The sequence below is a fragment of the Caballeronia sp. LZ024 genome (genome assembly GCF_031451455.1).
Taxonomy (GTDB): domain Bacteria; phylum Pseudomonadota; class Gammaproteobacteria; order Burkholderiales; family Burkholderiaceae; genus Caballeronia; species Caballeronia telluris.
Map to the genome: position 1 here is coordinate 1,310,546 of NZ_JARUXL010000001.1, position 56,597 is coordinate 1,367,142.

Genomic DNA, 56,597 nt, shown 5'->3' on the forward strand with positions numbered 1-56,597 from the left:
ATTCGCCATTCGAGGTTTTCGCTGCGACACTTGCCTCAGCGGGACAACCTCAAAACGCTAAACATTAACCCCCTCGTTGCACTTCGGTTTGAAACCGCCCCTTCTTAGACAGGAAATGGAAATGAAGCTCGTACTGCACCGCACCGTGAAGTCCGCTCGTTCCACGGAAGGCTTTCTCGAAGTCGATGGCCGGTTCCAGTCCTACACGCTTGAGCCGACGTACCGGGAGAAGCCTGGCATTCCCGTCAGCGTTTGGAAAGTCATGGGCAAGACGGCCATTCCCGTTGGCACGTATTCCGTTGATGTCACCTTCTTCAACAAGCCAAAGTACTATTCGCCCGTCCTCATTGATGTACCAGGCTTCGCCGGAATCCGAATCCACATTGGCAACTTTCCGAAGGACACGGATGGTTGCATCCTCGTTGGCACCAAGCTTGGCACCGACAAGGTGGTCAATAGCAAAATCGCCTTCGATGCGCTGATGCAGCATTTCGACGCAGCGCGTGGGAATAATGAGGGCGTGCAAATCACCGTGATGGACGATTGGGGTGCAGCACCAAACCTCGCGGCAGCGGCTCCTCAGCAGTTGGTCGCTGCGGCTGCCGCTAATAGCAAGGCAAGTCGAACCGCGACTGTCACCTGAAACACGGCGAGGAAATCAAACCGTCACGGCTCGGTGCCCTCGGTGAAAAGCTGGAGCAGCCAAGACCGTGGACCACAACGGTTCGACTTCACCTCTTCGAAAGGCGCCGACCAATTGGTCCGCATTTTTGTCTCTTTTGAATTCCGAGTGGGTGGTCTAGCGAGTCAAGGGCGGGCGTGAGCCCGGCGCAGCGCACCCTTGAGGCGCCTTGAATCGATAAGCTGGGGCATGGCTGGTTGCGGCAGAATGCTGCAACCAGCCATGCGGGACGAAGCGATGACGAATCAACTCTTTGAAGCAGCCTTGGGAATCAAGGCCCCGTGGTATGTGCAAGGTGTCGACTTTGATACTGCCAAACGGCAGCTCACGATTGCCGTGGACTTTGTTGCCGGCAGCCGATTCGCCTACCCCGGGCTCGCCGGCGAGCACCCTGCGCATGACACGCAAATCAAGCGGCTGCGCCACCTTATTTTTTCCAACACGAGTGCCATCTGAAAGTGCGGGTGCCGCGAGTGCGCTTGCCGGACGGCTCGGTACGGCTCGCGCAGCCGGATTGGGTCGGCCAACTCGACGGCTTCACGTTGCTGTTCGAAGCCCTGGTACTGATGCTGGCGCAGCAGATGCCGTTTGCCGCTGTGGCGCGCATCGTCAACCTGTCGTGGCATCGAGTGCATGCCATCTGTTCGCGCTACGTGGAACTCGCGCTCGCATCGGCGAATTTGTCGGACGTGAGCACGGTAGCCATTGACGAGACCTCGTACCGACGCGGCCACGAGTATCTGACGCTGGTCGCCGATATGCAGGCGCGGCGCGTCGTGTTCGTCACGCCCGGCCGTGACGCGCAGACAATCGAGAGCTTTGCGGCGTACCTTAGCCAGCACCACGGCACGTCCGAGCAAGTCACCTCCGTGAGCATCGACATGTCGCCCGCGTTCATCAAGGGCGTGGGCGAACATCTGCCCAATGCGCGAGTGACGTTCGACAAGTTTCACGTCGTCGCCCACGCATCCAGGGCGCTTGATATGGTACGCCGCCAACAACAGAAAGCCGACCCAGAACTCAAAGGGATGCGCTGGACGCTGCTCAAGGACGCCAACAAACTGAATCTTGCGCAATTGACCGACCTCGAGGCGCTTCTCAGGCAGTACGCCAGCAAGCGCACCGCCCGCGCATGGCTGTATCGCGAGCAGCTGCGGGAGATTCTCGAACGCAAGCAAATCCATGTCGTCTCAGGGATGTTGCGGCAGTGGTGCACCAACGTCATGCGCTCAAAGGTCGAACCGATGAAGGAAGTCGCGCACCTGATTCGTCGGCACTTCGAGGGCATCGTCGCCTGGACTCAAACCCGCCAGACCAACGGCTTCATCGAAGCCATCAACGGCTTGTTTCAAGCTGCCAAGCGAAAGGCCCGCGGATACACGCGCTTCACGACGATGCGCACGGTCCTCTTTCTCGTTGCTGGCAAGCTCGACTTGTCCGCCTTCAACCCCCATGCCTCATGAGCCCGTTACCCACTGCATTTTAAAAGAGCCTTAAAGTGCTGGGCCGGATTGTGAGCGGGCAGGCTAAATCGGGCTACGGACAAAACGCGATACGGCCTTGCACGAGCGATTCCTGGCGGCTAACATCACCGTCACGGCTTCCCTGGCAATCAAACCTTCGACGAAAAGCCTCTAGGTGGTGGGTGCTGAGGGGAACAGGCGTGCTTGAGGAGTCGCTCGCTGACCGACTGGACACGCCCGACACGTGATGGTGCACTGTCGACGCTAACGTAGACTCACTGTTTGTTGGCCTGACCGCTCTTCTCTTTTTTAACCAGCTTGCCCAGCTCGTCTGCTCGTTGCTTGCTGGCGAGTTTTGCTGTGACTCCCTTGCTTGCTGGCGCGTGCCGACCGTTTGAGCTTGTGCCACCTGCCCGTATCCGGTCTGTAGTCTTCGCGGTGTCCTGCGAGGGGTGGTAGTTGCTTCCCTTCGACCCTGGAGTCGTCGACTCAAACTCAACCTTGGGGTTCGATTCGCTCGAACAGTTTTTCTTCTGAGTGTCAGTGTCGTAGGTGCAGCTAGGCTCCGGCTCGACCGCAACAGCCGTCGAACTGAGAACTGCCAACGTGAACACGGCTGTTGCTGTTTTCATGAACACTCCACAAAAAATCTATGGGATTGCTCGGCTGCAGATTTTTCCCTTAGGGGTTTTCTCTGTTGTTATGTCCGGGTGTAGGAGGCGTTGTTCTGTCTAACGACTGAGCCAGCGTGTAGGTCGCTTGTGCGGCCGCCGGCTGGTGCGGGGGGCGAGCCTTGTCTTCTGCCAAGTCGCCATTGATGTTTGCGCTCGAAGTTACGACAAGAACTACCGTGAAAAGCAATGCGGATTTCATTCCAGGCTCCCATAGCGTTTGCGAAATTTGCTCATAAAGCACCCAACTAGCTCCTCCGGCAGCGGGAATTTTTGACAAGCCTTGTACTCTTCAACCAAGACCCGGTCCTTGCCTGAGTCTGCGATGGCACCCCCAGATGCAGTTGAAGCAGCAGAAGCAGCTGGAGCCGCAGGGGTATCCCGTCTAATGACGCCAGATGGTTGAATATACCCAGGAGAGCCGACCGTTTGATATTCGTTTGGAATCAGCGCGCCAGCCGCTGCCATTGCAGCGCCGATGATAAACGTCACTAGCCCAGTGGAGCCCGTTTTGAGGTCTATGGTGTACCCCGAGCCCCCCCCTGTCAGGTTCGCTCCACCATCGTTGATGCCGAGGATGATGAACATCAACCCAACACTGACGACGGCGAATCCCACCTGAATAATAACGACCTTCAGCATTTGCTTATTTACGATGGCTCGGCTGTTTGCTTGCTCCGCGTATATCATCGAGAAAAGTGCGTAGTCGTTTGCTACATTGATTTCGGTCGTAAGTTTCTTTTTGAATTCGCCGAATGTCTCCACGGCGTCCGTCGGCTTTCCCGGTATGAGTTGCGGCAGTGTGTCGAGCGTTCGGTATGCTTGGACAAGCAAAATCACCGGCAAAACAATACCAAAAACAATGATGCTCGCGAGCCGGACAGCCGCGTAGATGCGACCATGCGTGAATCTGCTTTCGTTCTTATCTGAGGAGGGGACCGGTGCTTCGGCCTGGTTCTCTGGCTTCACCGAATCAGCGGGCAATTGCAACGTTGTCATCAATCACTCTCCTCCGAGCCGAAAGCTCTAGATGCCGCGCCATTTTTTCGAAAGCAAATTTACTGGCGCTGTGAATAGATTAGTAAAAAAATGACCAAAATTCTTGTGACCTATCGCTCTTTCATAGGCTCTTAAATCAAAGCAAGACCTCCTACGAACGACGCACGCAACATAGCCTCGAATAGACTAATTGCCTTGGGTGGAATGTGAGGCTCTGCCCCTATATCAATGCGGCAAACTTTGACTTGCCTACTGCATTCTTTGTACTCCACCTCGAGCCGATAGTTTGTTGAAGTGCGTTGCTGTCCGCGTCACCGTGCTACCGTCGATTTTTGGCGTCGTAGGCTGGGCCGACTAGCGGCTGGCAGATTTCGCAGCCATTCTTGATTATTCTTCTAGCGAAACCCGTACTACTTCCTTCAGTCATCGCATTGAGTGTCAGAGCGCTCGCACAGAGTTTCGAGTCGTCGAGGTGCAGGTTTCTTGTGATAAGCGGCGCTTTTTACTCAGTTCATACGCGAGGAGGAGGATTCCGTTCAATAGTCAGAGGCACGGCTCTGCGCTGCCAAGTTAAGTCGATTTTGTAGAGGGTTGCTTCTCTGGGATTTTGAAACCAAGGTAGAGCCCGCCGCTGATGCCCATCAAAGTTAGGAGCGTTTCTGGAAAGGTCGGCGCCTGAAGGTCCCGGTACGCCGTCTGAATATAGACGAGCGCGAGACCGATTGTCCAAGCGAACGCCTGGAACCGCGCGATGGTGGGCCCACTAGCGTCCGTAATGACATCGGAGAAGAAACCCTTTGTTCGCAAATCGTCAGTTGCATCCTTATACTTGTGCCAGAGTTCTGCGTAAGTTGCTGCGGTAGCATCCGGAAAGATGCTTTTATCAAGCCGGTCCTCTTTCTTAGCCCCATCTGTCTTCAAGATTTTGGCGAGTGCCATGCCGTCGAGCGCGGGTTGAAGTGAGACTGCCGGCGCGGTAAGCCTCGTTGGGGTCTCCACCGTGGCCGCCTGACCCTTCGTGGCATTGCCGACCCCGCCGTCTGCTCCGCGCGCGGAGTCTTTAGCGCCATCGTCATCGTCGTCTCCGTGCGCCGAGTCATTGCCGCCACCCTTTTTGCCTGGTCCATCCGACTGGTCCAGTGCGTGCAGCGGGTCTTCCTTTTTGTCTGGTCCGCCCAACGGATTTCCCTGCTGTGGCGGAGATGGTTGTTCTATTTGCTTTGCATCAGCGCCTGCTCCACTGGCTATCTTCGTGGTCTGGTCTCCCACTGGCGCGTCCGCCTGTCTGTCTTTCGTGGCGTCAACACGGGCAAACTTCGTTCTCGCGGCCGTTATGACATTGCGCAAGCACAGGGTGAAAGCTAGACGGACGCTTTTCAATCTTCGAGGCTTGCCAGTTACGACTTTGCAGAGCGCTTCGACTTGCGCTCGACTCGTAAGGCCCATATCGTCGACTTTTTTGGTGATTGCGTCGACATCGTTGCCCTTAGTTGCGTCAATCGCAATCGCGCCGAACCCGGTCGTGGCTGAAATTCCAATGAGAATGTAGGTCTGTTTGCTGATATCCCAGTCTCCTGTGATTACCCAAACGAGCGTTATGGCGGCTGAGGTTACAAACACCCAAAGCGCCATCTGGCATCTGCCAAGACTGTACGTTCGTTCAAACCATAGCATCTGCGGAATGCCTGCGTCGCGGCATGCGGGAGTTCTAACGGCAATGAAGAGTAAGCCAATCATGAAAAGCGCTAGCACGCCTGCTGCAACCCTCACAGCGCCCTTGGAGTACCGAGTGAGCGTCATTTTCACCCCGGCCTCACCTCCCGGGAATGTCGTATCGTTGACTGTGACGACAACGTTGTACTTTTGTTCGTAGTCGCCATCGAAAGGGCTTCCGAGAAGTGAGCGCCACCCCGCTAAGTTCGCCTCAGTACGCTTGAGCGTAAATCGATAAATCCCATCGTGCAGCGATACGCAATCGGTGGCCAAGCCGGCTTGGTCCTCAATGTAAATGGCGAGGTCCTTGCACGTTTTAGGTAGGCCTGTCTTGCCTAAGAACGTCAAGTAAAAAGTGCTTCCAAGCGCGCCCGCGACTGCGGGTTTCGGGAAGGTAATCGTGTACCTCGCGTCTTTGTTGGTTTCCTTACTTGCGGCAGGGCTAGAGTCCGTGGGTTGGTTTGGAAGTTTCGCCGTGTCGGAATTAGACGCGGTCTGAAGACCTGACGCAACGGCGTCGCTGGCGGCCGGCGAGCCGGGGGCCTGAGCACTGGCGAACTCTACGCGGAGACACATAAGCAGCACTACATTTAAGAAGAGCGCTCTCATGGCCTTACCCCCTCTTTTCGAAGTCTCTGTGATACCCAATTAAATCTAGACAAAACGTTTGCATTTTGAAAGGATAAATTGGTGTGAAAGCGCATTCGGTGTTTGCTGAATTGCACCTTTTTACCGGCGCGATTGGAGAACACCATCCGGAATGCCAACCATCCCAGATTTCTGCTAACGCGGGTCACGCAGGCCAACGGTACTGTCGAGCGGGAGGCAGCCGCAGAGATGCTTGCGGACGCCGCGCGATTTGCTGGTACGTCCATTACGGTAGGTGCAGATAGAATTACGACACGGCCGGCTTCGTGGCGACGTGCCGCGCGAACAATGTGACGCCCCATGTGGCGCAAAACGATGGACGCGCGGGCGGCTCCGCGACTGACGCTCGAACGACGCGATGGTCCGGCTACGCTATCAGTCAGCGCAAACTCAAATGCATTGAGCACGTGTTTGGCTGGGGCAGGACCGTCGGCAGGATTCGGCAGGCGATGTATCGTGGCCCGAAGCGAGTCGACCAACTCTCTCTTCTGACACAGGCAGCCTACAACTTGACGCGCATACGAACGCTTGCCGCTCGGGCAGCATGCAAGCGTAGTCACTAAGACGGAATACTCGTCGGGCACGCGCGGAAGAAACCAACGCAAGTTGGCCCGCCAGTCGCGCCAAGAGGTAGCCACTGTCCCTCCAAACGCCACGGCGACCGCCGAATTGTCGTCCTTCTTCCAGACTTCCAGCCGAAGATGGACACCTTTGAACGCCGCATCGAGGTCGTTGTTTACGAACCGGTCGCAGTTCAACCATCCGCCTGTTGCCAGTTCCACCTCTGGATTGAACTGTCGCATCGCGTAGTCAGGAGAAGATTCGCTTGGGAAGTTGGGACTCGACGCGGGCATCTTTTTCAGCGCATTCTTGATGGATACGGCCTTCGCGTACGCGACCAGGTTGAGGAGCGCAAACTCCCAGTGTTTCTTTGCTTCTTCTGCGGCCACTTCCGGCTCGCCGAAAGTGTGCGCTCCCGGAACTCTAACAAGAACTTTCTGCGGCTTCTGTTGCAGGTTTCTCCAGTAGCGACGACAGTCGGCAATGAAAGAATTCTCTTTCGATGGTGTCGTTACGCTCATGAAGAACTCCCCAAAACAAGACGTTGCCTTCAAGACGAAATTCTGGGACGAGTTTTCAAGAAGGCTAGAGACGCCGTCTCACAAACCCAGGTTCCTCGCGGGAATCAACGGTCCACCTATGCATCGACCGTGTTATCGGAGATGGGAAGCCCGATAAACTTCAGCAACTTCCCCATCGTGATAAGACCGTCACCAACCATTGGCTTCCAGTCGTTCGCGTACCAAAAGGAGGACGAGTCTGATTGCAGCAGTCCGTAAAAGACTTCGCCGACAATCCGTCCGCCCACCGGACCAAGTTGAGTGCCTGCGCGCGGCCCTGGTTCATCTCGGCCGGACACACCGAGGAGGTCGTCTTCTGTCAAAGTCGGCGATTGGGAAATCTTCTTCTCAGCAAAACCGACGAGAGGAGACTGTGCTTCGGCAAGGACATAGAACCAGAGCGGTGTTCTGCTCACTAACGCCTCGTCTATGCTTGAGATTGGAACGAAAGAGAACGTCGTCTCGCTTATGCTGTTTCGAACCGAAAGGTGAGACGCGGGAAGGGTGGGGCACTTTAGCGCAACCGCGATGTCTTGTCCGGAAGGCAGCTCGTAAGCATTTCCCCTCAGAAGATTTAGCAACGCTAGCGAAGGACGGCCATTTCGAATCGAGGAAGGAACGTCGTCCGCGTCTGCTATCTTGGGCGGGAGGCGAACCAAAGGGTCAACCAAGGTCGTATCGATTTTGTATGCATATTGAAGCCGAACCTTTCCTTCACCGCCCTCCGCTTTTGTCTTTTTCTCTCCAGTGTTACGCGGCAACCGGTCTCCGGGTAAGGGCGCAGCTAAAGGAAAGAATCGAGCCCAGTCGTCGACGACGCGCGAGGGTGGAAGAGGTCGAAGCCAACGAGGCTCACATCTGGGTTGTCCGCATCCTCTTCGACGAAAATTGGGAGCGCAGTGCCGCTATTTTTCCCAGGGTTTCCATTTAAACGATAGCCCGTTCGCACGCCGGAGTGACCGTACCGATACGCCGCACCGACGAATTCTCGGGGAGATTCGTGCGTTTTGCTATAGTGTACGGAAGAAAGCCATCGTCGAGCTCGCTTTTATTTCCCGCGACGTCGGTGCGAAGTTTAGCTGAAATCTCCTTGTTGATAATGCAAGGCAAGAAGTCGTCAAGCAACAATCGTTGATAGGTCTAACGCACCTCTCGTTGCGCCATCTCCAAGAGCATTTCTTTCTTCGTGCTGGCGGACAAGTTGGTTACAACGAGGTTATGGAAGCGAATGAAGGCACGTTGAATCTGAGTTACGATTGAATTCTCGTCGTTGCGCTTGTCGCCGATAATTGCCCGCCCGTCGCACGACCGGCCGAGGTCGTAGCGCGGGTCGAGGGTTGATGGGGGGGCAGAGGCTTCTTGTTGAGCAACAGCGTGGCCCCATCGCTCGCGTACATATATGGCTGGTCAAGAGGTCCGTTTCCCGTATAAGCAATCGAGGTCGAAGCGAGGCGACCGCAGATTTGTCGGTGTTCTATTCTCTTCGGCACTGGTGTCTTCCGGATTGAGCGATGAAGTCACATCCAGCGTTAAATCATGGTCGATGAATTGACCGAGATACGTGTAGCCAGCAGGGACAAAAAGGTTCTCCTCAGCATCTGGTCCATCGTCGGCGGTGCCGTTCGAGCCTAATGCCATCTGGTCAGCCAGGGCGGCCAATTTTTTGATATCGAACTTTTGCCCTGGCGGCAGCAATCGCGTGAACGTCGCCTGGACTCAGAGCCGCGAGTCCGACGGCTTCATCGAAGCCATCAACGGCTTGTTTCAGGCCGCCAAACGCAAAGCACGGGGGTACGCTCGCTTCGAAACCATGCGCACTGTCCTGTTTCTCATCGCCGGAAAACTCGACTTCTCGCGCTTTAATGAGCATGCCCGATGAGCCCCGTTACCCACTCCGTTTTCAAAAGAGCCGAAAGATGTTTCTATAACGTTGCACTTTGGCTCTGCGTCTTTCGCGCGGACGAAACGGTAGATACTGTTTTCTTCGAGTTAAAGGAATTTCATATCCCCGCCCCACACTAAAGCCGCCACAAAAATAGGCCTTCCGCTTTCCAAAAACGCCGCGCTCGGCCAAGCAAAAAAAATAAGAAGTCTGCACAGTCATCGAAATCGAGCATCGATAAGCCGACAGACCCAACGGTCTCGGAGGCGACTGGGAACGTCGAAGAAATCAGCCTCGACCATGACCTAGGCGACGATGACCGTGGCACGGGGTACGATGTCATCTTGTGGATTGAAGAAGCCGTCGCTCTTCGGGGCTTCCGGCCACCGAAAATGTCGGTGCACTCAGCAAATTCATCAGCGCGAGAAAAGATGGAGGCAGGCGTGCTCGCAATCGAACGGCTTGTCGCAAAGCAGAGTGGCGGCAGGCCCTGACCAGTAGCCAGAACGTCCATTAGCCCGACGTCGTCGAGTTGGCCGAATTCACCGGTCGTTAAGCTATGAGTGCACAGACCACGCGGAAGTCAACACTTGAGCAGAGAGTCTTGCGGACAATAGACGCGCAGGAAGGGGTGGTCATCCTCCGAAGGGACTTCGCTGGACTGGGAAGCGCCGCGCAACTGAGCCGTACTCTCGCTAAACTTGTAGAGTCGAAAGCGTTGGTCAGAGTGGGCCACGGAATCTACGCGAAAACACGAAAGAATCGGTTCACAGGGGAGTTGACGCCAGCCGCGCCATTCGAAACTATCGCTGCACAGGCTTTTAGGAGGCTCGGAATCGACATCGGCCATGGAAGGCTGGCTCGTGAGTACAACGAGGGCAAGTCGACGCAAGTTCCGGTGCAGCCGATTGTAAGCACCGGCGAACGGCGTATAAGCCGCATAATCCGGGTTGGCAGCAAGATGGTGCTTTACGAGCGGACGACCGAGCGGCGCCGAAAGAAGGGCCAGCCATGAGGGTGGCTTAGGGTTCGGAGGAAGTTTCGCGGGCGATGTCGAAGAAGACATTCGCATGAACACGCAAACACATCAGATGGGACATTTCGACAGAACGGCCGACGAAGCCGCGGCTATCGCGCGGGTCGCCGATGCAGCGCGAGAAGTACAGTCGGCATCCAAGGCACTCGAAGAGCGCTATAAGGTGTCGACCGACGACACGCCAGCAACCTTGCCGTTGGCGCGCCTGACGGCTGCAATCAACGAGCTTCAGTCCGCGCAAGATGCACTTGATGCTTTGCTCTTCAGAAAGTCGCTTCATTAGCACCGACGCTCACTTGTGACTCCTTACGTAGTGGCTATGGGCGTCACGTTCCTTTGTCGCGCGAGAGCGTACGAGCGCGTTCTTTGTGAGTAGCCGCAATTTGCGCTCGAGTGACTCCTGACCGAATCACACGACGGGTTTCGTCGCCGAACGCGCCCGTACCGAGAGCGGATTGCTGTCGCGAGAAAGAGGCAGCCGCTCCGACGGAGTGGCTGAAATCAGTCTTTCTATGCTTCTTGGGAAGCTTCGGTTGATGCAGACCGTGTCGCCAGCTTCGCAATCTTCGCCGCCTCGAACGCGATAACCAACAGCGTCCCCGTTGGCTTCCCCTCGCGTGACAGGTAAAAGTCTGCCTTGAGCTTGCCCGTTACTTTGAGGAAGTCGCCTTTTCCAACTCCTGGGTCGGCATCTTTCATCACACGCACGGTATACCATGTCGGGTCGTTATCCGTTCCGCGCTGGCTTTCGCACATGCGAAACTCGTAGTAGCCCTTTCCCGATGACTTCGTTTCCTTGCGCACAGGTGCGGTCGCGACGTTTCCAAATGCTTGCATAGCTATGTCCTCAATCGATTGATGATGGATGTCCCATCGCTTCGTATAGAGAGAGCTACGAAGTTGCCTCGGTAACGACTGACAGCAACGGCGAAGCCGGGCGCGGCCACGTCCCGAGAGCCTCTGGGCGCCGATATGGCAGGTAGTTTTCGAAGAGCCATCCGGTCAAGGGATGCTTGTTTTTGGAATCAAGTCGGACCTTCGGCAGCCACGTGGGCAGAAGTTGGATGATGACGTGGCCAACGCAGCGGTTCTCAATTCCAATGCGACCGTCGGAACGACGCTGTTCAATCTCGGTCCAAACCTCAAAGTTACCCTCGTCGATTTCGCGGAACGTGCGGTCGGTCAGTGCGTGCGGTCTCTCCGACGCCTTCTCCTGCGCACGGAGGATGGCCACGGCCCGCTTGAGGATGCGCTCATTTTTTGTATGCACGACCACGCGGCGCAGTACCTCGCCAGTCGCGATTTTGCTTCCAATGCGTTGAGTCAAAGCGGCGAGTGATGCCTCGCGGTCTGCGCCACGTTTGCTGCGGTCAATCTCATACCACGTGACACCGTCGGGCTCGTAGGATAAAACATCGGGTCGGAGGATGCGTTTCCGATTGCGAGCAACGACTGTTATGAACCCCTGTTTTACCGAGGCGCCTGGCTCACGGTCGCAATTCAAGTCCTGGAGCGCTTCGAATTCCGTGTGCGCAGCCAAGCCTCGCACCTCGCATGCGAGAGTGATGAAATGCGTCCACAAGCTGTGCTCTGGGTTCGACATGTCAGCGACACGCCGTACTGACGCAGCAGCGTCGACGCCATGGTCGTCGAGCCACCGAGCACCCGGCTCGGTGAGGCCGTAGACGTGTTGAAAGCGGTCGGTCCGATAACGGAGGAGGAGTTTGGCTTTGGTCATCGACCGCATCGCACGCTGTGCGGCCGTCAAGGCCGCCTTATAGGGTCGCTCGGGGAAGCACGCGATGGCGACATCAATCGTCCGAATTACCCGAAATCTGTTCGCCAGCGACAGAGCGCGCAGGCGAATTGTGTGTCGAAGTACATTTGGCGGGACGACCGCAACGAGGCCGCGGTCGATTATCCGCTTCGCTCGTTTATCGGCGATGTGAGGCGTTGATACCTCTTCGGGTGCCTCGGTGTCGCAGAGATATGCGGAGATAGATGTGGAAGCCGGTGTCCCGGCGTTGTCGGGTTGTGTCGTGCGCGATACCGTCGTCGGTACCGCGGTGCGGCCGGCGACCGTATCCGTGGTTGCCGTTGGCAATGCTGCGGAGATGTCGACGTCGGTATCGTCGGGCGGAATGTTCGGTGTCACGATGGATTGACGCATTTGATGTTGCTCCGGGAGATAGCGTATTCAAGGTCACCGGCCCATCGCTCGTTTTCTTCGCGCACATGGGGGCGGTCCTTCCTATAGCGATGCTTCGCTAACCGCCTTCAATAAGCTGCCCACCATGTGCGCCGCCAATCGTTGGTGGCGTCAAGGATTCGTCGCCCGGCCGGGCGAGGGCAGGGGGCAGCTGTTCTTTCCCCTCGTCCAGCCTCGCGCGCTAGGGCGCGCGGCACCGATGTGTTCGTCGCGACGTCCGTCAAAGAGACTGTTCTACCAGCCCGGCTGCGCCGGTGCGAAACCCCGCCGCCGCCCAAAACCGGTTTTTCAATGACCGATGTTCTTCGATGGCCGGCGACACCAACTGTCCTCCTGCATGCCGTTCCTTCCCGGCTGCCCCGTGCTGCGTAATCAACTGTCTCTTCGACGCAGCGTGGGGACCCCGCGCCGATGCCGAGCCGCGCGCTGTCGCGCTTGCACGTTTTCCGAGGGCGCATGCGCTGGGACGGCGGCGGGGTTTCGCCCCGCCTTGCCGGTCCCGGTCGCGCGCAACTGTCTTCCCTTAGCCGTATTCGCAATGCCGCTATGACCCGCATACGCGGCATCGCTGCTCATCAATGTCCGCGGCTGCACGCCGCGCCGTCCGTCCGCTCGTCATTCGACGTGCGCATGTCCGGTGCCGTCAGGCCGGGCGTGTTTGCAGTGACGCGCTGACCGATGATGAGGGTGCTCCCGTTTTGTCTCCCGGTGACACACGTTCTCGAATGAACCGGTGCCCACGCGACCACTACTGCCGTGCTGCAAGATGCGCTACCGGTGCACTCCGAGTTGTCAACCGCTTTGTCCCGCGTCTCTACACCGTGCATCCCTTACTCTTCTGGAGACAAAAAAATGCACGCAGAGAAACGCAACAACCGAGTCATGCTGTACCGGTCGAGCTACGTCCGCAAAGGCGAAAACGGTAACTCGCACGGCTATGCCGTGCAGGAGTTCGTTGGTAGCTTGGCGACCGATACGCACGAGGTGCCCGCGGAGCTGGCGGCGAAGTTGTCGCCGGAGGAGCGTGAATATGTCGAAAGCAAGGTTATGCTGCCGGCACGGCGAGCCGCGGAGCAGGTGCGTCGAATGGCGGAGGAGGAGCGCCGCGCACTTGAAGTCCGCGAACGTGACCCTCGGTGGCGCCTCGATGAGGCGCTGCGACTGCTCGGGGACGCAGGCAGGCTGGTGTCGGACGGCAGCTTTCGTATCGACGCAGGAAGGATTACGGCCTTGCGCAAGGTGCTCGACGTATTGGCGACCGCGGCAAGGCTGCAGACGGACCCGCTCGACGCGGTTCTTGCCGCAGTTGTTTCAGCGACCGCCATGGTGAAAGCTGGTCATTACGGCACCGGGCCTGCCGGCAACGTTCGTGACACAGCTGTTTACAAGCGCTGGCGGAACATTGGCGAAGCAGTCGATTCTGGGAAAGACAGCCTTCTGAAGGCCCTCCAGGCGAAAGGCTGGGCGCGAGTGAGAGGATAATCTGCCACCTGCCGTGAACCGCCACTCCGTTAGGTTATTACCAGCGCTATCATCGCAATCTGTTGAAAGGCCAAAGTCCGCGCCCGAGCGCCGGACAATCATAATCAGAAACGGGGGCTGAATGAGTGCAGTGAGATTTGCGCCATGGGTTGGCTCGCAGTACGCAACCGGCGGGTTTCGTGGACTGCGGGTTCTACTGGTCGCAGAATCCCATTACGGAGGCAAACATGCGGAGCGCCCGACGGTCACACCAGAGATTGTCAATGCGCTCGCACTGGGACGCAAGCATCCGCGTGCGACCAAAAAGCTGAAGCGGCATTCGCACTTCGCCAAAATCATGACGGCGACAAACAATCGCCTCTCAGCGGCCGGATTTCGCGGCATACATCGCGTCGACTTCTGGGAGCGAGTTGCGTACTTCAACTTCTTGCAGGAGTTCATGCGCGACAAGCGGGTTGAACCGCCGGCAGAGGCGTGGCTGCGCGGCGCGAAAGCGTTCGCCGAAGTGCTCCAGGTACTTGAGCCCGAACTCGTCGTTTGCTTTAGTTCGCGCATGGGCAGCCGGGTGAAGACGGTAGCGGGAAATCTACCGGTAGCGGTTGTGAACCACCCGTCGTCGCACTTCGCGTACGGGGAAGCTAACCCAGTCATCCAGGCACAATTCGAGAGAGCCGTGAAGCTGAAGGCCGAGAGAACTGGAACCGCCTTCGCAGAAAAACCGGTTTTCCGAAAGTGGCTCAATGCGACGCAAGGCGCGCTACCCGCGCACGGCCCGCACCTTTCCACCAAAGAGCTGATTGCGTCTCGGGCCGAGTGGTCGACGCTGATGGCCGCGCTCGATGCGCAAGCGCAACTCGGACTGGCTGTCGACGGCGTCGCAGCCTGATTGTTGTTAGCGGCGGCCCATACAGATGGGTTTCATCCGCTCATTCAGAGGGATTCGGACCTTGGAACGGTCGGGGACCAGCCCGCTCCGATTTCGCCAACCAATGCGGCAGTGCCCCATACACTCATTTCCGCAGCTGTCAGAGCTTGTGGTCCGGCGATGACAGTCGACACGCCGGTCGAGTCTTCAACTGCCCGCGTTTTGAAGCAATGCTTTGGCATCAGAGCTGATAAGGCTGCGAGCGAAGCGCTCACACGCCGATGCAGGTTGCACGCCACTGCCGGGACGTCGGGGGTACGCATTTTAGGCGCCGCTGAGCGCGCCGGATTTCGCCCGATATAAATCTGCCGCCCTACACGCTTCCGTTACGTCGCCTCGCGGCACGTAATGGCACGTGTCGGCATCGAACGCCCCTTGCGTGTCCCGAAAAACCGTTTCTTTGGGACCAAAATGAAACTGCTTGACCCTTACGAACTCGCTGCGCTGCTTGGGCGCAGTCCTGAGACTATCAAAAAAGACATGCGACGCAATCCGATGGCGGTACCGCCGCGGTTGCATATACCGGGCACGCGGCTGCTGCGCTGGCGTGAATGCGATGTTGAGGCGTGGCTCGCTGAGCATGTGAGGGAGGGCGTATGACAGGGAAAGGCTTCGCACCGCATTCCTACGCTTCCGCACTCGTCGGCGGTGGAGAATATGCACACGATGGCGGCCTCCTGTTTCGCTGGTCGGGGACGCACTGGTCGCCCATCGACGACGACGACGGCGAACGGCACGCGTACAACTGGCTTGTCCGGCATAGCATGGAGCACGCATCTCCTGACAACGCCCGGAAGGCACACCGCGCTGCGATACTCTGGTCCGGTAAGCTTCAAGAGACCACCCGGAAAGTCATTATTCCGTGTCTGAACGGCTACGTGCACGCCGCGAATGGCAGTCTCACACTTGAGCCTGCGGACCCGACGCTTGGATTGAGACATGTGCTCGGATGCGACTATGAAATCGCAGCGCCTTCTCCTCAAAGATTCAACGCATTCATCCGGACCATCCTTCCGGACGAGGCTGTGCGTCGGCGGGTGCAGGAATACATCGGCTATACGCTGACGGCCGACGCGAGGTATCAGCGGGCGCAATTCTGGCTCGGTGGAGGGGCGAACGGCAAGGGCGTGCTGGCGAATATCGTTCAGGCGCTTCACGGTAAGCCGGAGGCCGTCCAGTTGGACGCGCTCGAGGGCTTCCGGCTGTCCATGCTCGCCGGAGCAAGCCTCATCTATTGCGATGAGGTACCCCGCGGGAGGATTAACGAGCAACTCCTCAAATCGATGATTGCCGGCGAGCGCATACAGGTCGACCGGAAGTACCGCGACCCCATCAGCATTCATGTCCGGGGCAAATGGTTGGTTCTTGGCAATCATCTTCCGACCATTACAGACCACTCCGCAGGTTTTTGGCGACGATGGGATATTGTTCCGTTCAGCGTCACGATTCCCGAGGCGCGGCAGGACCCGATTCTGGCCGAGCGCATCATTGCTGAGGAACTGTCAGGGGTTCTCTCGTGGGCACTCGACGGACTTGCTCGCTTGCAGGCTCGCGGTGCGTTTGACCCGACCGTTCCAGCAGCCATGGGTGGCTTGCTGAAAGAGGCAAAGAGCGAGACGAATTCGGTGCAGGCCTGGTTCGATGATTGTGCTATCGCCATTGACGAGCAGCACAACGCGACGAAAGAGAATGTCTACGACCATTATCGCGACTGGTGCGGACGGAATGGTCTTTCGGCGATGGCGTCGCCGCGCTTCTGGACCCGCATGCGCGACATTTTGCCGTTTGAAGAGTCGCGGCACAGACAGGGCAGGGCGCAGGTGCGCGTGTGCAATATCCAGCTGCCGGACTCAGCTACCACCTCGGCGCCATCCATGATGAAGCTGGTGAGCGCGGCCGCCTGATGCCGTAATCGCGGGGTCACACTCGGGAAATTGCGCGTCGATGTGCCTGCTGACGCGCCTTTTCTGTTGGGCGATAGGGAGTCGGTGCGCGAGTGAAATGCACGCGCTCCTGCCGGACGAGGCCGGTTGACGTCGCTCGGCGTCAGCGAACGTAAGGAATACAGGTGCATGGCGCGACGCGGTCATCCGTCGAGGTTCGCGGTACACGGTCCCGAGGCATAACGGGTCATAGCGAACACCTGACAAACGACCGTTCAGGGAAGCGTTGCTACGCCATACGACAGCAACCGGGATGCATGAGCCATGTGCCGTACCGGCACTCAGGGCCTGACGCAACAGCGAGGGGTGGCCTGGGCAAAGTGTCCTGCGAAGGACTGCCGTGGTTGGGCTCGAGGCGAGCGGCACGAACGCGGCCGGAGCATGCGGGCCCGCACCCAGCGGTGCTTTGCCGGTAGTGTGCTAGGTGAGCTAGGACTGAATGTGAAACTGTTCTTTAATGCCCTCGGTCACGCCAGAAGAATGTTTGTGGAAAGGAGCCTGTCTCACCTGCCTCACTCCCGTGTGGCCCGTGCTTGGCAATGCGACTGGCAAGATATACTCGGCCCCGTTCATCGCACGCTGCGGCGGTGGTTGACTCATTTAGCAGGTTCCGGACCATCGCTACTTGTCGCATAAGGCTTTGCCGGTGTTTTGCCAAGCTCACTCTATTTTTCTAAAGAAGGGATAAGGCTTTACCTGAGAGGGAGATTGGCGCGACCTTCAGTCGACGCCAGTCTCGCTTTTGCGGTGCGTTGCACCAGCCATGGGCGTGGGACGCCCTCGGCCTCGCAGAACCCTTTTTCATTGCAAAGGCTCTTGCATAGTCAGCCTCGCTCTGCGGCTGTCGACTGGTGATGCACGGAGAAGTGTGCATCAACGGAGTAGGGTTTCTCCTGCCCTTGCAGAGATACCTGCCACGGCGCAGCCGTGCGTGGTCCACCGGCCGGGCTTTGCGAAGCCCGGCGCAATCGGCGGCGAATAGAACAATGGCGGAGTAACCGCCTTCGCCGGCAGCATGGCCGCTACTCGCGTCGACAGCATGTACCCGGCGCATGATGACTCGAAGTAGCGGCGTTCAGTTTTGGCGGGACAAAGACCCGGTCCGTTACAACCACAGCAATCGCTTTTCGCGGGGTCTCCTGCGGCCTCCAGGTGCCTCGCACTTCTCGGCCTATGGTCGCGTACCCCCGGTGCAGTGGCACAGGCCACATGGCGTATGCACGGTGCGCTCGACCGAAAGAAGGCCTCCGCCAGCCGGTGCCGTTACCATTCCTGCTTTCGGGACGTGAGGAAGCGAAAGCCGCGCACATCAAACATGCATACGTCCATCCGGAGCTTTTCCCGGGTGGTTGCTTCGATGGACTGATGTTTCGCCGGCGTTTGCGAGAAGGTCCAGGAGTCGCTGCAGTCGAACTCGTTGCGAGTGCATCAGACCTAGCGTCGCGTTCGCCTGCATGACTCGAGCGCGCCAGTATGTCTGTCCAAATAGCGAATGGGCACCTTCGGACGATAGAGCCCGCTCAAGGTGTGCGATTGCAGCGTCGACGTTTTGGGCTTTGTACGGACAGGTCACATTGCCTTCTTTGCTTGTCATGGCTTTCATTTGCTTCTCTCAGGTTCTTCCACTCTTCCAATCGGTTTCAGATGTCGGACCGCCGACCATCTACGCCCAGCTGCGCGGCGAACTGCGCCGTCAGCTCATTGCCTGCCTCCGCCACGGCCACAGCACGCGTATGGCGCGCACACGCGGCACAGACAGGCGCGGACAGATTCCGGATATGGTCAGCATTCATGTGCGGCCGCCCGAAATCGAAGACGACTGCTGCCTGGGCATTGGGAAGGCGACTTCATCAAGGGCGCAGGAAACCAATCGTCTGTCGCCGTTCTGGTCTAACGGACCAGCCGCCTAGTGCTGCTCGCCAAGACGGAAGACGCCACCGCCGCTTCTGCGCTGGCGGGCGTCTCAGCCAAACTTGATTCGATTGCAGCGCCGTTGCGACGTACCTTCACCTACGGCCAGGGCAAAGAAATGTCGCGGCATCAAGAACTCACTGCCGCCACTGGCTTGCGCGTCTACTTCTGCGACCCACACGGCCCCTGGCAGCGCGGGACCTGCGAAAACACCAACGGCTTGCTTCGTCAATATTTGCCCAAAGGCACTGACCTATCGGTCTACAGTCAGGACGAACTCGACGCCATCGCCGACAGTCTGAACAGCCGGCCTCGTGCGACTCACGCGTTCCATACTCCATTCGAGGTCTTCGCCGCTACGCTCGCCTCAGCGAGCCAGCCTCACGGTTCTAAACACTAGACTCCGTGTTGCACTTCAGCTTGAAACCGCGCAGCAATTGAATCGCCCCGAGAACTGTAGCACCGAGCTGCCGAGCATTCAGTGGTTTCATCCTCACCACAAACCTGGGCTTTACAGGATGGTCCAACGTGTTCGGGGATGCGAAGATGACCTCGGCATTGCTGGACCGGCTCACCCATCACTGCCATATTGTTCAGACCGGCAATGATTCGTTATCTTCGTCTGCCAATCCTCGGGCTAAAGTTCTTCAACACCTTGCCGATATGTCGTTGGCGAACCGATTTAGCCGCAACGTCTTCGTTATTGCCAAGGCGAAAAATCTTAAAAACGACACGCGAGATAAACTATGTCCAAGGATTTGACAGAGACGAAAATTCAGCAGGCGCTAGAGTGGGCCTACGATAAGGCAATGAATGGAATACCGGGAACAGGTACCGCCGAAGAATTGGCCGAGCAATACATGAAGGGAAGCGGCTCAGTGGTAGACGCGGCGAACTCACTGATTCGCTGGCAAAACACCAAAGCGGCGACCTCCGGCTTCATAACAGGTCTTGGCGGTCTAATCACCTTGCCCGTCACTATTCCCGCCAACGTTGCAAGTGTCCTGTATGTCCAGCTGCGCATGATTACCGCCATCGCCTATATCGGGGGGCATGACCCGCGCGATGACCGCGTCAAAGCATTGGCTTATGCTTGCCTCGCTGGAAGTGCGGCCAAAGACATTCTGAAAGATGCAGGTATTGCCGTCGCTCAAAAGGTAGCCATCAATTCTATTAAGGGCATCAGCGGCGCAACGATAACCAAGATTAACCAAGCCGTTGGGTTCCGCCTTTTGACAAAATTTGGTAGTACGGGGGTTATCAACCTCGGGAAGGCGGTTCCCTTTCTTGGGGGCATAGTAGGTGCAACGTTTGACTCGGTGACCACGAACCTCGTCGGCAACGTTGCACGTGACACTTTTATTGATGCCGCAAGCACAGCTCGCGCAATCGGCTGATTGGGCGTGCCGCAGCGCTAGCTGCAGCACCGAAAGGGGCAGCCGAGGGGGGCAATCGACGATGTACCGTGAACGCAAGAGCGGCGCGATGTGGAGTGGCTCCCCAGCGGTCTCGTCCGAGATTTTGGCAAACTTCCGAATCAGCTCCTCGAAAACCAGCCCCATCTCGGTTGCCTGCGCGAGACATCCGAGCCACGCCGAAAGAAAAACTCCCCGCGCGTCCCCGCCGCGTTTTGGCCACCTATAGGCAGAACACTGTAGAGACCAATCGCGGCCATGCCTTGCGCAATCTCGCCGGCACAATGTACCGCGCTCCCGGCAGCCGTCCGTCGTTTATCTCTTGCGCAGTTTGCTCCGGCTGATGCCATAGGTCGCGGTCGAGCAGCACGTGTTCATAGAGCAACGCCCAGCGGCCGTGCAGCAGTTCGGGCGAACAGTTGGCCACTTGAGCAAACAAGTCGGCTGCCTGAACTGCCCACGGCGCCGCACCTTCCGGATGGTCGTCGGCTATCAGGCTCGCAACAGCACGGTCCAGCCACTCACGCAGGCTCAGGCCGCATTTTTGTGCCGACACGATTGCTGCCGCCATGACTGCTGGTGACATGTGCAGCACGGTGCGAACACCGGGAGAAGTGGTGTCAAGGCAGGTTGTATTCATAGAAGGATGACATCCATCGTTTAGCTGACTGTCGCAGGATGGCGCAGCACGATGACGATTGCACGCAGTTTCGATTACCAAATTGCGTTGGTGACTACACGAGATGTGCCGGGTCATGCAACTCGGCGCTTCGTGATTGAGGTCATCGATGAGAGGAAGGAAAGGCGTGTCCGCAGCAGATGTAGTCTGCGCTTGTGTAGCATTAAAACGGCAGCGGCGAAAACTAGGGCCGACAAACGTGCGGTTGGAACTTGGAAGGGGGAGCTATCGCACTATTGTTCGACATTTAAGGTTGCTTGCATTCACGGATGCAAGTAGAAAATGACAGCGTAACTACGCGTGATTTTTTGAGAGCCTGCTTTCGCGGGCTCTCATCATGTGCGTCAACGCCGGAAGTTCTAGGGGTATGCGTCAGCGATAGTCAGGGGCTTTGATTGCCTTGACAAATGTGAACAAACAGTCCAGTTTGCGGCTCACGAGTTGAACGCGGGTTCTATTTGATAGAGTATCGGGGACGTATGGCGGAGGCTCATCATAATCGTCGAAGATGCGTCCGAGTCGAGTCGAGTCGAGTCGAGTCGAGTCGAGTCGAGAAGTGAGGTCAGAGATTTTTATACGGCGTCTAGCAACGCCATATAAAAAACCTCGAAACCACTCGTATATCTAGGCAGCAATAAACTCAGTTTGTCAGCGCGCATCCCTCGGACAAGCGCATCTTTCTCCCAATCTCGCCGAGAAAACGGGTTTTTGGCAATAACTCGAATACGTGCGCGATGTCGCCATTAGACACGGCTCGCAGGTATGCGTGCTCGTCCTCAGTCCATTCCTTAGTGAAAAGCTGGTAGTGCCAGGGGTGGTCACGAAGGTAGCCGATTTTAGACAGGAATCCGCCGAAGTACCGCATCCCGTTCCGATAGCTGTCGAGTGGCGCATGCTTGTTTATCCTGTGCCCGTATCGAGCAAAATGCGCCTCCATGCACAGCCAATCCGCGTCGGATGCAACGTAAAATCCTTGCTCGTCGACTCCCCATTCATCTGGTACGAAATCGAGCGAAGATTCCTCGCGCGCCAACGTGTCAACCTCGCTGTGCAACTGTGTTGTGGCTTTGCGCCTGAATTCCAAGACTGACATAAGCGTTCTTTGAATCGAAATAGAGAGTGCGCCCTTTGTCGAGGGCATTGTTCGCATTTGGTTATCGGCACGTGGCTGATTTTCTTTAGGTCGTGAACCCAAGAAAAAGCCCACCGAAGTGGGCTGTGGAATCAGGAATCGGGTTACTTTTTTGCCATGAACTGCTGAAACTGCTCATTAAACGCTCGGATTCTGGCCATGCGCTTCGCGTGTAGGCGCATGCTTGCAGCAAATACCAGCGAGTTTGTGGTCATGGCCGTCGTTGCGATTGCAACTATGGCTCCGCCGACAATGTAACCTGCGACTCCTCCGACCGAGACCACTACGAACGTTGGGATTGCTCGCAGGTAGCCTTGGCGGTGCAGCCGAAGCGTGTTTTCAGTGACATTGCGCACACCCCAGATGACACCAAGCAGCAGAGCCACTTGTACAGCGGGGTGCAGAGAAGCGATGACATCGACTACAGGTTGAAGATTCAGCATGATTTCACTCTCGAGAATGTCCTAGCGACTTCCTACCTTCGGCCTGTGGCCGAGAGCGGAGGTCACAGGATGGGTTACGTGTCGTCACACGATAAGGCGAAGTTGTTTGCCTTATAAACCGTATAGCGAGGGCGATTTAAGTAGGGTGAGAACTAACGACCTTAATGCGAGCAATTAGCCTGAATGGCTTAGATTGATTTTGCATAAAGGCATGCTCTGTTCACACCGGTGGGAATATGGACGACAAAAAGCCTCGCCGATGGCGAGGCCTTTTGCGCAACGTGAGGTGTTGTTCGAGGCGTTAAGCTTGCTCGTGACCGTTTCCGAAAGTCTCTGGAAACACAAGAGACAGCATGCCGGCGACGAAAGCGAAGGTAAGGGCGAAGGTCATTTAGACGATGCTCGCAAATGCGGTTATTGCAAAGAGTATACGAGTGCGGCGGTCGGTTCACAAGCACAAACTATAGCGGACTTATTTTATCCGGCCACCGACACGCAGGCCGCGAGTCACGCGCATTGACCAATACAAGTGCGGGCCACGATAAGGATGCTTTGCACGCCACTCAGCTTTCTTGCGCCTGCGCCGGAAGACGTATTTTGCGGACAGGACGATGACGCCAACGAACAGGGCCCAGTGCGCTGCGAGCAACACCATGCCAGCGTTGTCGGGTGGAAAGAAGATGTCTTGCATGAGAGCCTCCGTTTTCACCGTGTAGCACGCAAAGGAAAACTGCCGCTGCGTCGGCCGTCGAATCAGTTACTACGCCTAGTGTTCGAAAGAACGAGTTTTCGGGACTGCAGCCCGAGTACTATATGTAGTCTTCGACGAAAAACGACCGCTGTGAAGACCTTGACGACTTACGTAGAGCAGCTCGACCGCGCTGCCGAAGAAATGCGAGTCGGCACCGACGTTGGCAATCGCCTTGCGTTGATTCTTGTCGACAACGTTATCGAGCTGATGCTGCATCGATACTGCGAGAGTCGCTTCGGCTGGGCCGGCATGATGGCATCTCCCGACGCTCCACAACGCTACAGCCGCGCGTCGAAAGCGTGAGTGCTGGGCAATCGATTCGACGAAAAGGTTAGGTTCGTCCGCGCCGAAAACCGGCTCTCCGAGATAGAGGCCAACTTCGTGGGGCTTTGCCACAAGTATCGGAACGAGGCTTACCACGTCGGCCTGTCTCGAGAGAACATCCTGTTTCCGGTCGCGGCTCTCTATCACGAATTGGCTTGCGAGTTGTTCTTGCGGCTGGATACCAAAACGCGAAGTCACGGTCTGAAAATCGTTGTCCCCGAGCGAGTAGCAAAGCATGCCCCGGCCTCGTGGCAGCAGGGACGTGTCGACCTCTACATGACTCAGCCGATTGCCAACTCGCTCAACGCAGCGCGGCCGCAACTCGCGCGAAACGCTGGCGAATACTACGGAGACGCGCTCGACGAATGGATTTCGCATCTGGAGAAGGTGACGGACTACACCGTGCGCGGGTTCGGAAAACCTGTACCGGATGTACTGAAGGAAGCCCAATGGTGGAAAGACCTGTTCGCGAACGTTCCGCCCGATGTCGAGGATGGCGAGCCACTATCTCGCTACCTGAGCAATAAGCACGCTGAGATGAGCGCGACCTGGCGACCGAAGTACGACGCGTTGCCTTTCGTCGGCTGGCGCAAACGGACTGGGAAGATTCGACAAACAAAAGACGGCCGCACAGCGCTGATATCGTACGACCGCCTCTCCGACGAAATTGCTTTCTACGATAGCTTCATTTTGGACGCGGCTGGCGTCATTGACCAGCAGGTTGAAGAAGCGGTCGAGCGTTCTAAGGAGGAGCGCGCCAGAAACCGGCAGCGCTCTTGATGTCAGTCCCTTCCCTTGCTTCGGTCTGAGCGGCGGGAGTGGCTTGCCGTCTATCGGCGTTGCCGCTGCGGCGGCAGCCGCCATAGCTGCCAGCAACGGCTCATCACCCTCTAGCGCAGGGATGCCGAACTTGTCGCGAGCCCATTTTTGCGGCACGCCGATGCCCAACGGCACGGTCAGCGATAGCACGGTGGTCAGTGCCACCAAGTCTTCGCCTTCGTCTGCCGCGAAGCGAACTACGGGCATCGGCACTTCGGTGCCGAAATTGAAGTCAATGAGCGGACGGATGAGGTCGCGCAGCAGGGTCGACGCAAGCTGCTTTGCATCCGAACGCAGAATGTCCATCCGCACTTCGTTGTGCACGAGGCCGAGCGCATAGCTGCCGGCGCCATTTCCACTGTCCGACGTAAGCGTCTGCCCGAGCACGAGGCGGCTTGCTGGTCTTCGATGTACTTGTCGAATTTTTCGAGAATGTCGACATTGCCGGCCGACACTCCGTTCAGGAATTTGACCTTCATGTCGTTCGGCATAACGGCGTAGGCATCAGTGCCCAACGAAGCCAGAGCCTTCTTGAGGCCAAGCACGTCTTCTTTCTTGCTGTCTCGCTGAAACGTTCCGAGGCGCGTCGGCTGACCGTTCTCGGTGTAGCGCAGGGCTGCCGCCGAAGTATCATCTGCTGATAAGAATTCGCGACGGGGTGAAGATGCTGGTCACATATGTTCTGGGGGACTGTCCCGGCGGCCGCCGCGAGAACTGCTTTGGCAACGTCGATGTTGGCCGCAACGGCGTTCTTCGAGGCTGTCGCCATTGCCGTTATAGCTGGCACGTGTACCTCCCCCCCGTCCAGAAAAAGGTCATATATCTCGACCAGTTTTTCTTCTCGAGCGCCTTCCGTGGCGGCGACGAGCGCTTTGTTCGTGCGGCAAATCGTATCGCCGAGCTGGCAGAAGACCAGCTCATCGTGGCTCCGTACTCGAGTATTCACGAAGACGAGACGCACCAATGGCCCGCCTACGCGGAGTTGCTTGAGTTCATCAAGAAGGCTAGCCGCGGCGCCGAATTCGAGGCGGCCTACGAGGTTGAGCGAAAGCAGATTTACCGTGCATTTTCAAACTGGCGAAACGATGGTGCTGTCGAACAAGCCTTGGAGCGCGAAGACGCGCTCGATACAGAGCATGTGTTCGAATGGGACGGCTATGTTTGGATTGACGTAGGCCAGTACCATGGCGACCCGGTGCTGATTGCTGAAGCAAAACTGCAGTCGGTCGAACGGCTCATCGACGAAGTGTTCCCGAACTGGCGCCAGTCACAAGCCACTTTCGCGCAAGACGTCGTTGCCGAATGCAATGCTGCAGCGCGTGCTCTTTGGGCTAGCTACCTTCGACTCGTGCAGCGCTTGGCGCACGGGGACATGGATGCGCTCTTGGACGCTCCGATAATGTCGCAATACATGCAGGGCTGCATGTATTCGCTGCCTCAAGCGATGTCGCCTGACGAGCAGGTGCAGCAATGTGTCAGCTTCCTGATGTCCGACCACTTCCGCGCCATGCCGACGCAGTGGCTCACATCCCACATGTGGGCAACATTGAAAGCCCAAGTGAAGGCTGGGTCGTACCAACGCCGCGACCGGACAATAAACAGGCTGTCGGGCGTGTATTTTGATATCAAACACATCTCCACGTACGCACCGTACGTTGATGCGTTCATCATGGACAAGCCGATGGCCGAATTGGTATCACGCCCGGAAGTCAATCTTGCGGCCCGGTACAACACCCGTGTTTTCAGCCTGAACAACTGGGACGAGCTGATTGAGTGGTTCGACGAACTGCAAGCAGGCATGTTCGACGAGCACAGAGAAGGTCTGCTGGACGCTTACCCATACCGCCGCAACAGATGAAAAAACGCCTAGAAGGTTACGACAGTTGTTCTCGACAAGGTGAGAGACTTGTTATTGGCTCTCTCGTCTAGGGCGCGGATTTCGACTTATATGCAGGTCGAGTCAGTCGACGATGACTTCCGGCGCGACGGTTGCGAGCAACCGTGCGGCAGCGTCGAGCGGCGCGCGTTAGTCGGGCAGGTCGTCTTCGTGCAGAGGCTTGGAGGGTAGCCCACTTGGCGAGCGTCACAGCAGCCTCCTCGTGCCCAAAGGGTCGTCGGGCTGATAGCCTTCCCCCAGCGCATCAGGCGCGGCGCTAATATGTGGCGAAACTCGAGCGACGGATAGGACCGCGCCAAAATCCGTGGTGAGGGGCGCCGCTGCAATGCTGCAAGAACTGCTCGAGCGGGTCGAATTCCCTAAGAGGTCGTCGTGGCCAAAACCCTAGCTTCGCACGGGACGACGTTGTAACAGCGGCTCATTAGGAGCAATGTAAGGCGTCCATCTGCCTCCAGACCAGGAGAGTTCGAGGCCTGCGGCACGTGCCGCAGCGGAGGCCTCGCGTACGTTCTTGGTCACAAGGAGGGGGCGGGTAAGCAGGGGGCGAGCGAGAAAGGACATGAGAGTCTCCGTGCAATAGGTTTTTGTCTTGTTATCAAAGGCGGGGTAGGCCGCATCGGCCAGCCCCGCGTGCTGCTGCCAATCAGTTGTGTCGCGACAGACGCTTGTACATGCCCATCGCGAAGCCGAGGTTGTCGTACAGATAAGCGTTGTAGAGGTCTCTGTAGTCATCCGCGGAGATTTCGAATCGTTCTTGACCGACCTTTAGCTCGTATTCGGCCTCGCCATTTTTGCGGAATCCAACACGAACGGATTTGAAGGGACCGCACGCAAGCGAGCCGGCGAAGTAGTGAAAGCGTTTCATGGTGTGTCTCACTGAGAGAGAGTTTTAAGGACAGCTCCCTGAGGGCTGTATACGACGTATAAGCACCCCATGAAAACAGCCCCTGCGTAATGCGCTTCGTTAGGCGCAATGCAGGGGCTTGCTCAGAATATATTTAGAGTGATGACTCTAAACGGTCGTCTCAGACTTCTTCGATAGCATCGCTTGCGAGCAGCTCGCGGAGGCGCCGGTCGCCTTGGGCGACATACACGGCGCGTGCGCGCAGGTGGTCGATGGCGGCAACAACGCTGTTACCAAAGCCATGCACGGGTGCTGCGAACCAATGCGACGCTGGCGAGCTAAGTGCTAGCAGTTGGGCCATGACCGCAGCGCCTTCCTTGTCCTCAAGGTCTTTGTAGGCAGCGACGCGCTCTGCCGACATGAGGCTGGCGACAGAGAGCTGCTCGCCGATGTAGCTGCTCGACGCAGCAGCGGCGTCACTGTCCGCAAGGGGCGACGCGAACGGCGCCGTCGAGTACACGGCGATGAGCGGAGCATTTGCAGGCAGACCGAGGCCGCGGTAAGCGACGAAGTGCGTGATGGGCTGCGCAGCAGAGGGCGCTGGCGGCGCCTTGTCAGCAAGAAGCGACTCGAACGTGGATTCAGCGACGCGGCTTGCAGCGCGGGTGGGTCGTTTTGGCAGGGTTTTCATGCCGATGTCTAGAGCGACACCTTTATCCATGTGCATGAAAAGATGGGAGAACCTTGTGGCTCGGGCCTGAGCGGCCCAACGGCGTGGGTGTGCGGCGGTGCTACTGTCAACTGGCTATGCGTCAACCGGCGCTTTCGACTAGCGTCCAGCCCAAAAATCATTCATTTTATGAGCCCACTGCCAAATTTTTCTGTGGAAAAGGGGACCGATTTTGACGACAAAAGTAACGCGTCGGATGAGGTGCATTAAGTTTGCAACGTTGAAAACTGTGTGTCGAGCAGCGAGTGTCGACATCGCAAGATGACGTACGGGGTAGTTGCATAACCTCGAGAGCTATTGCTGGCAACCTGAATCTTCCGCGTTATTCGACGTGCTCCAGTGCTCACTGCGCCGTCCATCGGAATCTGCGTCGTCTTGCCTTCGTTGTATTCTCGAGCAAGCCTGCCCGGTTTTACTGCTATGCCGAGACGCTTGAAAGTCTCTGCGGCAATGCTCTCGAACGTCGCAGCCGGTGCAAGTTCGCCGGTGAACTTGTTCAGCCGCGTTTTTGCATACACGCCTGGGCTCACGCGCACGAGCGCACCGTTAGCTACAAGCCGTGCGAGCACTCGAGAGACTTGAGTGGGGCTGCCGAGACTAGCGACATCCGAGCGCATCACGACAACGCTGTCGCGCAATGCTATAGAACGCTTGATTCGCTCTTCAAGCGGCATTGTTAGCCGTTTCGGGGGGCGTATCTTCATGTTTGAGTCGAGTGATGAAGAGCGTTGAGTAAGGCGCTTTTATGCAGGCTTCGAGTAGCCCGCCGACAAATTCAAATGCGGCTGAAAATTCGCCGTTCCTGTCTCGTTGCTCTTTGATTTCGACCGGCAAGCGGGTTCGATATTGCATGAACAGCGCGTGATTTATGAGAGAGCACTGATGGCCGCTCAGCGCTGCGACATTTTGAATGAAGATGTTCTCCGCATCGTCGCTGCTGTTGATGTGAACCTTCATTTCGCCTAGGTTCAAGCGCGGGCCAAAGCCGGTGTGCAACTCAAGCCGTGCGCGATAAACACTTATATATTCGCTCACTTATTTCCCTGTACATATTTTGAGAAAGTCTCAGTTCGACGTCAAAACGGCTCGAAACTTTGTTGTATGACACAACTAAGGGTGGGATAACCCTTATTTCATCGAACAAAGTTGTGATTATGCTAGCATGGCGAAAGTGCAATTAACGCGTCGAGCTAACTGTGTCGGGGGACTATATGGGCGGAACGGGGTGGGACCTTGCGATGCGACACTAGACGCGGAGTTCGTCCTCCCGCAGTTCGTCGCTGCGGCTCTCATCCGCAAAATCTCTACGAATGACTTCAAGCTGCCGCGGGCGGACCGGGAGTGGCATTGGTTCGCCAAGCTGCCCGACAGCGTGATTGCTCGCATAGAACAAATTGTGTTCGAGGCTTTTCAGCGATGACGACATACCAAGCGTTTATGCGCGATGCGCGAGCGGAATCGAATGCCGACTCGACGCGTGTCCGGGCAGCGTTCGACGCAATGTACGAGTGCTGCAAACAGCAAACGGGACTGGAGGGGCCTGCTGAAGCAGTCGTCGACGCCGCGCTGCGCGCACTCCCCTTGTCCGCCGACGACAAAGACAAAGTGCGGGAGTTTTGCAGTTGGGCGTTGCATGTAGCGCCCCGCGAACCGCTAGCGTTGAGTCCCGCAGATGCGCTTGCTCTTGCTATCCGTGTGCACGATAGCTTGCGATGAATGTGCTCATTCCCTCACTCACCGTGCCGGACCCTGCGGTAAAGGGCGGCTTCGTGCTGTACCTCGATTTTGACGGCGTTCTGCATCCGGAAGACGTACATATGCAAACCGGTCGAGGGCCGTTCATCGCATCGCCCGTGGGGCACAAACTTTTTGAGCACGCAGGGCTGCTCGCTGAAGCGCTTGGCCCCTATCCGGAGCTGCGTATAGTGCTGTCGACAAGCTGGGTACGCGTGTACAGAAGTGTGCGGCGCATAACGCGCAAGCTACCGCCTGAACTGAGCGCACGAGTCGTCGGCGCGACGTATCACGGGGCAATGGACGCGGAGTCGTTTAAAGCGGCTCCCAGGGGCATGCAAGTGTGGAGCGACGTACTGCGACGGCAGCCTGCCGATTGGCTCGCCCTTGACGATGATTACCTGCACTGGCCGGCTTGGTGCCGAGACAAGCTTGTGCGCACCGACGAAATCCTCGGCGTAAGTGCGCCCGCGGTGCTAGCAGAGCTGCGAGCAAAGCTGGCAGCGATGCCGGAGAAAGCTGGCGATGGCTGACTTCACCGAGTCCGAAGCTGCTGCCATCTTGCATATAAGCGAAGCGAATGTGCTGCGTCTCATTGCAGCCGGGGACCTTAGGCTTGACCGGCACAGCGTTCTTGCATACATGGAAAAGCTGCGGCGCGCCCGGCCGCCGCAGCCAAGGGACGACGAGCACTCGTATCGCGTTGAAGGACTACTGCAGACAAATGTCACGGTTTGTCTGGGCGATGGCACCGGCGACACAGTGCATATAGTGTGCGACGGCACGATGCTGTCCTTCGGCGAGTCCAGGTGGCGGAGTGCGCGCAGCGCGTTAAACGGGCCCGACCCGAGGGGGCCTTTTCCTGTCGCAAACGTGTTCTCGGTCTTTGTTCACGAGGTCCGACTCGAAGGACCGGTCGAGTGGCAAGTGCGCGCTTCGCTGCGTGTTGATGTTGAGTGCAGAGATGGACTGGCTTACGCAAGTGTCCACAGCACCGAGCATCGTATCGATTTGGCGCCAGTCGAATTCGTCATCGGCGACGATGTCGTGACTATCGCTCGAGCAATACTGGAGGCGGCCGGATGCGCGGGATAGCTATCTGCATAGACATTTGCGATGGGGAATTTTCCGGTGACATGAGCGCTCTTGCGCTCAACTGCACGCTTGAAGGCACAGTCGAATCCGTCGTCCCCGCAGCACTATTCCAGGGCGTAGCGACGCTGCTCGAAACGTGCGAAAAGGGTTGCGCGCCGGCGGGCGACGCGCTGACGGTTTTCATTCGCCGCAAGACGCACGGAGGCCTGACGCCGCTTGCACGGATAGACGTGCTGCTACAGAGCGGATTTGCGCACGCAAGCATGCTGTGCGAGGGCATGCCGAGAACGGACGCTGAGCCAGTCGCAGTCGCTGATGCGGACGACGTTGCTACGATTGCTCGCAAAGTACTAGGGCTTTCGCCTCGGGTGACAGTGCCGGACGACTTTCCGCATGAGCGCGTGCCGGCCGCTGTGCCTGGGGTGCAAACAAAAGTGGGCGCCGTCCTCCTGTCGCGCGGACGTTACGCCCTGCAGTCAGACGAGCAGCGGGCTGAGCGTTGGGACATATGCGAAGACCTGGTGCATCAGCTGTTGGCGAAAGCACGCGCTGACGCGGCAAAGCATCCTGCTCAAATGCCCGCGGAGACGCTCGAGCGCGTGCGCAAAGCAGTCGCAGGGAAAGGGTGGTGCTCGCCCGAGGAGTTGCAGTGGCTAATACAGCGGCTGCGAGCACTGCTCGAAGAAGAAGACTTGATGAAGAAGCGGCTTGAGTCTGTGCAAAGGTCGGTCCGGGTAAATCTCGACGATTTGTAAGGTGGTTTTCTGCCCCTGCTGTACTGTACTTTCCGCGGCCGGTACAACACACGCCGAATCGTGCCCTCTTTTTTGTGCTCAAGAAATTGTAAGCCACGCCGTTATCCCACGTGCCGGCGCTGTGACGCCGACCCGGGTGGAGCCCGGTGCACTTAATTGAGAACACGAAAGAGGAACGAGGAAATGGCCGATGATTACAAGGGCGTGCACGACACCCTGAGCGAAGTTTTGTTTGAATCCCTCACCCTGCAGTACATGGAGCGCGCTTATATCCGGGACGGCATCGGCGGCGTCTTCGCGCTGAACGAGCGAATCGCTGCGGAGGCGAGGAAGTACGGCTGGGGCACAGACGCTCCGCTTAGCGACGTGACTGCACAGATGAGCGCACACTTTGTTCGTGAACTGGACGCTGAATACTTCCCGAGGACGGAATGAGCGAACAACAAAAGGGGCATCGAGTCGCGCCACGTTTGCTCGCAGAAGACGAGTACGTTGGGGTCCATAGCGCGTCTCAGGAATTTGCCTTTGAGACGTTCATGTTCCACATACAGCGTGCATACCTTGAACACGGCTTTCCCGGCGTTGTGAGCGTGAGCGAGAAGATGGCCGCCGCTGCCAATGCGTATGGCATAAACGAGACGCGCGATACGGATGCGGTTTGCGCTCTGCTGAACAACGGTTACGACAACCTTCTTGACGTTTCGAAGGCAGCGTAGCCGCTAAGTTGTCCCACGGCACGAGGCCGTCCTTTGGGCGGCCTTTTTGTTTGCACGCGTCGTACACTCGTGCCGACACAAATATGAGGTGCGACATGGCAGACGGGGTTGTGACTATTGCAGCGGCGGTCATCGCGGCGGGAGCGGCAGTGACCGTGGCCTACGCGAGCAACTTCGTTGCAGAGCAGTATCGGCGGCATCTCGATAGCACAGGGTGGGCGAGTGCACTCGCCGGTGAACTCAAGTCGCATGCAGAGGCGTTTCCCATGCTCAAGGGGTTGTTCGCCGATTTGCTCAAGCGCGTGGAGCAGAAGGAGCCTCTGCCGCTGTACACCACCCAATGCCCGTGGACCCGGTGTTCGACAGCGCTCCGGGAAAGGTCGGTCTCCTTGGCGCGCAGTTCGCAGGAGAGGTTGCGTTCGCATACGAAAACCTGCGAGCGTTTCGGGGCGCCTTTTTCGTGGTCATCGAGCACCATAAGGAAATGGACCCTGCGCAGCTCACGCTGCGGCTTCAACGTCTGCTCACGTTAATTCAAGATAATGAGACGCGGTTGTGGTCGCTGATTCACGCGCTCGACGCGTACTCCGACCTCGGCTTCGACAAATCTCGCTTCGTCGACTGGTGGCGCAGCAGGGTACATTGGAGGCGCACTGTTCGCACGTAGAACGGGCCCTGAGACATACGGCATGAGTGACATACGCTGAGCAGTCGTCAGTGTCTTTGACGGTCAGTTCATCGCTACCAGGCCTGATTTTATATGTCAACCCGGAAAATCGCTGGAAAATTATGGATTTTCCGGTTTATATGGCGCAAATAAGCTATTGATTCTTAGAACGATTTGCACTTATCGAGTGTGTGTGCTCGAATAATGCTGCATCATCGGCGTATGGTGCGACAGGTCGACTGTTGCCGCGGTGGCGCCAGCCGTATCGGGAGTTGCGGTGTGAGTGCCCATCTTGCGTACGTTCGTGCAGGAGGACCGGCTGCGGATCGCACCGGTCATATAGGGCGAGAGTGTAACCCGTCGCGCGGACGGGATGCCGTCGGCCGGATGGCTAACGCTTCAGTGACTGCGCAATCGTGCGGTAAGCGCAAAAGCAAACGCCGGTTCGAAAACCGGCGTCGATGCGGCAAGCGCAATCCGTTGCAGGCGTTATGCGCGCCCCGCCAGAAAGCCGACGAGCAACGCGAGCCCCGCGACCGCGCCCAGCGTGTGCCACGGCTTGTCGTGCACGAATTCGTCGGCATAGCCGGCGGCGTCGCCCAGTTTGGCCGTCACTGCGGAACTGGCGCCGTCCATTTGCGAACGCACGGTTTTCAGCTTCGACTGCAGTTCCTTTCGAAGCTTGTCTGCATCGAGATCCTTCGCGTCGCGCAACGAACTGTCGAGTTCATCCAGCAGACTGCGCAACTGGCCGCTGGCGGAATCGACCGCGTCGCTTGCGCCGGCCACCGCGCGCTGGCCGAGATCGGCCGCGCCATTGATCCTGCTATCGAGCGTCGAACGTGTGAACAATCCCATTTGCTGCTCCTTTTGACGTGCCGAAAAAGTGAAACCGCGGCTCGTTCGGACAATGGCCGGCTGCAGCGCCGTGGCGTCATGCCAGCCTTGCGCGACGAGTCGTCCTGTAGCGCCGTCGTATCGTTACGACTGCGACCTCGCCTCATCGTTCCCCGCTTTTCCGGCGCCGATCGACGAGGCGTCGAGGTGAGAGTACACCCTCCAGCAAGCTTCATTCCTCCACCAGCGCGCCGCGGTCGGCGTGCCGCTCGTTATGCGAATAGCGGCGCATCGCGAGCCCCATCATCAGGCAGACGAAGACCCCGAAGATCACGATGATCCACTGTACCGGCACCTTGGCGGTGAGCAGCAGGGCATACGAGCCGAGCATCGCGAGGACGGCGAGATTCTGGTTGAAATTTTGCACGGCGATGGAATGTCCTGCCGACAGCAGCGTCGCGCCGCGATGCTGGAGGATCGCGTTCATCGGCACGATGAAGAAGCCCGACAGGCTGCCGAGCAGGATCATCAGCGGATAGGCCATCAGGATATAGGCCGGCGCGAAGAGAGGCCCGATATGCACGCCCGCGCCCGCGGGGAACAGGTCCTTGTTGTAGAACGCCATCGCAACCGCGACCGCACCCGTCACCACGCCGACGGGCAGCACCTTCAGCGACTGCCTGAGCGGAATGAACGCGGCTGCCGCGCCCGCGCCGATCGCGATGCCGACGCCCGTCACGCCCTGCAGCACGGCCGCCTTCGAGAGCGACAGCCCGAGATTCGCGTCCGCCCATTTCAGCACCAGCAGTTGCAGCGTGACGGCCGCGCCCCAGAGGAGCGTCGTGACCCAGAGCGCGATCTGCGCGAGCTTGTCGGACCAGAGCACCTTGAAGCAGTGCGAGAAGTCGCCGATCAGCTTCGTCGGCTCGGTGAGCCGGTTCGGATAGCGCGCGCCCGTGTCCGGAATCCCGACGTTGATCACGGCCGCCGCGGCGTAGATCAGCATGACGGCGAAGAGGGCGGCGTCGGCGGCGGTGCGCACGAGCGGCAGATGCAGGCCCGCCACCCAGCGGTCGACGTACTGGCTCACAAGCGCGCCGCCGATCACGGTGCCGAGGATGGTCGAGCCGACCGTCGCCGATTCGAGCCACGCGTTGGCCGCGATCAGCTTCTCGGGCGGCAGAAGCTCGGTAAGGATGCCGTACTTGGCCGGCGAATAGGCGGCGGCGCCGAGCCCCACGACGCCATACGCGATCATCGGATGCACGCCCGCGATCATCATCGCGCAGCCCGCCGCCTTGAACGCGTTCGAGACGAACATGACATGGCGCTTTTGCAGTGCATCCGCGAATGCACCGACGAAGGGCGCGAGCAGCACGTAGGAAATCGTGAAGAAGATTTGCAGGAGCGGCGTGATCCACGACGCCGACTTCATCACGGTGAGCATCGCGATCGCGGCGATCAGAAGCGCGTTGTCGGCGAGCGACGAGACGAACTGCGCGGCGATGATCGTGTAGAAGCCTTTTTTCATGAGACGACAGAGAGTGGCGGTCGGCGGGCGCAGTGCGAGGAACGCAACGCGCCCGGCAAAGACATGCACTCTAGCGGAGCCGCGCAATGCTTGCAGAGCACGATGCGCGCCCAGCGGGCGGCGAAGAAGGATCGGCGAAAGGCGCGCGTGCCGAAAAGCAAAAAGGCGGCCGAAGCCGCCTTTGCCAATCGACGAATGACGCGCGCGTTCAGGCGGCGCTTTGCCGCGTGCGCGTGTACGGGTCGAGGATCTTGATCATCTGCGCGTAGACCTTCGGATTGCCGGCGACGATCTCGTTTTCGTGCAGGAAGTTCGATTCGCCCGTGTAGTTGCCGACGAGCCCGCCCGCTTCCGTGACGATGAGGCTACCCGCCGCGACGTCCCACGCATGGATACCCTGCTCGAAGAAACCGTCGAGCCGCCCGGCCGCGACGTTCGCGAGGTCGAGCGCGGCCGCGCCCGGCCGGCGCAGGCCCGCGCACGAAAGCGTCATTTCCGAGAAGAGCCGTGCATAGGCGTCGAGGCCCGCGCCGTCGCGAAACGGGAAGCCGGTGCCGATCAGCGCATCCGCGAGACGGTCGAGCTTGCCGACGCGGATACGCCGCTCGTTCAGATATGCGCCGCGGCCGCGCGAGGCGGTGAAGAGGTCGTTCCTGGTCGGATCGTAGACGACCGCCTGCGTGACGATGCCCTTGTGCGCGAGCGCAATCGACACGCAGTAATACTGGAAGCCGTGGATGAAGTTGGTGGTGCCGTCGAGCGGATCGATGATCCACTGGAACTCGGACTCGCGGTCGTCCTTGCCGGATTCTTCGGCGAGGATGGAGTGGTCCGGATAGGCGGTGTGCAGCGTCTCGATGATCGCGGCTTCGGACGCCTTGTCGACTTCCGTGACGAAGTCGTTGTGCTGCTTCTTGCTGACCTGGACGCGGTCCAGGTCGAGCGACGCGCGGTTGATGATCTGTCCGGCGCGGCGGGCGGCCTTGACAGCGATATTGAGCATCGGATGCATGAGCTTGATCCTTTGGCCGGCGCGTGGCCGGCACCGTTCGGGTGCGCGGACGAGCCGGAAAGTTGGCGACAACGACTGTCGACGGAAGACGAATTGGATAAGAGCGGGGCGGCCGCCGAATTTCAATTGAAGCTGTCAGCTAAAGCCGTCAATTGAAGCTTCGAGGCGCGCGAAGGCGGTATTTTACCTGAAGTAAGCCGGCGACAGCGGTTTCGGCTTCGTCCTATGACGTTCGGCCAGTTCAGGCACGTGGCGAGAGGCGCTACCATAGCGTGCTCGAACCTTTCACCGGCGACCGACGCTTTGGACCCACTCGAATCTGCTCATCCCCACGACGGCTTTACGTCGACCCGCTTCGTGCTCGTCGAGCCGAGCCATCCCGGCAACGTCGGCGCGGCGGCGCGCGCGCTGAAGACGATGGGTTTCGCGCGTCTCGTGCTGGTCGCGCCGCGCGTCGCGAACGTCAAGAACGAGCCGGAAGCCGTCGCGATGGCGTCGGGCGCCGACGACGTGCTGGCGTCGGCGCTCGTCGTCGATACGCTCGCCGATGCGCTCGCAGGCGTGCACTGGTCGGTTGCGCTCACCGCGCGCATGCGCGAATACGGCCCGCCGCAACTGCCGCCGCGCGCGGCCGCCGCGCGCGCGCGCGAATTCGTGCACCACGGCGACATTGCGCTCGTGTTCGGAAACGAGCGTACCGGTCTCTCGAACGCGGATGTCGAGCGCTGCAGCGCGCTCGCGCATATTCCGGCCAATCCGGCTTACAGCTCGCTGAATCTGGCGCAAGCCGTGCAGGTGCTCGCCTACGAACTGCGGCTCGCCTACAGCGGCGACAGCCCGCCGCCGGCGCTCGAAGTCGCGAACGCGAGCGCGTCGAGCGAGGAAATCGAAGGCATGTACGCGCATCTGGAAAGCGCGCTGATCGAACTCGAATTCCTCGATCCGGCGAATCCGAAAAAGCTGATGTCGCGCATGCGCCGGCTCCTTGCGCGTTCGGGGCTGGAGCGCGAGGAGGTGAATATTTTGCGCGGCATCGCGAAACACATCCTGCTGCGGGGCCGGAAAGCCGACTAGCGCGCCTGTCGCCACCCAAGCGACCGCGCGCGCGACGGGGACATCGAGCAGAGTCGGCGGGCTCATCCTACAATCGCCCGAAACCATCGGCGAAATCCGATATAAGCTTTGCGCGATCCGTGCTGAGGGCTGTCCGAATGATCATATCGACAGACCAAAGCGGTGGATCGACGCGGCGCCCGTCCCCCTCAATCACCAAGCCATCGACATGTTCAAACGCCTGCGCGAAGACATTGCCGCCATCCGCGAGCGCGACCCCGCCGCCCGTAGCGCCTGGGAAGTGCTCACGTGTTATCCGGGATTCCACGCGATTCAGCTGCATCGGCTCGCGCACGCGTGCTGGCTACGGCAGTGGCGCTGGCTCGCGCGCTTTGTCTCGCAGATCGCGCGTTTTCTCACCGGCATCGAGATCCATCCGGGCGCGACACTCGGGCGGCGCGTGTTCATCGATCACGGCATGGGCGTCGTGATCGGCGAGACGGCCGAGCTCGGTGACGACTGCACGATCTACCAGGGCGTGACGCTCGGCGGCACGTCGCTCACGCGCGGCGCCAAGCGCCATCCGACGCTCGGCCGCGGCGTGATCGTCGGCGCGGGCGCGAAGGTGCTCGGCGGCTTCACGGTCGGCGAGGGCGCGAAGATCGGCTCGAATGCGGTCGTCGTGAAGCCGGTGCCGGCGGGCGGTACGGCGGTGGGCAATCCGGCGCGGATCGTCATGCCGGCCACCGAGCGCGCCGCGGACGCATCGCGCAAGACGGAGACGGGAGGCTTCTGCGCCTACGGCATCACGCCGAACGCCGACGATCCCGTGTCGCTCGCGATTCACGGTTTGATCGACCACGCGTCGCGCGAAACGCAGCGGATCGACGATATCGTCGCGGCGCTCGAACGAATCGGCACGCGCGTGGAAGCGCTCAACGGCATCGACGGCGCCGCGCTGCTCGACCTGAAGCGGCTGTCGGAAGCGATGGAAGGGGAAGCGGCGGCGCGCCGCTAAAAGCAAAGGACGACGCGGCGCGTTTAGTCGAGCGCCAGCGCCCGGATGCCGGCGGCGTCGAGCCGCAGATAGCCGCCGCGCGGCTCGCCGTGATCGAGTTCCCAGTCGGGGATGACCCAGCGCGTGCCGTCGGCTTCGCGATGGCGCGCCGGCCGGTGCGTATGGCCGTGGATCATCGTGTGCGTGCCGCTCGACGCGAACAGTCGCGCGACGGCCTCGCGCGTCACATCGTATTTCGCGGACACGGGCAGCGCGCGCGCGTCCTCGCTTTTCGAGCGCATGCGCTCCGCGATCGCCAGCCGCTTCTTCAGCGGCAGGCTCAGGAACAGACGCTGCGCCAGGCGGTTGCGCGCGAAACGCCGAAAGCGCTGATAGCCCGTATCGGCGGTGCAGAGCGCGTCGCCGTGAGCGAGCACGATGCGCGTGCCGAACGCGGTCATCGTGAACGGATCGGGCAGCGGCAGCGCGCCCGCGGCTTTCATGAAGCGCCTGCCGAGCAGGAAGTCGCGATTGCCGTGCATCACGTAGAGCGCGATGCCGCGTTCCGACAGCGTGTGCATCAGCGCCGTCATGCGCCGCGCAAAACGGGCGCGCTCGTGATCGACCGACGCGTCGAGCACATCGTCGCCGATCCAGAATTCGAACAGATCGCCGAGGATGAAGACCGAATCGGCCTCGTTGGCCGTCACGCGCACGAAGTGCTCGAACGCCGCGACCGTGTTCGGAATCGCGTCGCTCAAGTGCAGGTCGGCGATAAAAAACAGCGGGCGCGGCTCCGTGGCCGCGCCCGCTGTTCGCGCGTCGTCAGCCGTCGCGTCGATCATCAGTCGACGACGACCGCCTTTTCGATCACGACGTCGTCGACGGGCACGTCCTGATGGAAGCCCTTCGAGCCCGTCTTGACCTTGCGGATCTTCTCGACCACGTCGAGGCCGTCGACCACGCGGCCGAACACGGCGTAGCCCCAACCCTGCGGCGTCGGCGACGAATGGTTCAGGAAGTCGTTGTCGTTCACGTTGATGAAGAACTGGGCGGTGGCCGAATGCGGGTCGTTCGTGCGTGCCATCGCGAGCGTGCCCTTGTCGTTCTTCAGGCCGTTGTTCGCTTCGTTCTGGATGGGCGCGTCGGTGCCCTTTTGCTTCATGCCCGGCTCGAAGCCGCCGCCCTGGACCATGAAGCCGTCGATCACGCGATGGAACACCGTGTTGTCGTAGTGGCCCTTCTTCACGTAGTTGAGGAAATTCTCGACCGACTTCGGCGCTTTCTCGCTGTCCAGTTCGATCTTGATGATGCCGTGGTTCGTATGCAGTTCGACCATGATGAGTTCTCTCCGTTGTTGGGGTGGGGCGAGGCGCCGCCCACGGGCGGCATGCGCGGTGTTACTTCGAGACGATCGTCGCCGATTCGATGACGACCGGCTTTTGCGGCACGTCGGCCATCGGCCCGCGCGTGGTGGTAGGCGTGCCTTCGATCTTCTTCACGACGTCCATGCCCGCCGTGACCTTGCCGAAGACGGCATAGCCGTTGCCGTCGGGGTTCGGGTAGTCGAGTCCTGCATTATCGACCGTATTGATGAAGAACTGGGCGGTGGCCGAATTCGGGTCGCTCGTGCGCGCCATCGCGAGCGTGCCCGTGGTGTTCTTCAGGCCGTTCTTGCTTTCGAGCGGGATCGGAGCGCGCGTCGGCTTTTCGGCGAAGCTCGTGCTGTATCCGCCGCCCTGGATCATGAAGCCCGGAATCACGCGATGAAAGATCGTGCCGCTGTACTGACCTGACTTCACGTAGTCGAGGAAGTTCGCGACGCTCTTCGGCGCCTTCTCGGGATAGAGTTCGACGCGAATGTCGCCCTGCGAGGTCTTGAACAGCACGCTCGGATGCGCGGGCTGCGCGCCCGCCTGATTCTGTCCCTGGGCGAAGGCCGGAGCGCCTGCGATCAGGGCGGCGCTGCCGAGCGCCAACATCAGTAATTTCATGAAGGATCGATCCTGTGGTTGGAGTGATGACGAATGCGGCGTCGTGTCGGGCGGTCGACATCCGCCGGGTCCTGCGTCGCGTCGAATGCCTGTTCGCACGGACGTGCCGTGCTGAAATGCCGCGTTCAGGGCTGCGCGCTCGGCGCGACGTAGGGCGAAGTCGGGAACGGGCCGGTCGGGCCGCCGAACGGCGTGTATGGGCTAGGCAGTGTCATTGCAGGGACCGTGCCCGTGCCGCTTGCGCCGGGCGTGCCGTATTCGGACGACGGGACGATGCGTTTTTTCTGCACGGGCGGCGCGATGATCTTCTGGATGTCCGCGACGCGCTGGCGCGAGAGCGCGCTCTTCGATCCGAGCGATTGCGCGCGCTTGTACGATTCGCTCGCGAGCCGCAGATACAGATCGCCGAGGTTGTCGTAGGCGAGCGCGTAGCTCGGGTTCGCCTTGATCGCCACTTCGAGCGCGGCGCGCGCGTCTTCGTAGCGGCCGTGCTTCGCATACAGCGCGGCCAGGTTGTTGTACGGTTCGGGCAGTTCGGGATAAGCCTGCGTGAGCTCGGTGAACGCGGCGATCGCTTCGTCGTCGCGGTTCAGGCGGGCGAGGATCGTGGCGCGCTTGAACTTCGCCTGCACGTCGCGCGGATTCGTCTTCAGGCGCTCGTCGACTTGCGCGAGCGCGTTGGTCCAGTCCTTCTGCGCGATGCTCGCATCGATCTGCGGTGTGCCGTCCGAAGTTGCGGTGGACACCTGCGCGTGAGCCGTGCCGACGCACAGAAAGCTGCCCGCGAGACCGAACGCTGCAGTGACGAAGGTGGTCGCGGCAGCCGTTGCGACGAAGCCCGCGAGCCCAGTGGCGACGCGGCTTGCGGCCCGGTTGGCAACGCCTTGTGCGCGACCGTTTGATGGTTTCATAGGCTCAAGTCTGGATGTTATACTCCGACCCATTCTAACAAAAGGTCTGCGCGTTCCGTCGAACGTCGGACTGTCGTTACGCCACTCGTGGTCCTCTCCGTTTTGATCGCAGCGTGAGCAACGTGCGTGCTCAGGCGGCGCGCGAGATCGGGAGCGTTTTCGCAGGAGGATCATCGTCCTTCGTCGCAACACGCTGTCGGGTCTTCGCACCGCATCGAACAGCATCGTGCCGACACGTGATTCCAGCGACACCAACACGCGAATGTTCCGACCCAGCATCGCCTTCTATGAATCCACTGCGCATCTACAACACGCTCGCGCGTGACAAGCAATCTTTCGTGCCGCTTCGGGATGGCGAGGTGCGCATGTATGTCTGCGGAATGACGGTGTACGACTATTGTCACGTCGGCCATGCGCGCGTGATGGTCGTGTTCGACATCGTGCAGCGGTGGCTGCGCACGCTCGGGTTCAATGTGACCTACGTGCGCAACGTCACCGACATCGACGACAAGATCATCCGCCGCGCCGTCGAGAACGGCGAGCCGATCAAGGCGCTCACGCAGCGCTTCACCGACGCGATGCACGAAGACGCGGACGCGCTCGGCGTGGCGCGCCCCGACCTCGAGCCGCGCGCAACCGACTTCATCCCGCAGATGCTCGGCATGATCGACATGCTGGAAGCGAACGGCTACGCGTATCAGGGCAAGGACGGCGACGTGAACTACGCGGTGCGCAAGTTCGCGGGCTACGGCAAGCTGTCGGGCAAGTCGATCGAGGATTTGCGCGCGGGCGAGCGCGTCGCCGCGAACGACGCGAAGGAAGATCCGCTCGACTTCGTGCTGTGGAAGCAGTCGAAGGAAGGCGAGCCCGCCGACACCGGCTGGAACTCGAAGTGGGGCCGCGGCCGTCCGGGCTGGCACATCGAATGTTCGGCGATGGCGTGCGAGCTGCTGGGCGAACGGTTCGACATTCACGGCGGCGGACAGGACCTGCAATTCCCGCACCACGAGAACGAGATCGCGCAGAGCGAAGCGGCAACCGGCCAGCAGTTCGTGAACTACTGGATGCATAACGGTTACGTGCAGATCGACAACGAGAAGATGTCGAAGTCGCTCGGCAACTTCTTCACGATCCGCGAGGTGCTCGAAAAATTTGATGCCGAAGTGGTGCGCTTCTTTATTGCGAGGGCACACTATCGGTCGCCGCTGAACTACAGTGACGTGCACATCGAAGACGCGCGCGGCGCATTGACGCGTCTTTACACCGCATTGAAGGACGTGGAGCCGGACGATCAGCCGCTCGACTGGAACGAGCCGAATGCAGAGCGCTTCCAGGCGGCGATGAACGACGACTTCAATACGCCCGTCGCGGTATCGGTGCTGTTCGATCTCGCGACCGAAGTGAACCGCACGCGCGAGCCCGCGCTCGCGCGTCAGTTGAAGCAGCTCGCTGGCGTGCTCGGACTGCTCGGCCGCGAGCCGCGCGCGTTCTTGCAGCAGGCGGTGGGCAAGGGCACGGGCGATGCAGGCATCGCGCCGGCCGAGATCGAATCGATGATCGCCGCTCGCGTCGCAGCGAAGCAGGCGAAGAACTATGCCGAAGCAGACCGGATCCGCGCGCAGTTGCTCGAAGCCGGTGTTGCGCTTGAAGACAAACCGGGTGGGTCGACCGAATGGCGCCGCGTCTGAGCGCGGCCCTTCACACCCTCAATCGACTCACCAGGCAGGAGGCATGATGGCAACGGCCAGGAAGGCGCCGGCTAAGCGAGCCGCGTCCGCAAGAAATGCAGCGCCCGCAACGAAGACCGCGCGGCGCACGCAGGCGAAGGCGCCTGCAAAGGCAGTGAACGGTGCAAGCCACGCGATCGCGCGCAAGAGCCAGGCGAAGAAAGCGGCGTCCGAAGACGTGACGGTCGCGGGCCGCGGCAACGGCGCCGCGCGCGCGGGCAAAGCCGTGGCGAGCGCGCCCGCATCGCGAAAACGGGTGCACGCGACGGCTGCCAATGGCGCTGCGAAGGCGTTGGCGGCGAAGGGCGAAGGCGCTTCGGTCCAGGCGCTCGTGCGCGATCCGCAGCACGAAGGCGAAGTCGTGCGCAAGTCGCGCGCGATCACGCCGGAAGCCGCGGTGCCGGTGCAGATCGGCGGCCTCAAGCCTGAAGTCACGCGCCCCGCCTACTGGGACAAGGCCTGTGCCGACCTCGTGAAACGCGATCGCATTCTGAAGAAGCTGATTCCGAAGTTCGGTCCGGTGCACCTGATCAATCGCGACGATCCGTTCACGACGCTCGCGCGCTCGGTCGTCGGTCAGCAGATTTCCGTGCGTGCCGCGCAGAGCATCTGGGAGCGCGTCGAGTCGGCGTGCCCGAAGCTCGCGCCGCAGCAGTTCATCAAGCTCGGTCACGAAAAGCTGCAGGCGTGCGGACTCTCGAAGCGCAAATCGGAATACATTCTGGATCTGGCGCAGCATTTCCAGTCGGGCGCGCTGCACGTCGATACCTGGACTTCGATGGACGACGAAGCCGTGATTGCCGAACTCACGCAGATTCGCGGCATCGGCCGGTGGACGGCCGAGATGTTTCTCATCTTCAATCTGTCGCGTCCGAACGTCTTGCCGCTCGACGACCTCGGCCTCATCCAGGCGATCAGCATCAACTATTTCAGCGGCGAGCCAGTCACGCGCAGCGAGGCGCGCGAAGTCGCGGCGAACTGGGAACCGTGGCGCACGGTGGCCACGTGGTACATGTGGCGCAGTCTCGACCCGACACCCGCCGACCATTGAGGATCCACCGGAAACCCGCTGAAAACCAAAAGAAGGCAGGGCCGCTATCGCTATCTTATAATTGATAGTTGCGACCCGAATTTGTCAGGGTGACGCGCGGTTAGAATACGCGCTGCCCAGTTCCTAGGATTCGAACAATGAAGACCACGTTTCTGGATTTCGAGCAGCCGATCGCTGAACTCGAAGCGAAAATCGAAGAGTTGCGCTTCGTTCAGGACGATTCCGCTGTCGATATTTCGGAAGAAATCGAGCGGCTGTCGAAGAAAAGCCAGCAACTGACCAAAGATCTCTACGCGAACCTGACGCCCTGGCAGGTTTCGCAAATCGCACGTCATCCGCAGCGCCCCTACACGCTCGACTACGTCAGCGAACTCTTCACCGATTTCCACGAATTGCACGGCGACCGTTCGTTCGCCGACGACTTGGCGATCATCGGCGGCCTCGCGCGCTTCAACGGCCAGCCGTGCATGGTGATCGGCCATCAGAAGGGCCGCGACACGAAGGAGCGCGCGCTGCGCAACTTCGGCATGCCGCGTCCGGAAGGCTATCGCAAGGCCGAGCGGCTGATGCGTCTTGCCGAGAAATTCGGCCTGCCGATCTTCACGTTCGTCGATACGCCGGGCGCGTATCCCGGCATCGGCGCCGAGGAGCGCGGGCAGTCGGAAGCGATCGGACGCAATCTCTACGTGATGGCCGAACTGAAGACGCCGATCATCACGACCATCATCGGCGAAGGCGGCTCGGGCGGCGCGCTGGCGATTGCCGTCGCCGACGTCGTGATGATGCTGCAGTTCTCGACCTATTCCGTGATCTCGCCGGAAGGTTGCGCGTCGATTCTCTGGAAGAGCGCGGCGAAAGCGCCCGAAGCGGCCGAAGCGCTCGGACTCACCGCGCATCGCCTGAAGGCGCTGGGGCTGATCGACAAGATCGTCAACGAACCGCTCGGCGGCGCGCATCGCGATCCGAAGGGCATGGCCGCGCTCCTGCGCCGCGCGCTCGCCGATTCGCTGCGCCAGTTCCACGGCATGAACGTGAACGACGTGCGCGCACGTCGCTTCGACAAGCTGATGGCCTACGGCAAGTTCAAGGAAACGCTGCCGGGCGCGTAAGCCGCGCACGCCGCGCGTTCATCTCGTGACATCCGGCACCGACACACCCGCGCACCGCCTCGTGACCGAGGCGGTGCGCGCGGCGCTCGGCCGCACGACGGTTTCTTCCCCTGCGTCATTCGCTGTCGCGCTAAGCGGCGGCCTCGACTCGACCGTGCTGCTCGACGCCGCCGTGCGCGTCGCGGGCGCACCGCGCGTGGTCGCGCTGCATGTCCATCACGGCTTGAGCCCGAACGCCGATGCTTGGGCCGCGCACTGCGAGTCGTTCGCGGATTCGCTCGGCGTGCGTTTCGCCGCGCGTCACGTCGAGGTGACGCGTGCGGGCGGCGAGAGCCTCGAAGCCGCGGCGCGCGATGTCCGCTATCGCGCGCTCGATGCGCTGTGCGACGAGCACGGCGCACGTTCTCTCTGGCTCGCGCATCACGCCGACGATCAGGCCGAAACCGTGCTGCTTCAGCTTTTGCGCGGCGCCGGTGTGGCCGGGCTCGCGGCTATGGCGCCGGAACGCGCCGACGGTGCGCTCGCGGTGCCGCGCGTGCGGCCGCTGCTCAATTTGCTGCGCGCGCAACTCGAAACCTACGCGCACGAACGCGATCTGGACTGGATCGACGACGAATCGAACGTCGATACGCGTTACGCGCGCAATGCGCTGCGGCACGACGTGCTGCCCGTGCTCGCCGTGCATTTTCCCGGCTTCCGGGATGCGCTTTCGCGCACGGCGTCGCACGCGGCGTCGGCGCAGCGTCTGCTCGACGAACTCGCGCGCATCGACCTCGATGCCGCGTGGCGCGAAGACGGCGCGCTCGCGCTCGACGTGCTCCTCGCTTTCGACGACGAGCGCGCCGTCAATCTGCTGCGCTACTGGATGCGATCGCTCGGCCTGGCGGCGGCGTCGACGGCGCGTATCGCCGACATGCTGCGACAACTGCGCGACGCGCTCGCGACGCGCGACGGCCACGCGTTGCGCATCGATCACGCGGGACATTGTCTGCGCGAATATCGCGGTTCGATCTTCTGGGAGAAGGGCGATAGCGCCGATCCGCCCGATCTCGACGAAGGCGCGGCCGCGCCGAGGATGCCGGTCGAATTGCGGTGGCAGGGCGAGGAAGTCTGGCGCCTGCCGCAATGGCGCGGCACGCTGGTGTTCGAGCCGTGCGACCGCGCCGACGATACCGATGCGGTCGCGGAAAGCGTGTTGCGCTCGGCGCCGCTCGTCGCGCGTTCGCGCTCGGGCGGCGAACGTCTGCGCCTTGCCGCCGATGCGCCTAGCCGCACGCTCAAGAATCTGTTTCAGGAACGCGGCGTGCCCGCGTGGAAGCGCGATGTGCCGCTCGTCTTTGTCGGCGACGCGCTGCTTTTCGTGCCGCTGATCGGCGCGAACCGCGCGGCGGAACATAGCGCTCGCGGTCCTTTTCGACGGATCGTTTGGCGCCCGGACGTGATCATTGCATGATGTGAAACCGGCGACGGGCAACATCGGCGAATGGGCGCCGAGCCCCGGGCCAAATGCCTGTTCCGACTTGTATTTTGAGGCCCGATCGGGTAATTTAACTCGTTTGTCCGCCGTGCGTTTTGTGTCGTATTTGCGTCCGTTCACGAGATCCGTGACCCGATCTTCGCCGCCAGCAGCCTGCGCAAAGCGTGCAGGTTGCGGCCATCAAGCGGCCATAAAGCGCACCTTCGTGCAGCAGGCTCCGACGAGCCTCGCGCGAGCGGCATCTGCGCTATCCAGACGATGCGCGCCACGATCGTTGCCGAATTCCACGCCACCCTAAGCCGTCGATCGCAACAGCCGTAGCGCTTCGAGCGCGGTTTTTCCTCCAGTTCAAAACGACAATGGCACTCATCGTACACAAATACGGCGGCACCTCGATGGGCTCCGTCGAGCGCATCAAGAACGTCGCGAAGCGCGTCGCGAAATGGCACAAGGCCGGCCACAAGATGGTCGTCGTGCCCTCGGCGATGTCCGGCGAAACGAATCGCCTGCTCGGTCTCGCGCGCGACATCACGCCCGATCCCGACCCGCGCGAACTCGACATGATCGCGTCCACCGGCGAGCAGGTGAGCGTCGGGCTGCTCGCCATCGCGCTGCATGCGGAAGGGTTGGACGCCGTGAGCTACGCCGGCTGGCAAGTGCCGATCAAGACCGATAGCGCGTTCACGAAGGCGCGCATCAGCGAGATCGACGGCGAACGCGTGCTCGCCGATCTCGACGCGGGCAAGGTCGTCGTCATCACGGGCTTTCAGGGGGTCGATCCGGAAGGCCATATCGCGACGCTCGGCCGCGGCGGCTCGGACACGTCGGCGGTGGCGATCGCAGCGGCGCTGAAGGCCGAGGAATGCCTGATCTATACCGACGTCGACGGCGTGTACACGACCGATCCGCGCGTCGTCGAAGAAGCGCGCCGGCTCGACCGCGTGACCTTCGAGGAAATGCTGGAAATGGCGAGCCTGGGCTCGAAGGTGCTGCAGATCCGTTCGGTGGAATTCGCTGGCAAGTATCAGGTGAAGACGCGCGTGCTTTCCAGCCTGACCGACCCGCTGATGCCGCTCGACGACGAAATGCACTCGGGCACCCTGATTACTTTTGAAGAAGACGAGAACATGGAAAAAGCAGTGATTTCGGGCATCGCGTTCCAGCGTGACGAAGCGCGTATCGCCGTCATGGGCGTGCCCGACAAGCCGGGCGTCGCGTACCAGATCCTCGGGCCCGTCGCCGATGCGAACATCGACATCGACATGATCATCCAGAACCAGAGCGTGGACGGCAAGACCGACTTCACGTTCACGGTCGGCCGCGGCGACTACCATCGCGCGATGGACATCCTGAGCGGCCAGGTGAAGGATCACGTGAACGCCGAACGTGTGCTGGGCGATCCGAAGGTGTCGAAGGTATCGGTCGTCGGCGTGGGCATGCGCTCGCATGTGGGTATCGCGAGCACGATGTTCCGCACGCTGTCGGAGGAGGGCATCAACATCCAGATGATCTCGACTTCCGAGATCAAGATTTCGGTGCTGATCGACGAGAAGTACACCGAACTCGCGGTGCGCGCGCTGCACAAGGCGTTCGAACTCGATCGCGTTTGATGGCGTTTGCTTGACGCGATGTGCACGGCTTGCGGGCCGTCGCGTCGTCGCGGGTTGTCGAGTGCGGGGCGTGCGCTGGATGAATGAAAAAATTCGTCTGCGAAATTGACCGGCGCGCTCGAACCCGCTATTATCTTGGCTTCGTCGCGCTGACTCCCTGCGCGACCGAAAGTTTGGGAGACGTGGCCGAGAGGTCGAAGGCACTCCCCTGCTAAGGGAGCATCTGGGCCAAAACCTGGATCGAGGGTTCGAATCCCTCCGTCTCCGCCAGCGATGGCAGAGAGAACCCCGCAGAGTCTAGGCTCTGCGGGGTTTTTGTTTTTTCAGCCGTATTTCGCCATTTCCCCAAGGGGCGGTGCGGCAGTAACACTGCGCCGACATTTTCCACTCCGTCCGCCTGGCACTCGAGCCACCCAAGCGAAAGCGGGTGTGAGTAAGTATCCATCCCGCCAGCGTTGCCACAGACGTGCGGCGTACGTCGATATTCCCCTCCGGCATCCCAATCGCCATCCGATTACCACCTAATTCAATCTCGAAAAACAGAAACACCGTGATTTGTTGTCGCTCGACGACGTTTCTGAAAATTTCAAACTTCCCCTCGCTCAGTGCGATTGACGAATTACCGTTGGTACGCCTAAATAGTAGCGTTAAAAGTTGCAAAACGCAGTGGCTCTTTATCGCCCCTTTAAACAGACCCGGATGCGTATGAACGCTGTGACGAAGAGTTTTACGGATGCGCTGCGCCACCCGAGCGCGCGGCTCACCCAGCATCTGAAAATACGGATTGGCGCGCAGGACCTCGACCTCGACGTGCTCGACTTCAAAGTGCGCGGCGGGCTGTGCAAGGACTACAAGGTCGATATCACGGTGACCTCGCCGCGCCTGGTTATCGATGGCAAGGAGTACGTAGGGCGACGAGCGGGCCTGCATGTCGACGAGCAGGTGGCAATACCCTCGGCGAGCTGGAGCAGTCCCGTCGACCACTCGGCAGCGACCTTCAATGGCGTGGTCACGCGCTGGAAACGCATCCGCACAAGCCGCGATGAAGCCGCCTACCAGGTGCGGATCAAGCCGCGCTTTGCTGCACTATGCAAGCGCATCGTCAAATCCGACGTACTGAAAGATGTCACGTTCGAGGAGATGGTCCGCCAGTTGATGATCGACGGGCAGAACTTCGACGCGTTCGACATTGAGTTTCATCTCGAAGGGCCGCAGGACAAGATGGAGCAGGTGGTCATGTACGAGGAGTCCGTGTGGAACATGGTCACCCGTCACGCGAAACGCAAGGGCATTTTCTGGTTCTACCGGCAGGAACGCGGGGAGAACGGGCTCCTGGATATCCTCGTTTTTGCGAACAACCCGCGCGCCTATATCCGTTCCGTCAACCTGCCGTTGTTTGCCGATTCCGGGCTGCACAGCAACTGGCACGAAGCGGCGCAGGCGGTCCACGAGCAGCGCACGCTGGTGCCGGCCACGGTCGAACTATGGGAGCGCAACTACCGGACGCCCGAGGAACCGCTGCAGGCCACGTCAAATGTCTCTGCTGAGGATGGCGACCGCTCGGTGTTCGGCCGGATCAGCCGCAGCGCGGAGTTTCATCTGACGCCGGCGCAGGGCGAAGCGCTCGCGCAGACCCGGCGCGACGAGCAGATCGCCCGTCAGGTGACGTTCGCGGGCAAGACCGATGCGAAAGGCATCGCACCAGGCGTGGTCGTCAAGCTGACGAACACGACGATGCCCAACGCGGAATACGGCTTCGTGGTGACATCGTTCAGGATGGAAGGCAGCCGCACGAAGCCGGCCTATACACGCTTCAAGGCGATGCCCGCGCATCTGACTTACCGGCCCGATTTCGACTATGAGCGGGACTGGCGTTTTTTGAATTCCGTCGTCGGCGTCGTCACAACGCTCGACTCGGCTCCCTATGCCTATCTGGATGAACACGGGCGCTATCCCGTTTTACCGAAGTTCCTGCAGGGCACGGGCAACGCCGACAATAAGCTGCTGAACCTGCGCCTGCTGCGTTCCTCGTCGTCGGATCAGGGCGGTTTTCACTCGCCCCTGCTACCGAAAACCGAGGTGATGCTTGAGGCGGCCCATGGGGACGTGGATCGGCTGCACATCAGCGGCGCCCTGCACGATTTTGCACATCAAGATCCGGTACGTGGCACCGATGCGTTGTTTAGCTACGCGATTTGGCGCTCGCCGTTGCTCGGCGCGGAGGTCGTGTTCAACGACCTGCAGGGCAAGGAAAGTGCGCGCATCTCGACGGTCTACAGCCAGACGGCGGTGAATCAGGGCTATCTGCTCAACAGTAAAAAGCTCCCGCGCGGCACGGGGTACGAGGCGACGACCCAGGCGTGGGGTACGTTTCGCGCAGCGAAGGGGCTGTTCTTCTCGGCGGATGCGGCGGCCGGCGCCGATACCCCGCACCTTGAGATGCCTGCTGCGGTCGCGCAGCTCAAGGCGGCGCTGCAACGCGTGACGGATCTGGCGGCGGCGACCACGCAGGCCAAGGCAGAGCCAGCGGACCGGGCCACGCAGGCGGCACTTCTGGACGGACTCAACCAGCTCCGTGACGCGGGGCTGCTCGCCAGCGCTCCGGGCGGCATGGCGTTCGTGACGCCGAAATCGGCTCAACACTCGGCCGGCGAGAACGTGATCGTTACAGCGGGCCGGGATATGGACGTCAGCATTACCAGGCGCCTGCGCATGGTGGCGGGTGACCTGTTCTCGCTATGCGCACACAAGCTGGGTATCAACCTGACCGCCGCGAAGGGGAAGTTTACGGCCTCGGCGCTTACGGACGGGATGGACCTATTCGCGCAGCAGCAGTTGCGCGTGGCGAGCCAGAGCGCGGACGTGCAGGTGGCGGCGAAGTCGAAGATAACGCTCAACAGCGGCGGAGCTTCGTTGGTGATTGAGAACGGCAACATGACGTTCCACTGTCCCGGCGCTTTCACCATCAAGGCGGCGTCGTTCTCTTTCCAGGGGCCCGACGGGACCCCTACGCCGCTGCCGTCTCTTCCGAAGAGCAGTCTAAAGATTTCCGACCAGTACTCGTCGTCTCATTGAAGCCATGATCATCAGCCCCCCGTTTCTGCCCGCATCGGGCACGACATCTAACGACGCGTCACATTCGGACCCTATGATGGACGCCGTCGAGCAGTTCGAGATCGGCCATCACGGGGTCTATCCGGTGGCCTTCGATCGGCGTTTTCATTGCGGTATTCATCTGAATCCGGGAGAGCAGACAGAACCTGTTCGCGCGATTGCGGACGGGGACGTTGTGGCCTACCGGGTCTGCAAGAACGCCCTTTCGGACGGCACGACGGATTCGACGACCGGGCAGCCTCTGCTGAACTCGAATGCTGGCTTTGTTCTGCTCAAGCATAAGACCGACACAGGTGACGACCGAACGATCACGTATTACTCGCTTTACATGCACCTGCTGGACATGACCAGTCAGGAGCACATTGCGCCCCAGCCGAACGATCCGCCTGAGACGGGGTCCACGAATGCTCTGCCCAAATGGCTACTCGATACCTCAGGGGGCAAGGATGGCGTGGTTCAGTCGGGTGGCACGAAAAAGGTGTACCGCAAGGACATGCTCGGCTACGTCGGCCAGCATCAGGGTGTGGCGCATCTGCACTTTGAAATTTTCATGGCGGACGGGGACTTCACAGCTTGGTTCGATCAGGATGGACACAAGGTTCAGATCGGCGAGAAAAACCCGGTGCAGCCGACGTCGGGCGACCATTGGGGACATACCTACTTCGTCATTCAGGGTCCGCAAGACTTTGTAGCGCAGCCGGCGGGTATGACCGACACCTGGTTCCCGCAGCTACCGGGTGGCTCAATTGGCGATGGTGACACGCTCTATGTCGAAGCCTGGTTCAACAAGGGGCGGCGCTATACGCAGGCATGGATCGATCGCGGCAACAGAGGCAATGTGACCCTGCTCACGCCTGACCCCGTTGCGGACCCATACGACAGCGGTACAAAGCAGTATGAATACGACCTGTATGACCGTGCGATGGCTCTCTATCCGGTGTGTCCGAGCGACGGCTATGAAATGCTGCGGTTTGGACGCATTCTCTCGGACCATCCCACCCTGTCGGGTGCGACCTGTGCCACCTGGATCGCGCTGCCGTTCGACGAGCATGGCACGCAGGGCTACGTCAACATCGCGCCGGACGCGATCATCAAGCTGTCCGACGCTGACTTCCCGTTCTTCAAGGAATGGCAAAGAGTTGACGAGGACAATACCCCGTTCAATCACGATGGACTATGTGGATACGATGAGCTTTGTCGCTTGACTGGAGTTGCGGATCCACAGGCATCGGCCGGCATAGTCCAACCACTCGAATATGACAAGAACAACAACGATAGCTCTAACCAGCAACTCGCGGGCTACGTGCAAAGTACCGAGGGCGTGCGCAAGAAGCTTAAGGGACTCGTATGCAAGGCTCGGAGCGAGTGGGACCCGTCCAACAACGAAGAGCGATACAAGGGGCTGAATGAGCCGGATGGTTTCTTTGGGAAGCAAAAGGATACTAACCCTGACGGCTACCAGAACTTCATCTCATTCCTGGAAAAGTTCCAGTTTCTGGACCAGACGCCACTCGCGGGGCAGAAGCTCTGGTTTTTCCATCCGCTGGCCTTTATCCGGCATTTCAGGAAATGCGAGTGGCTCGCCGCCGAGGAGATTGCGCAATGCGTTCCACGGTCGGTTCTCTCGCTTTACGGTACGCATTTTGTAGCGACAGCACATCCCTGGAGGGATGCATTGTTGCAAGGCAACGCCTGGGAGTCGGATTTGAACTTAGCCCTGCGCAAGTACCGCATTAGCTCAACAAAAGAACGGGCGACCCATTTACTCGCTCAGTTGATGGAGGAGTCCGGATGGCTTACAGCCGTGCGTGAATATTACGGGGAGACCAGGTCCTACAATCCGTACTACGGACGTGGCTTGATTCAGCTCACGCACATGCCGAATTACTCAAAGTACGGTGAATTCAGGAAGTTCCCGCTTGATCCGACTGTTCCCGCAAAATTTTCAGATCTTAAGTGGAATCCTGACGTATTGATGGCAGATACGAATTCGGTTTTCAACCGGCACAACTGCGCCGATAGCGCCGCGTTGTATTGGACCTGCAGGAAGATGACAGCCACGGGAACAAATACCATCAAGACAACCGATACGGGCGGGCTACAGATTGATACGGTGGTGCAAGCATCCAAGTCCACCAATGGCAATGTGTCAAATCAAAACGTGAATGGCCTTGATCATCGGTTGCAGTCATTTGTCTTCATTAAATATATCCTGCTGGACGTTATTGAAGGCGGTTCTTCGGAACAGATTTCTTTTGTCTGGAGGAGAAATTCGGCGACGGAAACCGTGCCGGGAGAAGCAAAAAAACGATACATACCAACCACGCATACGATTCAAGTCTCACTGGAGAAGCAACGACCATGAAAAATATTTTCGTCCTTATTGCATTGCTTTCCTTCTCTGGGCTTGCGTGCGCCTGCGGGACTGACGCTCAACGGGAGAAAATGGCTGCGAAGCTGTACGCGGACGCCGAAATGCAGAAATTTGTCTGCGGCGCTAGCGACTCGTGTTCCATGGAGGATTTCAAGGCGGGGCTGCAGTTTCAGAAATATGAAAGACCCTTCCACGGGGCAGTTCTTTCGGTGTGCCTGGTCGAGCCGACCTTGACGGCAACCAATTCCTTCACGGGGGTATTCGCAAAAAAAAACGGCCGGTACGCGTTTCAATTTATCTCGTACGGAACGGGGGTTAAGGTCCAGGTCAACAAGGCCGGGATTCCGATGGTTCTTGAGTACAGCGTTGTCGATCCAAATAACCCGGACTATTCGTTGAATCAATATTTGTGGAATGGCAAAGCGTTCATTTTCTCGCGCACGGTGCCTCTGCATCACTGAAATCTATAACGCATCTGGCTAATTATGCCGTCTCCAATCCGCAAAGGCGACAAGCTCGAACACGGCGGCGAAGTCACCGGCGGCTCCCCATGGACCGAATTCATGGGGAGCCAGCTGGCCCGCAAGGGCGATGAGGCAATCTGTGACCAGCACGGACTCCCTGATTCGAAGATCATAGCCAAGCTACAGGGTCATGAGAGCATGGCGTAAATGAAAGAGTATTTTATTTTCTTTCTTATAAAAGTTTTTTAGGTTGGTGACCTATGAAAGTCAGAGGATACATTTGTTCGGTATTTGTTCTGTTTTCCAGTTTTGCTGTGTTTGCAGCAGATTTGCCGAATATGACCATCGGTGATGATCATGCTTACGTTACGGCTCCACGCGGAAAGAAGCAGGTCATCACCGCGGCAAATGGCGGGGCAGATTCCGAAGCAAAATTTATTGACCTTACGTTCAATGGATATACCGATCTGCTCATACTTCGAGACAGAGGGGCCAGCCAAGAATTTTATGATGTATATCTCTATTCCAGAGAAAAGGATGCGTATATCTACAATAAACGCCTTAGTGATATTCCGTGCTTAGATATCGACCTCAAGAGAAAAGAATTGGTTGGGCAATGTTTCCACGCGAGTGCATGCGAGAACTGGGAAGAGTACTATTCGGTCTCTCCGAAGGGGACTATTTCGCTGGTTGAGCGCAAAGGAACTTACTGCGATCCGATTGGAGGGCGAGGATACACCTATATCGATCGATTTCGGAATGGGAAGAAAATCTCCTCGAAAACGTTGCCCGAAAACCAATCAGATAACTAGAATATGCAACCTCCTATTCAACCAGTCCTTTACGAAATATGCCGCGGCAGTAACATATCCGGGGGCGATAGATCAGAATCCAGCTATCGCAGGACTAGGTACTATTGTGCCGCGTCTGGAAAAGCCGCCGGTGCCGTAAATACTGGTTCGCCTTCTAGCAACCATCGGTCCTTGGCATTCGATAATTCGGGAATGTCCTTGTCTAATATCACTACTGTCAACTGCCTGAATCGCTATCGTTCAACGTGTCCGGAACATTTCTCCTGAAAGAAGGCGTCATGAGAAATATTTTTTTGACATGGTTAGTAATTTTCTCGTTGATAGGGGCGTCAAGTGCAGAGTCTGTAGATAATGGTTCTACTGATCTGCAGAACAATATCTCTTTGTTGCGTAGCCAGTGTGGATACGTGCTTGATGAGAATATTTTGGCGAAAATTGTCGGGTCGTCGTCAAATGTAAATGGCAACGTGATTTTTTTTGATTTTTACATCGTGATGAAACCACGGATTAAGCCAATCCATGGCAAACTTTTGTTCAGTTGCTTCGTGGCGGGATCAACCCCGACGAGGTCAGATATTGCACAGAAAACGACCGCAGCCGATGAGATTGCTTTAGAAGATTCTGGTGGACGATACGTGCGCGATATCGCATGGCAGCGGGCCTATGAAGGAAAAGGTTGGAGTGGAACGATTGCATACGTAAATTCAATTTACGGCGATCAAGAAAGGCAGGCTGTTCCTGACTATTTCCTAGTGTGTCCTAACAAAAATGGTTTTGCGTGTTTCTCGTTTGAGGTTGTAAAAGAGAAGCTCGATAGGAAGGAGAGTGATCGAATTCCTAGCTTGCTTGGTGGAATTGGAATTGATTTGCCATCAACGACCCCTGAATCAACCGATAAGCGACAAAAGCCATAATCCATTGGATTACCAATATGCAATCTCCGATCCGCAAAGGTGACAAGCTTGAACACGGCGGCGAAGTCACCGGCGGCTCCCCATGGACCGTATTCATGGGGAGGCCGCTAGCCCGCAAGGGCGATGAGGCAATCTGTGACCAGCACGGACAGACCACGATTGATGAGGGATACGAAAGATTCCCGGATCGCGATGGTAAGCCCGTCGCCATGCATCACTACGTCTGCGCTTGCGGTTGCCGCCTGATCTCATCCTTTGAAAACGTCGGTATTGAGTGATGCCGGTCGATCTCACTCCCGCCGGGCGCCCTAGCGCCTATCCCCGGCGGATGCGTTTCTGGCCGTGGGCAATTACCTGGTTCGTCTGCAATGTGTGCGGCGCGATGGTCGTTTTGCTTGCGTGGCCGAATGGCGAGCCTGCGAGCGGCCTCAAGTTCTGGAGCTGGATTGTTGGGGCGCCGAGCGGGCTGTTCCTTGTGCTGCTCGGTTTTGGCCGCGCTGGCTACGAGGCACTGTGGTATCGCGCGTACTGGCGCAACCATCATCGTGATCGCTGGCTCGCGGAGAAAATCCGGTTCGCACAGCGCCCGCTGCACGTACTCGACGCAGGTTACTGTCTGCCGCTTGGCGGCAAATCCTTGTCGGAAGTTCTGGCAGGAAAAAGATCGATCCTGAAAGCGCAGGCAGCGCGGCACGGCTCGGGCAAGGTTCTGTGCAATCGCTTCGAAGACAACGACCCGCTACTGGCTGGTCCGTCCATACCGAATGAAGAGGACGTTCCGGCCGGTAACGAAACAGTCCTGACGACGGCTGCTCCCGTTGTACAGATGATTCGTGTCGCGCTTGAACCGCTCGTCGGGAGCATTCAGGCATTAACCCGATACCAAAAAGCATATTGGCCCCAGGTGCGTGTGCTGGCCGAGCC

General features: G+C 59.2%; 55 protein-coding genes, 1 tRNA gene and 6 pseudogenes (1 of these 62 cut by a window edge). 39 read left to right on the forward strand and 23 right to left on the reverse strand.

What is annotated here, in order from left to right; translation table 11 throughout:
* The first annotated feature begins 121 nt into the window (after positions 1-121).
* Together QCE48_RS05950 and QCE48_RS05955 are read left to right on the forward strand one after the other, a co-directional pair.
* Positions 122-643: a DUF5675 family protein gene (locus tag QCE48_RS05950; protein WP_309785729.1), complete on the forward strand. Its 522-nt coding sequence runs from the start codon at positions 122-124 to the stop codon at positions 641-643.
* 276 nt (positions 644-919) lie between these two features.
* Positions 920-2,145 (forward strand): annotated as a pseudogene (locus tag QCE48_RS05955) (ISL3 family transposase).
* Between the two features lie 275 nt (positions 2,146-2,420).
* Here QCE48_RS05955 and QCE48_RS05960 read toward each other — a convergent pair.
* From QCE48_RS05960 to QCE48_RS05970, 3 genes are all read right to left on the reverse strand, one after another.
* Positions 2,421-2,777, reverse strand: a complete 357-nt coding sequence (locus QCE48_RS05960; RefSeq protein ID WP_309785728.1) for a hypothetical protein — start codon at positions 2,775-2,777, stop codon at positions 2,421-2,423.
* 237 nt (positions 2,778-3,014) lie between these two features.
* Positions 3,015-3,815 carry a hypothetical protein gene (locus QCE48_RS05965; RefSeq protein WP_309785727.1) on the reverse strand — a complete coding sequence of 267 codons (801 nt, stop codon included), beginning with the start codon at positions 3,813-3,815 and terminating at the stop codon, positions 3,015-3,017.
* A 570-nt stretch (positions 3,816-4,385) separates the two neighbouring features.
* Positions 4,386-5,876 (reverse strand): hypothetical protein, encoded by a 1,491-nt coding sequence (locus QCE48_RS05970; protein WP_309785726.1) that lies wholly within the window; start codon positions 5,874-5,876, stop codon positions 4,386-4,388.
* 441 nt (positions 5,877-6,317) lie between these two features.
* On the opposite strand from QCE48_RS05970, the pseudogene QCE48_RS05975 reads away from it, so the two are divergent.
* Positions 6,318-6,739 (forward strand): annotated as a pseudogene (locus tag QCE48_RS05975) (IS5/IS1182 family transposase); the annotation flags it as partial.
* 635 nt (positions 6,740-7,374) lie between these two features.
* Here the strand turns inward: QCE48_RS05975 and QCE48_RS05980 are convergent.
* On the reverse strand, positions 7,375-7,713 hold the full coding sequence (locus tag QCE48_RS05980; protein ID WP_309785725.1) for a hypothetical protein: 339 nt from the start codon (positions 7,711-7,713) through the stop codon (positions 7,375-7,377).
* 991 nt (positions 7,714-8,704) lie between these two features.
* Complete coding sequence (locus tag QCE48_RS05985; protein ID WP_309785724.1) at positions 8,705-8,992, reverse strand: hypothetical protein; 288 nt, start codon at positions 8,990-8,992, stop codon at positions 8,705-8,707.
* Between the two features lie 10 nt (positions 8,993-9,002).
* Between QCE48_RS05985 and QCE48_RS05990 the strand changes: the two are divergent.
* The 4 genes and pseudogenes from QCE48_RS05990 to QCE48_RS06005 all read left to right on the forward strand — a co-directional run.
* Positions 9,003-9,176: pseudogene (locus QCE48_RS05990) on the forward strand (transposase); the annotation flags it as partial.
* A gap of 236 nt (positions 9,177-9,412) precedes the next feature.
* Positions 9,413-9,673, forward strand: a complete 261-nt coding sequence (locus tag QCE48_RS05995; protein WP_309788257.1) for a cyclic-phosphate processing receiver domain-containing protein — start codon at positions 9,413-9,415, stop codon at positions 9,671-9,673.
* Between the two features lie 65 nt (positions 9,674-9,738).
* Complete coding sequence (locus QCE48_RS06000) at positions 9,739-10,194, forward strand: DUF6088 family protein (RefSeq protein WP_309785723.1); 456 nt, start codon at positions 9,739-9,741, stop codon at positions 10,192-10,194.
* A 55-nt stretch (positions 10,195-10,249) separates the two neighbouring features.
* Positions 10,250-10,498 (forward strand): hypothetical protein, encoded by a 249-nt coding sequence (locus tag QCE48_RS06005; protein WP_309785722.1) that lies wholly within the window; start codon positions 10,250-10,252, stop codon positions 10,496-10,498.
* A 227-nt stretch (positions 10,499-10,725) separates the two neighbouring features.
* Here the strand turns inward: QCE48_RS06005 and QCE48_RS06010 are convergent, their stop codons facing one another.
* Complete coding sequence (locus QCE48_RS06010) at positions 10,726-11,052, reverse strand: single-strand-binding protein/primosomal replication protein n (protein WP_309785721.1); 327 nt, start codon at positions 11,050-11,052, stop codon at positions 10,726-10,728.
* A gap of 55 nt (positions 11,053-11,107) precedes the next feature.
* A complete protein-coding gene (locus QCE48_RS06015) occupies positions 11,108-12,385 on the reverse strand; it encodes a hypothetical protein (RefSeq protein ID WP_309785720.1) in 1,278 nt (425 codons plus the stop codon).
* A gap of 891 nt (positions 12,386-13,276) precedes the next feature.
* On the opposite strand from QCE48_RS06015, the gene QCE48_RS06020 reads away from it, so the two are divergent.
* From QCE48_RS06020 to QCE48_RS06050, 7 genes and pseudogenes are all read left to right on the forward strand, one after another.
* Positions 13,277-13,906, forward strand: coding sequence for a hypothetical protein (locus QCE48_RS06020; protein ID WP_309785718.1), 630 nt, complete (start codon positions 13,277-13,279; stop codon positions 13,904-13,906).
* Positions 13,907-14,027: 121 nt separating this feature from the next.
* Entirely contained in the window at positions 14,028-14,792 is a 765-nt protein-coding gene (locus QCE48_RS06025; protein ID WP_309785717.1) for a hypothetical protein, read from the forward strand.
* A 387-nt stretch (positions 14,793-15,179) separates the two neighbouring features.
* On the forward strand, positions 15,180-15,431 hold the full coding sequence (locus tag QCE48_RS06030; protein ID WP_309785716.1) for a hypothetical protein: 252 nt from the start codon (positions 15,180-15,182) through the stop codon (positions 15,429-15,431).
* A complete protein-coding gene (locus tag QCE48_RS06035) occupies positions 15,428-16,735 on the forward strand; it encodes a phage/plasmid primase, P4 family (RefSeq protein WP_309785715.1) in 1,308 nt (435 codons plus the stop codon). The genes QCE48_RS06030 and QCE48_RS06035 overlap by 4 nt, the downstream gene beginning before the upstream one ends.
* A 1,700-nt stretch (positions 16,736-18,435) precedes the next feature.
* Positions 18,436-19,085, forward strand: a pseudogene (locus QCE48_RS06040) (IS30 family transposase); the annotation flags it as partial.
* A gap of 89 nt (positions 19,086-19,174) precedes the next feature.
* Positions 19,175-19,447: pseudogene (locus QCE48_RS06045) on the forward strand (ATP-binding protein); the annotation flags it as partial.
* Positions 19,432-20,082: an EcsC family protein gene (locus QCE48_RS06050; RefSeq protein WP_309785714.1), complete on the forward strand. Its 651-nt coding sequence runs from the start codon at positions 19,432-19,434 to the stop codon at positions 20,080-20,082. The pseudogene QCE48_RS06045 and the gene QCE48_RS06050, both read left to right, overlap by 16 nt.
* A gap of 241 nt (positions 20,083-20,323) precedes the next feature.
* Here the strand turns inward: QCE48_RS06050 and QCE48_RS06055 are convergent, their stop codons facing one another.
* From QCE48_RS06055 to QCE48_RS06070, 4 genes are all read right to left on the reverse strand, one after another.
* Positions 20,324-20,686 (reverse strand): hypothetical protein, encoded by a 363-nt coding sequence (locus QCE48_RS06055; RefSeq protein WP_309794099.1) that lies wholly within the window; start codon positions 20,684-20,686, stop codon positions 20,324-20,326.
* A gap of 733 nt (positions 20,687-21,419) precedes the next feature.
* A complete protein-coding gene (locus QCE48_RS06060) occupies positions 21,420-21,872 on the reverse strand; it encodes a hypothetical protein (protein ID WP_309785712.1) in 453 nt (150 codons plus the stop codon).
* A 143-nt stretch (positions 21,873-22,015) separates the two neighbouring features.
* Positions 22,016-22,354 (reverse strand): hypothetical protein, encoded by a 339-nt coding sequence (locus tag QCE48_RS06065; protein WP_309785711.1) that lies wholly within the window; start codon positions 22,352-22,354, stop codon positions 22,016-22,018.
* 472 nt (positions 22,355-22,826) lie between these two features.
* Positions 22,827-23,045 (reverse strand): hypothetical protein, encoded by a 219-nt coding sequence (locus tag QCE48_RS06070; protein WP_309785710.1) that lies wholly within the window; start codon positions 23,043-23,045, stop codon positions 22,827-22,829.
* Positions 23,046-23,195: 150 nt separating this feature from the next.
* Here QCE48_RS06070 and QCE48_RS06075 point away from each other — a divergent pair, with 150 nt between their 5' ends.
* Positions 23,196-23,408 carry a hypothetical protein gene (locus QCE48_RS06075; protein ID WP_309785709.1) on the forward strand — a complete coding sequence of 71 codons (213 nt, stop codon included), beginning with the start codon at positions 23,196-23,198 and terminating at the stop codon, positions 23,406-23,408.
* Entirely contained in the window at positions 23,409-24,209 is an 801-nt protein-coding gene (locus QCE48_RS06080) for a hypothetical protein (protein ID WP_309785708.1), read from the forward strand. It abuts the gene before it with no gap.
* A 114-nt stretch (positions 24,210-24,323) separates the two neighbouring features.
* Here the strand turns inward: QCE48_RS06080 and QCE48_RS31835 are convergent.
* A pseudogene (locus QCE48_RS31835) lies at positions 24,324-24,793 on the reverse strand (DUF935 family protein); the annotation flags it as partial.
* A gap of 119 nt (positions 24,794-24,912) precedes the next feature.
* On the opposite strand from QCE48_RS31835, the gene QCE48_RS06090 reads away from it, so the two are divergent.
* Positions 24,913-26,106: a hypothetical protein gene (locus QCE48_RS06090; RefSeq protein WP_309785706.1), complete on the forward strand. Its 1,194-nt coding sequence runs from the start codon at positions 24,913-24,915 to the stop codon at positions 26,104-26,106.
* Positions 26,107-26,788: 682 nt separating this feature from the next.
* Here QCE48_RS06090 and QCE48_RS06095 read toward each other — a convergent pair.
* The 4 genes from QCE48_RS06095 to QCE48_RS06110 form a co-directional block, all read right to left on the reverse strand.
* Positions 26,789-27,010, reverse strand: coding sequence for a hypothetical protein (locus tag QCE48_RS06095; protein WP_309785705.1), 222 nt, complete (start codon positions 27,008-27,010; stop codon positions 26,789-26,791).
* A gap of 160 nt (positions 27,011-27,170) precedes the next feature.
* Positions 27,171-27,680, reverse strand: coding sequence for a hypothetical protein (locus tag QCE48_RS06100; protein WP_309785704.1), 510 nt, complete (start codon positions 27,678-27,680; stop codon positions 27,171-27,173).
* A 245-nt stretch (positions 27,681-27,925) separates the two neighbouring features.
* Positions 27,926-28,393 carry a DUF6088 family protein gene (locus QCE48_RS06105; RefSeq protein WP_309785703.1) on the reverse strand — a complete coding sequence of 156 codons (468 nt, stop codon included), beginning with the start codon at positions 28,391-28,393 and terminating at the stop codon, positions 27,926-27,928.
* Positions 28,383-28,754, reverse strand: a complete 372-nt coding sequence (locus QCE48_RS06110; protein WP_309785702.1) for a hypothetical protein — start codon at positions 28,752-28,754, stop codon at positions 28,383-28,385. The genes QCE48_RS06105 and QCE48_RS06110 overlap by 11 nt, the downstream gene beginning before the upstream one ends.
* 677 nt (positions 28,755-29,431) lie before the next feature.
* Here QCE48_RS06110 and QCE48_RS06115 point away from each other — a divergent pair.
* The 6 genes from QCE48_RS06115 to QCE48_RS06140 all read left to right on the forward strand — a co-directional run bounded on the left by QCE48_RS06115 (position 29,432) and on the right by QCE48_RS06140 (position 32,686).
* Positions 29,432-29,986, forward strand: coding sequence for an HAD domain-containing protein (locus QCE48_RS06115; protein ID WP_309785701.1), 555 nt, complete (start codon positions 29,432-29,434; stop codon positions 29,984-29,986).
* Positions 29,979-30,548, forward strand: coding sequence for a helix-turn-helix domain-containing protein (locus QCE48_RS06120; protein ID WP_309785699.1), 570 nt, complete (start codon positions 29,979-29,981; stop codon positions 30,546-30,548). Before QCE48_RS06115 ends, QCE48_RS06120 begins: the two co-directional genes overlap by 8 nt.
* 41 nt (positions 30,549-30,589) lie before the next feature.
* A complete protein-coding gene (locus tag QCE48_RS06125; RefSeq protein WP_309785698.1) occupies positions 30,590-31,303 on the forward strand; it encodes a hypothetical protein in 714 nt (237 codons plus the stop codon).
* A 183-nt stretch (positions 31,304-31,486) separates the two neighbouring features.
* Complete coding sequence (locus tag QCE48_RS06130; RefSeq protein ID WP_309785697.1) at positions 31,487-31,738, forward strand: hypothetical protein; 252 nt, start codon at positions 31,487-31,489, stop codon at positions 31,736-31,738.
* Positions 31,735-32,019, forward strand: coding sequence for a hypothetical protein (locus QCE48_RS06135; protein ID WP_309785696.1), 285 nt, complete (start codon positions 31,735-31,737; stop codon positions 32,017-32,019). Before QCE48_RS06130 ends, QCE48_RS06135 begins: the two co-directional genes overlap by 4 nt.
* Before the next feature lie 346 nt (positions 32,020-32,365).
* Positions 32,366-32,686 carry a hypothetical protein gene (locus tag QCE48_RS06140; protein ID WP_309785695.1) on the forward strand — a complete coding sequence of 107 codons (321 nt, stop codon included), beginning with the start codon at positions 32,366-32,368 and terminating at the stop codon, positions 32,684-32,686.
* Between the two features lie 489 nt (positions 32,687-33,175).
* On the opposite strand, the gene QCE48_RS06145 is transcribed toward QCE48_RS06140, so the two are convergent.
* The 3 genes from QCE48_RS06145 to QCE48_RS06155 all read right to left on the reverse strand — a co-directional run bounded on the left by QCE48_RS06145 (position 33,176) and on the right by QCE48_RS06155 (position 36,066).
* The gene (locus QCE48_RS06145) at positions 33,176-33,544 is read right to left on the reverse strand and encodes a glycine zipper domain-containing protein (protein ID WP_309785694.1); all 369 of its coding nucleotides are present in this window, start codon (positions 33,542-33,544) and stop codon (positions 33,176-33,178) included.
* A 211-nt stretch (positions 33,545-33,755) separates the two neighbouring features.
* Positions 33,756-35,054 (reverse strand): lysophospholipid transporter LplT, encoded by a 1,299-nt coding sequence (gene lplT / locus QCE48_RS06150; protein WP_309785693.1) that lies wholly within the window; start codon positions 35,052-35,054, stop codon positions 33,756-33,758.
* A 208-nt stretch (positions 35,055-35,262) separates the two neighbouring features.
* Positions 35,263-36,066 (reverse strand): inositol monophosphatase family protein, encoded by an 804-nt coding sequence (locus QCE48_RS06155; RefSeq protein WP_087628831.1) that lies wholly within the window; start codon positions 36,064-36,066, stop codon positions 35,263-35,265.
* Positions 36,067-36,369: 303 nt separating this feature from the next.
* Here QCE48_RS06155 and QCE48_RS06160 point away from each other — a divergent pair, with 303 nt between their 5' ends.
* Both QCE48_RS06160 and cysE read left to right on the forward strand, forming a co-directional pair.
* Positions 36,370-37,140 carry an RNA methyltransferase gene (locus QCE48_RS06160; RefSeq protein WP_309785690.1) on the forward strand — a complete coding sequence of 257 codons (771 nt, stop codon included), beginning with the start codon at positions 36,370-36,372 and terminating at the stop codon, positions 37,138-37,140.
* A 208-nt stretch (positions 37,141-37,348) separates the two neighbouring features.
* Positions 37,349-38,137, forward strand: coding sequence for a serine O-acetyltransferase (cysE, locus tag QCE48_RS06165; RefSeq protein WP_309785689.1), 789 nt, complete (start codon positions 37,349-37,351; stop codon positions 38,135-38,137).
* 23 nt (positions 38,138-38,160) lie between these two features.
* Here the strand turns inward: cysE and QCE48_RS06170 are convergent, their stop codons facing one another.
* The 4 genes from QCE48_RS06170 to QCE48_RS06185 form a co-directional block, all read right to left on the reverse strand.
* A complete protein-coding gene (locus tag QCE48_RS06170) occupies positions 38,161-38,961 on the reverse strand; it encodes a UDP-2,3-diacylglucosamine diphosphatase (protein ID WP_309785688.1) in 801 nt (266 codons plus the stop codon).
* Entirely contained in the window at positions 38,961-39,455 is a 495-nt protein-coding gene (locus tag QCE48_RS06175; protein WP_309785687.1) for a peptidylprolyl isomerase, read from the reverse strand. Before QCE48_RS06175 ends, QCE48_RS06170 begins: the two co-directional genes overlap by 1 nt.
* Positions 39,456-39,516: 61 nt before the next feature.
* On the reverse strand, positions 39,517-40,110 hold the full coding sequence (locus tag QCE48_RS06180; protein ID WP_309785686.1) for a peptidylprolyl isomerase: 594 nt from the start codon (positions 40,108-40,110) through the stop codon (positions 39,517-39,519).
* 125 nt (positions 40,111-40,235) lie between these two features.
* Positions 40,236-41,021, reverse strand: a complete 786-nt coding sequence (locus QCE48_RS06185; RefSeq protein WP_404982706.1) for a tetratricopeptide repeat protein — start codon at positions 41,019-41,021, stop codon at positions 40,236-40,238.
* A gap of 287 nt (positions 41,022-41,308) precedes the next feature.
* On the opposite strand from QCE48_RS06185, the gene cysS reads away from it, so the two are divergent.
* The 14 genes from cysS to QCE48_RS06255 form a co-directional block, all read left to right on the forward strand.
* Complete coding sequence (gene cysS / locus QCE48_RS06190) at positions 41,309-42,709, forward strand: cysteine--tRNA ligase (protein ID WP_309785684.1); 1,401 nt, start codon at positions 41,309-41,311, stop codon at positions 42,707-42,709.
* Between the two features lie 46 nt (positions 42,710-42,755).
* Complete coding sequence (locus QCE48_RS06195; RefSeq protein WP_309785683.1) at positions 42,756-43,799, forward strand: DNA repair protein; 1,044 nt, start codon at positions 42,756-42,758, stop codon at positions 43,797-43,799.
* A gap of 137 nt (positions 43,800-43,936) precedes the next feature.
* Positions 43,937-44,908, forward strand: a complete 972-nt coding sequence (locus QCE48_RS06200) for an acetyl-CoA carboxylase carboxyltransferase subunit alpha (RefSeq protein ID WP_309785682.1) — start codon at positions 43,937-43,939, stop codon at positions 44,906-44,908.
* Positions 44,909-44,933: 25 nt separating this feature from the next.
* The gene (gene tilS / locus QCE48_RS06205; protein WP_309785681.1) at positions 44,934-46,361 is read left to right on the forward strand and encodes a tRNA lysidine(34) synthetase TilS; all 1,428 of its coding nucleotides are present in this window, start codon (positions 44,934-44,936) and stop codon (positions 46,359-46,361) included.
* A gap of 383 nt (positions 46,362-46,744) precedes the next feature.
* Positions 46,745-47,995 (forward strand): aspartate kinase, encoded by a 1,251-nt coding sequence (locus QCE48_RS06210; RefSeq protein WP_309785680.1) that lies wholly within the window; start codon positions 46,745-46,747, stop codon positions 47,993-47,995.
* A 176-nt stretch (positions 47,996-48,171) separates the two neighbouring features.
* Positions 48,172-48,265: transfer RNA gene (locus tag QCE48_RS06215), tRNA-Ser, on the forward strand.
* A gap of 435 nt (positions 48,266-48,700) precedes the next feature.
* The gene (gene vgrG, locus QCE48_RS06220; RefSeq protein ID WP_309785679.1) at positions 48,701-51,070 is read left to right on the forward strand and encodes a type VI secretion system tip protein VgrG; all 2,370 of its coding nucleotides are present in this window, start codon (positions 48,701-48,703) and stop codon (positions 51,068-51,070) included.
* A 76-nt stretch (positions 51,071-51,146) separates the two neighbouring features.
* The gene (locus tag QCE48_RS06225) at positions 51,147-53,474 is read left to right on the forward strand and encodes a hypothetical protein (protein ID WP_309785678.1); all 2,328 of its coding nucleotides are present in this window, start codon (positions 51,147-51,149) and stop codon (positions 53,472-53,474) included.
* On the forward strand, positions 53,471-53,944 hold the full coding sequence (locus tag QCE48_RS06230) for a hypothetical protein (protein WP_309785677.1): 474 nt from the start codon (positions 53,471-53,473) through the stop codon (positions 53,942-53,944). Before QCE48_RS06225 ends, QCE48_RS06230 begins: the two co-directional genes overlap by 4 nt.
* 24 nt (positions 53,945-53,968) lie before the next feature.
* Positions 53,969-54,154, forward strand: coding sequence for a PAAR domain-containing protein (locus tag QCE48_RS06235; RefSeq protein ID WP_309785676.1), 186 nt, complete (start codon positions 53,969-53,971; stop codon positions 54,152-54,154).
* 53 nt (positions 54,155-54,207) lie between these two features.
* Positions 54,208-54,759 (forward strand): XAC2610-related protein, encoded by a 552-nt coding sequence (locus QCE48_RS06240; RefSeq protein WP_309785674.1) that lies wholly within the window; start codon positions 54,208-54,210, stop codon positions 54,757-54,759.
* Between the two features lie 278 nt (positions 54,760-55,037).
* Positions 55,038-55,673: a hypothetical protein gene (locus QCE48_RS06245; RefSeq protein ID WP_309785673.1), complete on the forward strand. Its 636-nt coding sequence runs from the start codon at positions 55,038-55,040 to the stop codon at positions 55,671-55,673.
* A 17-nt stretch (positions 55,674-55,690) separates the two neighbouring features.
* Positions 55,691-55,951 (forward strand): PAAR domain-containing protein, encoded by a 261-nt coding sequence (locus QCE48_RS06250; RefSeq protein ID WP_309785671.1) that lies wholly within the window; start codon positions 55,691-55,693, stop codon positions 55,949-55,951.
* Positions 55,951-56,597, forward strand: partial view of a hypothetical protein gene (locus QCE48_RS06255; RefSeq protein WP_309785670.1) — the 5' portion only. 631 nt of this gene lie beyond the right edge of the window; 647 of the gene's 1,278 nt are visible here — the first part of the coding sequence; its start codon is at positions 55,951-55,953; its stop codon lies beyond the right edge, outside the window. Before QCE48_RS06250 ends, QCE48_RS06255 begins: the two co-directional genes overlap by 1 nt.

Coding starts and splice junctions, on each gene's coding strand:
- QCE48_RS05950 (WP_309785729.1), top strand. CDS start 122: ATGAAGCTCGTACTGCACCGCACCGTGAAGTCCGCTCGTTCCACGGAA.
- QCE48_RS05960 (WP_309785728.1), bottom strand. CDS start 2,777: ATGAAAACAGCAACAGCCGTGTTCACGTTGGCAGTTCTCAGTTCGACG.
- QCE48_RS05965 (WP_309785727.1), bottom strand. CDS start 3,815: ATGACAACGTTGCAATTGCCCGCTGATTCGGTGAAGCCAGAGAACCAG.
- QCE48_RS06000 (WP_309785723.1), top strand. CDS start 9,739: ATGAGTGCACAGACCACGCGGAAGTCAACACTTGAGCAGAGAGTCTTG.
- QCE48_RS06005 (WP_309785722.1), top strand. CDS start 10,250: ATGAACACGCAAACACATCAGATGGGACATTTCGACAGAACGGCCGAC.
- QCE48_RS06010 (WP_309785721.1), bottom strand. CDS start 11,052: ATGCAAGCATTTGGAAACGTCGCGACCGCACCTGTGCGCAAGGAAACG.
- QCE48_RS06015 (WP_309785720.1), bottom strand. CDS start 12,385: ATGCGTCAATCCATCGTGACACCGAACATTCCGCCCGACGATACCGAC.
- QCE48_RS06020 (WP_309785718.1), top strand. CDS start 13,277: ATGCACGCAGAGAAACGCAACAACCGAGTCATGCTGTACCGGTCGAGC.
- QCE48_RS06025 (WP_309785717.1), top strand. CDS start 14,028: ATGAGTGCAGTGAGATTTGCGCCATGGGTTGGCTCGCAGTACGCAACC.
- QCE48_RS06030 (WP_309785716.1), top strand. CDS start 15,180: ATGGCACGTGTCGGCATCGAACGCCCCTTGCGTGTCCCGAAAAACCGT.
- QCE48_RS06035 (WP_309785715.1), top strand. CDS start 15,428: ATGACAGGGAAAGGCTTCGCACCGCATTCCTACGCTTCCGCACTCGTC.
- QCE48_RS06050 (WP_309785714.1), top strand. CDS start 19,432: ATGTCCAAGGATTTGACAGAGACGAAAATTCAGCAGGCGCTAGAGTGG.
- QCE48_RS06055 (WP_309794099.1), bottom strand. CDS start 20,686: ATGTCACCAGCAGTCATGGCGGCAGCAATCGTGTCGGCACAAAAATGC.
- QCE48_RS06060 (WP_309785712.1), bottom strand. CDS start 21,872: ATGTCAGTCTTGGAATTCAGGCGCAAAGCCACAACACAGTTGCACAGC.
- QCE48_RS06065 (WP_309785711.1), bottom strand. CDS start 22,354: ATGCTGAATCTTCAACCTGTAGTCGATGTCATCGCTTCTCTGCACCCC.
- QCE48_RS06070 (WP_309785710.1), bottom strand. CDS start 23,045: ATGCAAGACATCTTCTTTCCACCCGACAACGCTGGCATGGTGTTGCTC.
- QCE48_RS06090 (WP_309785706.1), top strand. CDS start 24,913: ATGCTGGTCACATATGTTCTGGGGGACTGTCCCGGCGGCCGCCGCGAG.
- QCE48_RS06095 (WP_309785705.1), bottom strand. CDS start 27,010: ATGAAACGCTTTCACTACTTCGCCGGCTCGCTTGCGTGCGGTCCCTTC.
- QCE48_RS06100 (WP_309785704.1), bottom strand. CDS start 27,680: ATGAAAACCCTGCCAAAACGACCCACCCGCGCTGCAAGCCGCGTCGCT.
- QCE48_RS06105 (WP_309785703.1), bottom strand. CDS start 28,393: ATGCCGCTTGAAGAGCGAATCAAGCGTTCTATAGCATTGCGCGACAGC.
- QCE48_RS06115 (WP_309785701.1), top strand. CDS start 29,432: ATGAATGTGCTCATTCCCTCACTCACCGTGCCGGACCCTGCGGTAAAG.
- QCE48_RS06120 (WP_309785699.1), top strand. CDS start 29,979: ATGGCTGACTTCACCGAGTCCGAAGCTGCTGCCATCTTGCATATAAGC.
- QCE48_RS06125 (WP_309785698.1), top strand. CDS start 30,590: ATGAGCGCTCTTGCGCTCAACTGCACGCTTGAAGGCACAGTCGAATCC.
- QCE48_RS06130 (WP_309785697.1), top strand. CDS start 31,487: ATGGCCGATGATTACAAGGGCGTGCACGACACCCTGAGCGAAGTTTTG.
- QCE48_RS06135 (WP_309785696.1), top strand. CDS start 31,735: ATGAGCGAACAACAAAAGGGGCATCGAGTCGCGCCACGTTTGCTCGCA.
- QCE48_RS06145 (WP_309785694.1), bottom strand. CDS start 33,544: ATGGGATTGTTCACACGTTCGACGCTCGATAGCAGGATCAATGGCGCG.
- lplT (WP_309785693.1), bottom strand. CDS start 35,054: ATGAAAAAAGGCTTCTACACGATCATCGCCGCGCAGTTCGTCTCGTCG.
- QCE48_RS06155 (WP_087628831.1), bottom strand. CDS start 36,066: ATGCATCCGATGCTCAATATCGCTGTCAAGGCCGCCCGCCGCGCCGGA.
- cysE (WP_309785689.1), top strand. CDS start 37,349: ATGTTCAAACGCCTGCGCGAAGACATTGCCGCCATCCGCGAGCGCGAC.
- QCE48_RS06170 (WP_309785688.1), bottom strand. CDS start 38,961: ATGATCGACGCGACGGCTGACGACGCGCGAACAGCGGGCGCGGCCACG.
- QCE48_RS06175 (WP_309785687.1), bottom strand. CDS start 39,455: ATGGTCGAACTGCATACGAACCACGGCATCATCAAGATCGAACTGGAC.
- QCE48_RS06180 (WP_309785686.1), bottom strand. CDS start 40,110: ATGAAATTACTGATGTTGGCGCTCGGCAGCGCCGCCCTGATCGCAGGC.
- QCE48_RS06185 (WP_404982706.1), bottom strand. CDS start 41,021: ATGAAACCATCAAACGGTCGCGCACAAGGCGTTGCCAACCGGGCCGCA.
- cysS (WP_309785684.1), top strand. CDS start 41,309: ATGAATCCACTGCGCATCTACAACACGCTCGCGCGTGACAAGCAATCT.
- QCE48_RS06195 (WP_309785683.1), top strand. CDS start 42,756: ATGGCAACGGCCAGGAAGGCGCCGGCTAAGCGAGCCGCGTCCGCAAGA.
- QCE48_RS06200 (WP_309785682.1), top strand. CDS start 43,937: ATGAAGACCACGTTTCTGGATTTCGAGCAGCCGATCGCTGAACTCGAA.
- QCE48_RS06210 (WP_309785680.1), top strand. CDS start 46,745: ATGGCACTCATCGTACACAAATACGGCGGCACCTCGATGGGCTCCGTC.
- vgrG (WP_309785679.1), top strand. CDS start 48,701: ATGAACGCTGTGACGAAGAGTTTTACGGATGCGCTGCGCCACCCGAGC.
- QCE48_RS06225 (WP_309785678.1), top strand. CDS start 51,147: ATGGACGCCGTCGAGCAGTTCGAGATCGGCCATCACGGGGTCTATCCG.
- QCE48_RS06230 (WP_309785677.1), top strand. CDS start 53,471: ATGAAAAATATTTTCGTCCTTATTGCATTGCTTTCCTTCTCTGGGCTT.
- QCE48_RS06235 (WP_309785676.1), top strand. CDS start 53,969: ATGCCGTCTCCAATCCGCAAAGGCGACAAGCTCGAACACGGCGGCGAA.
- QCE48_RS06240 (WP_309785674.1), top strand. CDS start 54,208: ATGAAAGTCAGAGGATACATTTGTTCGGTATTTGTTCTGTTTTCCAGT.
- QCE48_RS06245 (WP_309785673.1), top strand. CDS start 55,038: ATGAGAAATATTTTTTTGACATGGTTAGTAATTTTCTCGTTGATAGGG.
- QCE48_RS06250 (WP_309785671.1), top strand. CDS start 55,691: ATGCAATCTCCGATCCGCAAAGGTGACAAGCTTGAACACGGCGGCGAA.